The organism is Aeromonas sp. R1-2 (assembly GCF_040908505.1).
GTDB classification, from domain to species: Bacteria; Pseudomonadota; Gammaproteobacteria; order Enterobacterales; family Aeromonadaceae; genus Aeromonas; species Aeromonas veronii.
Genome location: NZ_JBFODU010000026.1, coordinates 1 through 57,430, shown reverse-complemented (window position 1 = coordinate 57,430; position 57,430 = coordinate 1). Strand labels below are relative to the sequence as shown.

General features: G+C 56.1%; 48 protein-coding genes, 2 tRNA genes and 4 pseudogenes. 22 read left to right on the top strand and 32 right to left on the bottom strand.

All coding sequences use genetic code 11. The features are described 5' to 3' along the window. Window positions 1–88: 88 nt before the first annotated feature. The 5 genes from AB5Y76_RS10340 to AB5Y76_RS10320 all read left to right on the top strand — a co-directional run bounded on the left by AB5Y76_RS10340 (window position 89) and on the right by AB5Y76_RS10320 (window position 4,706). Window positions 89–1,006, top strand: coding sequence for an IS5 family transposase (locus tag AB5Y76_RS10340; protein ID WP_100645812.1), 918 nt, complete (start codon window positions 89–91; stop codon window positions 1,004–1,006). Between the two features lie 325 nt (window positions 1,007–1,331). Then, window positions 1,332–1,697 (top strand): DUF6506 family protein, encoded by a 366-nt coding sequence (locus AB5Y76_RS10335; protein ID WP_263717277.1) that lies wholly within the window; start codon window positions 1,332–1,334, stop codon window positions 1,695–1,697. Then, on the top strand, window positions 1,681–2,766 hold the full coding sequence (locus AB5Y76_RS10330; RefSeq protein ID WP_368177721.1) for an alpha/beta hydrolase: 1,086 nt from the start codon (window positions 1,681–1,683) through the stop codon (window positions 2,764–2,766). The genes AB5Y76_RS10335 and AB5Y76_RS10330 overlap by 17 nt, the downstream gene beginning before the upstream one ends. Window positions 2,767–2,936: 170 nt before the next feature. Further along, window positions 2,937–3,770 (top strand): LysR family transcriptional regulator, encoded by an 834-nt coding sequence (locus tag AB5Y76_RS10325; RefSeq protein WP_171902764.1) that lies wholly within the window; start codon window positions 2,937–2,939, stop codon window positions 3,768–3,770. Window positions 3,771–3,806: 36 nt separating this feature from the next. Then, on the top strand, window positions 3,807–4,706 hold the full coding sequence (locus AB5Y76_RS10320) for an alpha/beta hydrolase (protein WP_263717279.1): 900 nt from the start codon (window positions 3,807–3,809) through the stop codon (window positions 4,704–4,706). A gap of 199 nt (window positions 4,707–4,905) precedes the next feature. Here AB5Y76_RS10320 and AB5Y76_RS10315 read toward each other — a convergent pair whose 3' ends face one another. Next, the gene (locus tag AB5Y76_RS10315) at window positions 4,906–5,667 is read right to left on the bottom strand and encodes a zinc-dependent peptidase (RefSeq protein ID WP_263717386.1); all 762 of its coding nucleotides are present in this window, start codon (window positions 5,665–5,667) and stop codon (window positions 4,906–4,908) included. A 76-nt stretch (window positions 5,668–5,743) separates the two neighbouring features. Next, window positions 5,744–6,181, bottom strand: coding sequence for a GNAT family N-acetyltransferase (locus tag AB5Y76_RS10310; RefSeq protein WP_263717280.1), 438 nt, complete (start codon window positions 6,179–6,181; stop codon window positions 5,744–5,746). A gap of 348 nt (window positions 6,182–6,529) precedes the next feature. On the opposite strand from AB5Y76_RS10310, the gene AB5Y76_RS10305 reads away from it, so the two are divergent. Next, a complete protein-coding gene (locus tag AB5Y76_RS10305; RefSeq protein ID WP_019445254.1) occupies window positions 6,530–8,029 on the top strand; it encodes a sodium:alanine symporter family protein in 1,500 nt (499 codons plus the stop codon). Between the two features lie 288 nt (window positions 8,030–8,317). Continuing rightward, window positions 8,318–9,562, top strand: a pseudogene (locus AB5Y76_RS10300) (replication endonuclease); the annotation flags it as partial. Window positions 9,563–9,647: 85 nt separating this feature from the next. Here AB5Y76_RS10300 and AB5Y76_RS10295 read toward each other — a convergent pair. From AB5Y76_RS10295 to AB5Y76_RS10265, 7 genes and pseudogenes are all read right to left on the bottom strand, one after another. Beyond that, complete coding sequence (locus tag AB5Y76_RS10295; RefSeq protein WP_263717281.1) at window positions 9,648–11,348, bottom strand: DUF2326 domain-containing protein; 1,701 nt, start codon at window positions 11,346–11,348, stop codon at window positions 9,648–9,650. Then, window positions 11,339–11,575, bottom strand: a complete 237-nt coding sequence (locus AB5Y76_RS10290) for an ABC-three component system middle component 6 (RefSeq protein ID WP_263717282.1) — start codon at window positions 11,573–11,575, stop codon at window positions 11,339–11,341. Before AB5Y76_RS10290 ends, AB5Y76_RS10295 begins: the two co-directional genes overlap by 10 nt. After that, window positions 11,565–12,155, bottom strand: a complete 591-nt coding sequence (locus tag AB5Y76_RS10285) for a hypothetical protein (protein ID WP_263717283.1) — start codon at window positions 12,153–12,155, stop codon at window positions 11,565–11,567. Before AB5Y76_RS10285 ends, AB5Y76_RS10290 begins: the two co-directional genes overlap by 11 nt. After that, window positions 12,155–12,469, bottom strand: coding sequence for a hypothetical protein (locus AB5Y76_RS10280; protein ID WP_263717284.1), 315 nt, complete (start codon window positions 12,467–12,469; stop codon window positions 12,155–12,157). Before AB5Y76_RS10280 ends, AB5Y76_RS10285 begins: the two co-directional genes overlap by 1 nt. Before the next feature lie 1,099 nt (window positions 12,470–13,568). Beyond that, window positions 13,569–13,820 (bottom strand): ogr/Delta-like zinc finger family protein, encoded by a 252-nt coding sequence (locus AB5Y76_RS10275; protein ID WP_368177720.1) that lies wholly within the window; start codon window positions 13,818–13,820, stop codon window positions 13,569–13,571. A gap of 58 nt (window positions 13,821–13,878) precedes the next feature. After that, window positions 13,879–14,278: pseudogene (locus tag AB5Y76_RS10270) on the bottom strand (phage portal protein); the annotation flags it as partial. A gap of 18 nt (window positions 14,279–14,296) precedes the next feature. Next, on the bottom strand, window positions 14,297–15,103 hold the full coding sequence (locus AB5Y76_RS10265) for a crotonase/enoyl-CoA hydratase family protein (RefSeq protein WP_263717285.1): 807 nt from the start codon (window positions 15,101–15,103) through the stop codon (window positions 14,297–14,299). Between the two features lie 168 nt (window positions 15,104–15,271). On the opposite strand from AB5Y76_RS10265, the gene AB5Y76_RS10260 reads away from it, so the two are divergent. The 5 genes from AB5Y76_RS10260 (at window position 15,272) to AB5Y76_RS10240 (ending at window position 21,529) form a co-directional block, all read left to right on the top strand. Further along, the gene (locus tag AB5Y76_RS10260) at window positions 15,272–17,059 is read left to right on the top strand and encodes a putative nucleotidyltransferase substrate binding domain-containing protein (protein ID WP_263717286.1); all 1,788 of its coding nucleotides are present in this window, start codon (window positions 15,272–15,274) and stop codon (window positions 17,057–17,059) included. A 2-nt stretch (window positions 17,060–17,061) separates the two neighbouring features. After that, entirely contained in the window at window positions 17,062–17,688 is a 627-nt protein-coding gene (locus tag AB5Y76_RS10255; protein WP_263717287.1) for a 3'-5' exonuclease, read from the top strand. A 105-nt stretch (window positions 17,689–17,793) separates the two neighbouring features. Then, the gene (locus AB5Y76_RS10250; RefSeq protein ID WP_005336970.1) at window positions 17,794–18,105 is read left to right on the top strand and encodes a DUF485 domain-containing protein; all 312 of its coding nucleotides are present in this window, start codon (window positions 17,794–17,796) and stop codon (window positions 18,103–18,105) included. A gap of 11 nt (window positions 18,106–18,116) precedes the next feature. Continuing rightward, window positions 18,117–19,769 (top strand): cation acetate symporter, encoded by a 1,653-nt coding sequence (locus AB5Y76_RS10245; protein ID WP_026035062.1) that lies wholly within the window; start codon window positions 18,117–18,119, stop codon window positions 19,767–19,769. A 167-nt stretch (window positions 19,770–19,936) separates the two neighbouring features. Further along, window positions 19,937–21,529: an ABC-F family ATPase gene (locus AB5Y76_RS10240; RefSeq protein ID WP_005351341.1), complete on the top strand. Its 1,593-nt coding sequence runs from the start codon at window positions 19,937–19,939 to the stop codon at window positions 21,527–21,529. Between the two features lie 273 nt (window positions 21,530–21,802). Here the strand turns inward: AB5Y76_RS10240 and ppiD are convergent, their stop codons facing one another. The 6 genes from ppiD to tig all read right to left on the bottom strand — a co-directional run bounded on the left by ppiD (window position 21,803) and on the right by tig (window position 30,241). Beyond that, window positions 21,803–23,716 carry a peptidylprolyl isomerase gene (ppiD, locus tag AB5Y76_RS10235; RefSeq protein WP_263717288.1) on the bottom strand — a complete coding sequence of 638 codons (1,914 nt, stop codon included), beginning with the start codon at window positions 23,714–23,716 and terminating at the stop codon, window positions 21,803–21,805. A gap of 150 nt (window positions 23,717–23,866) precedes the next feature. Next, window positions 23,867–24,139: a nucleoid-associated protein HU-beta gene (gene hupB / locus AB5Y76_RS10230; protein WP_005315375.1), complete on the bottom strand. Its 273-nt coding sequence runs from the start codon at window positions 24,137–24,139 to the stop codon at window positions 23,867–23,869. 240 nt (window positions 24,140–24,379) lie between these two features. Next, the gene (lon, locus tag AB5Y76_RS10225) at window positions 24,380–26,734 is read right to left on the bottom strand and encodes an endopeptidase La (protein ID WP_005336976.1); all 2,355 of its coding nucleotides are present in this window, start codon (window positions 26,732–26,734) and stop codon (window positions 24,380–24,382) included. Window positions 26,735–26,875: 141 nt separating this feature from the next. Next, window positions 26,876–28,150: an ATP-dependent protease ATP-binding subunit ClpX gene (clpX, locus tag AB5Y76_RS10220; RefSeq protein WP_005336977.1), complete on the bottom strand. Its 1,275-nt coding sequence runs from the start codon at window positions 28,148–28,150 to the stop codon at window positions 26,876–26,878. A 70-nt stretch (window positions 28,151–28,220) separates the two neighbouring features. Then, a complete protein-coding gene (gene clpP, locus AB5Y76_RS10215) occupies window positions 28,221–28,844 on the bottom strand; it encodes an ATP-dependent Clp endopeptidase proteolytic subunit ClpP (protein ID WP_005336979.1) in 624 nt (207 codons plus the stop codon). An 86-nt stretch (window positions 28,845–28,930) separates the two neighbouring features. Further along, entirely contained in the window at window positions 28,931–30,241 is a 1,311-nt protein-coding gene (gene tig / locus AB5Y76_RS10210; RefSeq protein ID WP_005345092.1) for a trigger factor, read from the bottom strand. A gap of 441 nt (window positions 30,242–30,682) precedes the next feature. On the opposite strand from tig, the gene AB5Y76_RS10205 reads away from it, so the two are divergent. Then, window positions 30,683–31,117 (top strand): YccF domain-containing protein, encoded by a 435-nt coding sequence (locus AB5Y76_RS10205; protein WP_005336982.1) that lies wholly within the window; start codon window positions 30,683–30,685, stop codon window positions 31,115–31,117. A gap of 92 nt (window positions 31,118–31,209) precedes the next feature. Next, window positions 31,210–31,800: a 5'-deoxynucleotidase gene (gene yfbR / locus AB5Y76_RS10200; protein WP_216948481.1), complete on the top strand. Its 591-nt coding sequence runs from the start codon at window positions 31,210–31,212 to the stop codon at window positions 31,798–31,800. 87 nt (window positions 31,801–31,887) lie between these two features. Here yfbR and lolE read toward each other — a convergent pair whose 3' ends face one another. From lolE to AB5Y76_RS10185, 3 genes are all read right to left on the bottom strand, one after another. Beyond that, window positions 31,888–33,129: a lipoprotein-releasing ABC transporter permease subunit LolE gene (gene lolE, locus AB5Y76_RS10195; protein ID WP_005336986.1), complete on the bottom strand. Its 1,242-nt coding sequence runs from the start codon at window positions 33,127–33,129 to the stop codon at window positions 31,888–31,890. Continuing rightward, on the bottom strand, window positions 33,129–33,827 hold the full coding sequence (lolD, locus tag AB5Y76_RS10190) for a lipoprotein-releasing ABC transporter ATP-binding protein LolD (RefSeq protein ID WP_005336988.1): 699 nt from the start codon (window positions 33,825–33,827) through the stop codon (window positions 33,129–33,131). Before lolD ends, lolE begins: the two co-directional genes overlap by 1 nt. 88 nt (window positions 33,828–33,915) lie before the next feature. Beyond that, a complete protein-coding gene (locus AB5Y76_RS10185; RefSeq protein WP_263717289.1) occupies window positions 33,916–35,151 on the bottom strand; it encodes a lipoprotein-releasing ABC transporter permease subunit in 1,236 nt (411 codons plus the stop codon). Window positions 35,152–35,227: 76 nt separating this feature from the next. Between AB5Y76_RS10185 and AB5Y76_RS10180 the strand changes: the two genes are divergently transcribed. Both AB5Y76_RS10180 and mfd read left to right on the top strand, forming a co-directional pair. Continuing rightward, window positions 35,228–35,803 carry a hypothetical protein gene (locus AB5Y76_RS10180; RefSeq protein ID WP_005336991.1) on the top strand — a complete coding sequence of 192 codons (576 nt, stop codon included), beginning with the start codon at window positions 35,228–35,230 and terminating at the stop codon, window positions 35,801–35,803. 55 nt (window positions 35,804–35,858) lie between these two features. Then, window positions 35,859–39,326, top strand: a complete 3,468-nt coding sequence (gene mfd, locus AB5Y76_RS10175; protein ID WP_263717387.1) for a transcription-repair coupling factor — start codon at window positions 35,859–35,861, stop codon at window positions 39,324–39,326. Window positions 39,327–39,426: 100 nt separating this feature from the next. Here the strand turns inward: mfd and fbp are convergent, their stop codons facing one another. Further along, a complete protein-coding gene (gene fbp / locus AB5Y76_RS10170; protein WP_005336993.1) occupies window positions 39,427–40,461 on the bottom strand; it encodes a class 1 fructose-bisphosphatase in 1,035 nt (344 codons plus the stop codon). A 382-nt stretch (window positions 40,462–40,843) separates the two neighbouring features. Here fbp and AB5Y76_RS10165 point away from each other — a divergent pair. Then, a pseudogene (locus tag AB5Y76_RS10165) lies at window positions 40,844–41,029 on the top strand (oligopeptide ABC transporter substrate-binding protein OppA); the annotation flags it as partial. 150 nt (window positions 41,030–41,179) lie between these two features. Further along, window positions 41,180–41,317: pseudogene (locus tag AB5Y76_RS10160) on the top strand (IS3 family transposase); the annotation flags it as partial. A gap of 16 nt (window positions 41,318–41,333) precedes the next feature. On the opposite strand, the gene AB5Y76_RS10155 reads toward AB5Y76_RS10160, so the two are convergent. The 4 genes from AB5Y76_RS10155 to AB5Y76_RS10140 form a co-directional block, all read right to left on the bottom strand. Continuing rightward, on the bottom strand, window positions 41,334–42,194 hold the full coding sequence (locus AB5Y76_RS10155; RefSeq protein ID WP_263717291.1) for a PA4780 family RIO1-like protein kinase: 861 nt from the start codon (window positions 42,192–42,194) through the stop codon (window positions 41,334–41,336). Between the two features lie 195 nt (window positions 42,195–42,389). After that, window positions 42,390–43,385, bottom strand: a complete 996-nt coding sequence (locus tag AB5Y76_RS10150; protein ID WP_263717292.1) for a lauroyl-Kdo(2)-lipid IV(A) myristoyltransferase — start codon at window positions 43,383–43,385, stop codon at window positions 42,390–42,392. 150 nt (window positions 43,386–43,535) lie between these two features. Then, window positions 43,536–44,525: a lauroyl-Kdo(2)-lipid IV(A) myristoyltransferase gene (gene lpxM / locus AB5Y76_RS10145; protein ID WP_031227861.1), complete on the bottom strand. Its 990-nt coding sequence runs from the start codon at window positions 44,523–44,525 to the stop codon at window positions 43,536–43,538. 255 nt (window positions 44,526–44,780) lie between these two features. Beyond that, window positions 44,781–45,773 (bottom strand): TDT family transporter, encoded by a 993-nt coding sequence (locus tag AB5Y76_RS10140; protein WP_005352390.1) that lies wholly within the window; start codon window positions 45,771–45,773, stop codon window positions 44,781–44,783. 102 nt (window positions 45,774–45,875) lie between these two features. Here AB5Y76_RS10140 and AB5Y76_RS10135 point away from each other — a divergent pair, with 102 nt between their 5' ends. Next, window positions 45,876–46,781, top strand: a complete 906-nt coding sequence (locus tag AB5Y76_RS10135) for a LysR substrate-binding domain-containing protein (RefSeq protein WP_076491997.1) — start codon at window positions 45,876–45,878, stop codon at window positions 46,779–46,781. A gap of 95 nt (window positions 46,782–46,876) precedes the next feature. Here the strand turns inward: AB5Y76_RS10135 and nfo are convergent, their stop codons facing one another. The 5 genes from nfo to AB5Y76_RS10110 all read right to left on the bottom strand — a co-directional run bounded on the left by nfo (window position 46,877) and on the right by AB5Y76_RS10110 (window position 52,291). Continuing rightward, window positions 46,877–47,719: a deoxyribonuclease IV gene (nfo, locus tag AB5Y76_RS10130; protein WP_005333444.1), complete on the bottom strand. Its 843-nt coding sequence runs from the start codon at window positions 47,717–47,719 to the stop codon at window positions 46,877–46,879. 318 nt (window positions 47,720–48,037) lie between these two features. After that, window positions 48,038–48,367 (bottom strand): YbaB/EbfC family nucleoid-associated protein, encoded by a 330-nt coding sequence (locus AB5Y76_RS10125; RefSeq protein WP_005333445.1) that lies wholly within the window; start codon window positions 48,365–48,367, stop codon window positions 48,038–48,040. A gap of 114 nt (window positions 48,368–48,481) precedes the next feature. After that, window positions 48,482–51,061 carry a DNA polymerase III subunit gamma/tau gene (dnaX, locus tag AB5Y76_RS10120; protein WP_263717293.1) on the bottom strand — a complete coding sequence of 860 codons (2,580 nt, stop codon included), beginning with the start codon at window positions 51,059–51,061 and terminating at the stop codon, window positions 48,482–48,484. Between the two features lie 172 nt (window positions 51,062–51,233). Further along, window positions 51,234–51,779 carry an adenine phosphoribosyltransferase gene (apt, locus tag AB5Y76_RS10115; RefSeq protein ID WP_005352403.1) on the bottom strand — a complete coding sequence of 182 codons (546 nt, stop codon included), beginning with the start codon at window positions 51,777–51,779 and terminating at the stop codon, window positions 51,234–51,236. 134 nt (window positions 51,780–51,913) lie between these two features. Further along, a complete protein-coding gene (locus AB5Y76_RS10110; protein ID WP_005352406.1) occupies window positions 51,914–52,291 on the bottom strand; it encodes a YbaN family protein in 378 nt (125 codons plus the stop codon). Window positions 52,292–52,414: 123 nt separating this feature from the next. Here AB5Y76_RS10110 and dusC point away from each other — a divergent pair, with 123 nt between their 5' ends. From dusC to AB5Y76_RS10095, 3 genes are all read left to right on the top strand, one after another. Next, window positions 52,415–53,359 carry a tRNA dihydrouridine(16) synthase DusC gene (gene dusC, locus AB5Y76_RS10105; RefSeq protein ID WP_263717294.1) on the top strand — a complete coding sequence of 315 codons (945 nt, stop codon included), beginning with the start codon at window positions 52,415–52,417 and terminating at the stop codon, window positions 53,357–53,359. Between the two features lie 97 nt (window positions 53,360–53,456). Beyond that, the gene (locus AB5Y76_RS10100; RefSeq protein ID WP_005333451.1) at window positions 53,457–53,825 is read left to right on the top strand and encodes a hypothetical protein; all 369 of its coding nucleotides are present in this window, start codon (window positions 53,457–53,459) and stop codon (window positions 53,823–53,825) included. Between the two features lie 160 nt (window positions 53,826–53,985). Next, complete coding sequence (locus AB5Y76_RS10095; protein ID WP_081250360.1) at window positions 53,986–54,705, top strand: ABC transporter substrate-binding protein; 720 nt, start codon at window positions 53,986–53,988, stop codon at window positions 54,703–54,705. Between the two features lie 116 nt (window positions 54,706–54,821). Here AB5Y76_RS10095 and yjjG read toward each other — a convergent pair whose 3' ends face one another. From yjjG to AB5Y76_RS10075, 4 genes are all read right to left on the bottom strand, one after another. Next, entirely contained in the window at window positions 54,822–55,502 is a 681-nt protein-coding gene (gene yjjG, locus AB5Y76_RS10090) for a pyrimidine 5'-nucleotidase (RefSeq protein ID WP_263717295.1), read from the bottom strand. Between the two features lie 14 nt (window positions 55,503–55,516). Next, a complete protein-coding gene (locus tag AB5Y76_RS10085; protein ID WP_263717388.1) occupies window positions 55,517–57,016 on the bottom strand; it encodes a leucyl aminopeptidase family protein in 1,500 nt (499 codons plus the stop codon). 171 nt (window positions 57,017–57,187) lie between these two features. Further along, window positions 57,188–57,264: transfer RNA gene (locus tag AB5Y76_RS10080), tRNA-Met, on the bottom strand. A gap of 88 nt (window positions 57,265–57,352) precedes the next feature. After that, window positions 57,353–57,429 (bottom strand) — tRNA-Met (locus tag AB5Y76_RS10075). Between the last annotated feature and the right edge of the window lies 1 nt (window position 57,430).

Genomic DNA, 57,430 nt, shown 5'->3' with positions numbered 1-57,430 from the left:
GGCGTTGTTGCCTAAATCGATGCAGTTTGAAGGGAACTTACTGAGGACTCGGAGATCTGATCACCACCATCCTCTTCAAGTTTGCATCATGGGCACGTCGCTTCACCCCATCACCAACTGGCCTACATACAACAAGTCTTTGATTAACCGTGGTTCACTCACCTTCTGGGTTGATGCCGAAGCCATGAACAGCTGGTTTCACCACGACCATCATGGGCGCCGAGGTCGCAGCCAGCTTTACACCGACCAGACCATCTGTACCTTCCTGATGCTCAAGGGGATTTTCAACCTCACTCTACGGGCCACTCAGGGACTACTAGACTCCCTGTTCGAGTTGATGAATGTACCGTTGTGCGCACCGGACTATAGCTGCGTCAGCAAGCGAGCACGCTCGGTGACTGTGGCTTATCGACAGCCCCCAAAGGAACGTATTACCGACTTGGTTATCGACTCAACCGGGCTGAAGGTGTTTGGGGAAGGCGAGTGGAAGGTCAGAAAACACGGTTCGGAGAAGCGGCGAGTGTGGCGCAAGTTGCATCTGGCGGTAGACCCGGTGACCCACGATATCGTGGCGGCGGAAGTCTCACTGGAAAATGTCCATGATGCCGAGGTGTTGCCCACCTTGCTCAACCCTCTGCGGCGTAAGCTGGGACATGTTTATGCGGATGGTGCCTATGACAGCAAAGCCAGCCATCAGCTTATCTCGCGCAAAGGGGCGACAGCCTGTATCCCGCCTCGTAAGAGCGCGGGGTTATGGAAAAAGGGGCATCCAAGAAATGAGGCCGTGCTGGTGATGCGCAAGAAAGGGCTGGCGCACTGGAAGAAGATATCGGGGTATCACCGTCGCTCGCTGGCAGAGACGGCGATGTATCGGCTCAAGCAATTGCTGGCGGGGAAAATCAGTCTGCGTAACTACAACGGCCAAGTGGGAGAAGTCATGGCGTATGTTAGCGCCATAAACAAGCTGAATACCCTTGGTCTACCTGTCAGAAAGCCCCGAGTGTAGCGGTCACCAGGGGCTGGGGCAGTTGCTGCTTGATGGTTGATTTGGGAAACAACGCCCTTCTGATCGGTATCGTCGTCGTTCAGGGTGGTCAGGTCCATCAGGTTCAGGGCGCGCTGAGCGGCCACTTTCAGATCAGTCATTCTGTTCTCCTCAGTCATTCTACTCTCCAATTCGGATTTATTAACTTAATAAAACAATCATCATCCTTATCTAAAATTTAAGGCATGGCAAATAGTCTAATCAAATAATGGTCATAGACACTGACTGTTGCAGATTCGTGTTTATCAATGCCACATTTAAAGGGCAATGATAAAGAAAGGAGGGAATGTTAGGCCAGAAATACGATGAATTTAAACATAACATATCACTATACGGAGTTTACATGTCTTGTTTCAAAGCAGCTTTCATTTTCCTAGCTCCTAATGTCAATCCAGAACTTGATTTTCAATGGGTTAAAACAGATAGCGTTCATGTTAAAACAATAGCAGTATCTAGCTATCAAGAAGCATGCTTACAGCTTGATGATTTATATTCAGAAGGTATCAGAGCTATAGAGCTATGTGCAGGATTTGGACATGTCGGTGTTGCAAAAGTTAAAGAACAATGCTTGGGGCGCATGCAGGTAGGTGTTGTAAGATTTGATATACACCCATGCCTTGATAATGTCAGCGGTGATGTTTTATTCAGTTAAACAGTATGTTTTCATTAACCAAGAGAAAAGAAAAATGAAACTAAAAACAATTTCAGCATTCATGTTTGGCCTTTCCGCAATTGCATCATTCAATTCATTTGCAGATATCAACTATGAACTCCAACCCGGTATTAATAAAGTAAATTTCCTAAGTGAAAACACAAGAATTTCAGGAAATTTATTCTTGCCTAAGGATTTTAATCCGGCTAAAAAGTACCCTGCTATCGTGGTGATAACTCCAGCCAGTGGCGTAAAAGAGCAAACCGCCGGAATTTACGCAAAAAAAATGGCTGAGAAGGGTTATGTCACTTTAGCATTTGACCACAGAACATATGGTGAAAGTGGTGGTATGCCTCGAGGCATGGAAAATGCTCCGATGAAAGTGGAAGATATTAAAAATGCAATTAGCTTCATCCGTTCTATTCCAGGTGTTGATGATGAGCGAGTTGCTGAACTAGGATTATGTTCTGGTGCTGGTTACGGTCTTCAAACTGCCTATCAAGATTCACGAGTAAAATCGCTAGCTGTTGTTAGCGCTTTTATTGACTTCACTGATTATGGCATGGGTGGTGCAACTCAATATGCAAACATGCTCAACGGCTCCCCTGTTAAGCAATATCAACAGCAAATTAAATGGGCTAGTGATGCTCGTCAAAAATACTTTGAAACCGGTGAGGTACTCTATGTAGATGGGATCCCTGCTGCAGGTTCTGGTCTTGGTGAATTCTGGGATCAAGCTGCAGATTACTACCGAAATAGCAAGCGCGGTGGTGCCGTAGCAACATACACCCCCAAGAGAGCAGCTATCTCATTAGATTCAAGATATGCATTTAACCCAACTGAACACATTGAATTACTTGAAGGAAAGCCATTTATGGCGATCATTGGGTCAGAGGCATTGTCTGCTCCATTTAGTAAAATTGCTGTGGAACGTGCAAAACAGAAAAAAATTGATGCCACACTTTTTACCATCAAAGGTGCTGGTCACTTTGACCTGTATGACCAAGATAAGTATGTTAATCAGGCTGTTATAAAACTGGATGAATTTTATAAAAAGACCATTTTTTAACTACATATAGTACCATTGCCCTAACTAAGTCGTTGTTTTTAGAACCTCTCAGATGAATTGTTTGGGAGGTTCTTTTTTCTATAGCCTAAGGCTATGGGTATCATTGGCAAACGGTATTTTATTAATGACACCATGCTATGTACTCTATCGTTAATAAAGTGGAGGGAAATATGGTTGATATTAGACTGTTACGTTTGTTTATAGCTATCTATGAAGAAAAAAACTTAACTCTTGCTGCGGAAAAATGTCACATTACGCAGCCATCCATATCTGCCGCATTGAAACAACTTGAGGAACTACTTGGCAACGATCTTTTTTTACGAGATAAAAAGGGAGTTCAACCACTTAACAGTGCCCACGAGTTATATCCTCACGCAAAGCGTCTTGTGAATGACAGCGCTACAATCTCAACTTTATTCATGTCAAAGGCAACAACACCTAAAATAAGTGTTGGGGTCTGCAACTCCATCAGTAAATATAAAACTGCGACAACACTTTCTCATTTAGAACGTTTGGCACCTAATTGCCATTTTATTTTGACCTCATCAGATAAATCTGATTGCAGAATTGGATTCGAAAAAGACAAAAATGATACTGATCTATTTATCCCGTTATGGGAAGAGAAGTTTGTTTTTGTTACAAAAGAGAACATTTCAGCACCAAGTAAAATCGAAGATTTTTATCACTTAGATTTTATAGAGTGCCCCAGTTGTGAAGTTCACCAAGAAGTGCTCGGATTAATATCATCAAAGAACATTGCATTGAACATTGTGTCTACAGCAGAAACAAAGGAACAGGCTTTTTTGTTAGCTCTTGCGGGTTTAGGTAGTTGCTTCCTTCCTATGGGACTAGTTGAAAAAGTATCAGACATAAACGTTTTTGATATTAATCTCCCCATTAGAGGTCGAAGCGTAGGGCTATGTATGCCATCCCATCAAGCGATAAACCCAGTACTAAAAAAAATACGAAGCGATGCAAAATTAATTTCTATAGAAAACTTTTAATAATTCACATAAATTCAATATAAAATGGGGAAAGCTATGATAACAACCAAATCAAAAATCAGTTTTTATAGCCAAGAAAACAAACTAATTGGATATCTATATCAACCTGACAACATTGTGGATAATGAAGTACGATCTACGATTCTTCTTGTCCCACCTCAAGCCGGTGTTAAAGAGCAAACTGTTGATGAGTATGCTCAGCGATTATCTGCACATGGTTTTATTTGCCTGACATTTGATCATGCAACTTTTGGTGACAGTGAAGGTGAACCCAGATTCTATGAAAATCCATATAATAAGTCAGAAGATATTTCTGCAGCAGTTACCTACTTATCAACATTAGATATAGTTGATAAAAAATCAATTTTTGGTTTAGGAATCTGCTCCGGCGGAGGATACTTATCACATACAGCTGTTACCGATAGAAGAATATCAAAAGTTGCAACCGTAAATGCGTACTTCGATCATCGAGGTTTTTATCGCAGCTTATTCTCTCAAAAGAATTTAAATGAATTACTCTCATCAGTAAATAATGCTAGATTACAATTTGTAAATGGTGAGGCGATTTCATATTTACCGCATGCGCCAGAAAACTGCACGCCTGACATGCCGAAACTATTTCAAGAGTTTTATGAATATTATATGACAGACCGGGGAATAAAAGGAAAGTACGAGAGTAAGTTTTTACCATGGAGCTATGAGAAGCTATTGACATTTTCAGCGCTAGATAACGCGAAATTTTTAGCGCCAACGCCACTACTCATGATAATTGGTGAGTTAGCAGGCTCTAAAAATGAGAGTGAACAAATGTATAAAGAAGCAAGTGAGCCTAAAGAACTATTCGAAATAGGTGGCGCCAACCACATTGATCTCTATGACAAAAGCATATTTGTTGAAAGAGCAATCGATAAACTGATAGCATTTTATCGTCCATAGCATATCGAACATGAAATAACCCCCCTATTTTTATTCTCTGATACTTTGCCAATACCGGACTAACACCGGTATTGGCTGTGTGTTTAAATAACATTTACGTTAAATATAAAGCTCGTCAGTTTTGGATTTTCGTATTTAATTTAACACTGACCACAATTAACCATTTCCACTGTTTTACCATTATTGTTGTGCATTGATGTCACAGAACTCCGTAACCTCCCTCCCCCGCCAGCAAGCGGGTCGCGGGAAAACGCTGCGCGGGATCCTGGCTAAAGAACTGGCTCAGTTGCCGGTATACAGCGGGATAGACCTGCTGCAGCCGCAGCGGATCGGTAAAGAAGCACTCGCAGCTGACGGCAAAAAATTCGGCAGGATGTTCGGCGGCATAGGGATCGATGGCGGTTACCTCATCCCGATCTAGCTGCTGGCAGAGCGCATCGAAGGCGGTCTGAAAGGCCTGTTGCCACTGCTGGCTGCTCATCAGCCCCGGCAACGGCGGCGCGCCGTCCGCCTCCCCCCCCAGCATGTCGAGCTTGTGGGCCAGCTCGTGGATCACCAGATTAAAGCCATCCCAGTCGCCATCCTGCTGCAGTTCGCTCCAGGCCAGCACCAGCGGCCCTTGCGGCCAGGATTCGCCTGCGTTCTCCTCTTCAAACTCGCTCACCAGACCGAACTCATCCTGCACCTCCTGACGCCGGGTGACGGGCTCGGGAATGATGATGATTTCGTGAAAGCCGCGATACCAGTCAAGGCCGAGGTGCAAGATGGGCAACGCCGCCTGCAGCGCCAGCACCGTCTGTTGGCGTGGGCTGAGCTCGACCCCGATCAGGGTCAGGGTCTTGCGCTTGAGCAGCTGTTGCCCCAAGCCGATGAGCGTCGTCTGCTCGGTGTCGCTGAGCCCTTGCAAGATGGGCACTGCCGCCAGCGCCTGACGCCACAGCGCCAACTCATCCTCACTCATGGGCGTTTGCGGGCGACCACCCAGCCATTTGAACCATCCCAGCACGCCAACTCCTTCTTTTGATGCAAACAACAGGTCACAGCAGTTTGACGAACCGTTTCGGCCGCTCCAGATAATCCTGCGCCAGATAGAAACGGTGGGCCGCCTCGCGTTTGAGACTGCTGGATAGCTCCAGCTGGGCGCAACCTGCGGCCCGCGCCATCGCTTCGGCTCCCTTGAGCAGGGCTGCGCCCACTCCCGCCCCTCTTGCCCCTTCATCGACAACCAGCGCCGAGATCAGGCCCCAAGCTGGTGCAACATGCAATGGTGCCAGCTTGTGCCACACCAGTACGCCGACCACCTTGTCGCCCTGAGAGGCGAGCAGCACAACGCTATCGGGATCCGGCGCCAACAGGCGCGCCGTCACGTCAGCGCCTTCGGCAGGATACCCCAATTGGCTGAACAGGTGGGCGATGGCGCTCCCGTCGTCGGCCTCAGGGGGACGGATCGTCAACGTCTCAGGATCATTTTTCATTGTTGGCCTCATGTTTGCTTTCCATTGTGTTACGCCCGTCACATTGTCCGGCGCAGATCAACAAGGAGGATCTCATCTTTACTCATAGAAAACGCTGCCTGCCATTATCCCCCCACCCTTGTCAATTCACAAATTTGCAACAAGGCAACATTTTTCGCTGGGAAGCACTGATACAACTCGATATGTTACAAGCCATGCATAGCGCGTGTTTGCGCTCTGCTTAACCCCTCAACCCCGCGCTCATTTGTTAACTGGATTGTTAACAAACAGGGCCGAAGACAGTGACAGAGAGCGAGGCCAAGATCTCGCCAAGACAGCGCCACAAACACAACAAAGGAGTTGTTGTACATGAATGAAATCGTCAATGCCATCAATGGTGTAATCTGGAGCCCTGCGCTCATCTACCTGTGTCTGGGGGTCGGTCTTTACTTCTCCCTGCGCACCCGTTTTTTGCAACTGCGTCATATGAAAGAGATGGTGCGCCTGATGTTTGATGGCAAGAGCACCGATGCCGGTGTCTCCTCCTTCCAGGCGCTGGCCATGACCCTGGCCGGTCGCGTGGGTACCGGTAACATCGCAGGTGTGGCCACCGCCATCACCTTCGGTGGCCCGGGCGCCCTGTTCTGGATGTGGATGGTTGCCTTCCTCGGCGCCAGCTCCGCCTTCGTGGAGTCCACCCTGGGTCAGGTCTACAAGGAGAAGATCAACGGCGAATACCGCGGCGGCCCGGCCTTCTATATCGAGAAAGGGCTTGGCATGAAGTGGTACGCCTGGACCTTCGCCATTGCTACCGTCTTCGCCTGCGGCGTGCTGCTGCCGGGGGTGCAGGCCAACTCCATCGGTTCCAGCCTGCAGACCGCCTTTAATATCGATCCGAACGTCACCGCCGCCGGTCTGGCGCTGCTGCTCGGCTTTATTATCTTCGGCGGCGTCAAGCGTATCGCCAGCTTTGCCAGTACCGTGGTGCCCTTTATGGCGCTGGGCTACATCATCGTGGCTTGCGTCATCATCGCCCTCAATATCGGCCAGCTGCCGGGTGTGATCCTGCTGATCTGGAAGAGCGCCTTCGGTCTGGATGCCGGTTTCGGTGCCATTCTGGGTCTGGCCATCATGTGGGGGGTAAAACGCGGGGTCTACTCCAACGAAGCCGGTCAGGGTACCGGGCCGCACGCCTCCTCTGCGGCGGCAGTGAGTCACCCGGCCAAGCAGGGTTTGGTGCAGGCGTTCTCCGTCTATATCGACACCCTGTTCGTCTGCTCCGCCACCGGCTTTATGCTGCTGATCACCGGTCTCTATAACGTACAAGGGCCGGACGGCGCCGCCATCTACACGGGTATTGCCGGTATCGCAGCAGGCCCGGGCTATGTGCAGACCGCTATGGAGAGCATGATGCCGGGCTTTGGCAGCATTTTCGTGGCCATCGCGCTGTTCTTCTTCGCGTTCACCACCATCGTTGCCTACTACTACATCGCCGAAACCAACATCGCCTACATCAACCGCAAGATAAATCGCCCCTGGCTCACCTTCTTGCTAAAAATTGCGCTGATGGCTGCCACTGTCTACGGCACCGTCAAGACTGCAGATCTGGCGTGGGGCATGGGGGATATCGGGGTCGGCCTGATGGCATGGCTCAACATCATCGCCATCCTGCTGCTGCAAAAGACCGCCTTCACCTGTCTGAAGGATTATGAAGCGCAGCAGGCACAAGGGATTGACCCCGTATTCCACCCAGAGAAGCTCGGCATCAAGAACGCCGATTACTGGGTGGGCAAGCGCTCCGAAGAGAACCTGGAGCTGGAGAAATCTGGCCATCAGTTCGAGCCGGATCAGGATCGCAAGACCTCCTGAACCAGAACGACATAAGACATCAATAAAAATGGCAGCCTCGGCTGCCATTTTTATTTCTTTAATTTCAATTATTTACATTAAAACCAAGGAGTTAAGTGCCACATAAGGGGACACTTTGGGACGTGAAAAGACACCAAAGTTGGCTAAATGTGGACACTTTTTTCTGCCCATTCCCGGGGGAAATCACGCTGGTTGAAGATGGTTTTCCAACGGGTTAAAGCGGACAGCGTCATTGAGATAATCCGGTGCAAAGTGGGCGTATGTCATCGTCTGATGAAATATCAAGTGGCTGCCCTCAAACGGTGGAACGCCCCCGTCTATGGATTTCGCGTGTGCGAGGCTCACCACGACGGCACCCCGCACTGGCATCTGCTGCTATTTATGCGCCCGGAAGATCGCAACCGGGTGATCGGCATCCTGCAACGCTATGCCCTGACCGATGACCACGAAGAGCTGGTACGGGATATCAAGGGTGCCCCACCCTTTACCGACTTTACTCCCCGCTTTGACTGGAAAGAGATAGATCCGGCCAAGGGGGATGCCGCGGGCTATATCGCCAAATACATTGCCAAGAACATCGACGGCGCCTACCCGGACGATGACGAAGAGGCCGGCACCGCCGCCGATGAGGGCGCCCTGCATGCCGTGGCCTGGGCCAGTTGGTGGGGCATTCGCACCTTCCAGCAGATCGGCGGCGCCCCGATCGGGGTATGGCGCGAGCTGCGCCGCATCAGCAACGCCAAGAAGCATGCCGAACTGGTGGGCCCACCCAAGCCCGTGCTGCAAGACCCACGCTTTGAGGCCGCCCGCTTTGCCGCAGATAACGGCATCTTCCGCAGCTACCTGCACGCCATGGGCGGCGCACTGGCAACCCGTGCCGAACACCCCATCAAGCTGGCCCACCTCATCGAGGCGCAGGCCAACAGCTATGGCGAAGACATCAAACGCCTGATGGGCATTACCTCCGCTCGCCTAGGTATCAAGACCCGCCTGCAAGGGTGGGAAATTGTGCCTGCCGACACCCATGACGCCAGGAAAGCCGCCGAGGCTGCAGCGAGGGGGGTTGGGGTTAAGACGGGCGACAGCCCGGCACCTTGGAGCTCTGACAATAACTGTACGCTACCGGATCCTGATGCCTTCACAGACCAGATCATGAGGGAACAATGGGGGTTATCGCCCTTTTCCATCGAGCGCTTGCGGGCTGGTGCCAGCGTAAGGATAAATGGTTTCACCCTCTGGCTTGAGAACGGCCAGCAGCAGTCGAATCTATCGCTACCAAGCGAGCCGGATTGGCAGCCAGAAGGACTGCGGCCCGCCGAACGGGACCAGCCGGATGAGTTCGCGGTACCGGAAGGCGACCAAGACTGGTCAATGCTGGTTAAGCTGTGCGGCAAGATTTATCAGGCACAAGGCCACGCCGAGGCGCACAGCTGGATAGAGATGCTGCCAGAGCCCTACCAGTCGGAGATGTGGCGAGAGCTAGAGAGGCTTGAGGCGCTGGGGGGGCTGCAAGAACAAAGCAACTACAGAGAACGACATGGAAGGAATAGCGTAGGAATAGCAAGAAAACCCACACCCATACCTTCTGGTCTGGAAGGATCACATACAATTATTAGTATTAGTCCACCCTAAAGAATTTATCTGATTTCTTTAAGGATAACACCGTGTTCTCATTTATGAATGCTTGACTCAGCGACGCAAGTTTATCCTTCAGTACAGAAACTATAACTTGAATTTCATGATCATTTGCTAACCTTGCAAGTGTTGCTAGTTTGTCTTGGTCCGACGCTTCTAAGTAATCTTGGATGGTAAATTCAGGGAAGCATGCGCCGGTTCTTTTCACAAATTCGACAAATGCCATATCAAACGCCAGTGCAGCGGCTCTAGGTGCACCATCTCCAGAAACTTTATCTTGATTTACGACAGAAAATTCAATTTCATTTGTGCCACTTTTCACTCCAACATTGAAGCTTAAAGAAAAGTCTTTAAATATAGCTCTACTAAACAATTTAAAACAAGCATTAAAAATATCAACATTTTGATTCAGTTGCGATATTTGATACCGATTTTTATCTCGAAGCTGTTGTATTTTTATGTCAAGCGCGGCTATTTTTTCGGACTCATGTTGAACCTCATCAACAACCACACTAACCCGACCTCTTTCCTCTCGTTTGTCCTGAATTTCTTTTTCTATTAAAACAAAACCAGAAAGGTGAGATTCACTGATGAGTGCAGAGAAAAGTTTTTTCTCTTCATCTAACAAGCTATTCAACTTACTTTTTAGGCTATCGATTATCAGCAGATACTCTCTAACTTTATCATTAAGATAGCTTACTTTTCTTGACACCATTTGCTTATGAAATTCTACTGTATCCTCTAAAGTTTTATGTAAGTCAGGGAGTAATAACTTTGCTTCCGCATATACCTTACCAATCAAATCCAAATCTATATCAGATTGCTTTTCTTGATAACCACTGATGGTTTTCTGTGCATATGAAATCCTGATATTAAATTTTGAAACTTCACTTGTTAACCTAGCAATATCCTCTCGAGTTCTTTTTAACTCATCAATCCCTTTATTTTGAGAATCTTTGAAATCGAATAACTCCTCCTTACTCTTCAAAATATCGATTTCATCATCAATAGCGCTAAGCCTATCTTTATAATCTTGCTCACTCTTTCCATTTAGTAGTATTGATATTCTATTGTTTCTTAGCTTTTTCTCTTCACCAAATTTAATCTCGCTTGCGAGGTCATTATGACCAGAAAAACCAAATAAATATGAGTAATATAGTATGTATTGTTGGTCAGTAGTGTTTGTGTTTAAATATCTATAAATGTTAGATGCTGTTTTTTTATCAAGGCGAACAAAACGATTTTTTATTGAGGAATATGTGGGGTTGTTAATGCTGAAACCAAGTATAGGGGCCAGTGCTGCTTTAAATTTATCATTTGTATTATATTCAACATCATTAATCGTTGAGTATATCTTGTCAACCGAACGGTTTTTTTGCTCAACTTTATGTATTCGACGCGTTATATTACAAGGTTTTCTATTTACAAGAAGGGATAGTGAAAACTCCATCCTACCGCTCGTAACTAGCTTTTCAACAGCCTCATTCTTTGTGCGTGACTCAGGGTCATACCAAATATTTTTGCCATTTGAACCTAAACAAAAATTTAAAACCCTTAGAGCAGTACTTTTACCAATCTGATTACCATCATCCTCACTATTAGTAATTATATTAAAACCATCTTTGAATTCAATTTCACGAATCAGATTCTTATCTAGAAAAACCCTCAAACTAATCAACTGCATAATTTAATGTTTCCAAAACCATCAAGTTCAATTGCGTTAAGCAAATACAACCAATCAAGGCCAAGATAAAAGTAGGTGATTGATACTTTGTTAACCCTATTATTGAATAAATCAAATAACCTTATAGAGTCAAAAGCTTTTTCATTAGATTCCAACATAACAAAAAGAATATTTGCCCCTATTACATATAGGCTTTTTTGAGGTTCATATACATCATCAATTATCATTAGGCCTCTCCAATATTTGACAATTAATGAACCCGTAGCAAACTATCAAACTTGCCGAGTCGCGGACATCTTCTACTGGAAACGCATGGAAATCGATTCTTGCATTATCTAGCATTGAATCAGTGACTTGTTGCAAAAGGAGATCTGAATTTTTTCTAATAAGCTCAATCACAGCGACTCTATCTTTAATAGCAATGCCATTCCTAATAAGAAGTTGACGCCGATGATTTTTATAGTTTTGATTTATAGCTCTAAGAAAATTGTTTTTTGCACCTGGTTTTTCATCATCAATGGAATCAACCAGTTCCTCGACTAGAGACAAAAAACCTATGCAGTCAACAATTTCTTCCGAGAACACTTTGACATCATTAAAATTTAATTTTTCATCAGGATCAGGTAAATCATAATTATGATCCAATCCTAACTCTGGGTTATAGTTTTCAATTATCTTTTCCATTAGAGGATTAAGAAGTGAACTAAATCTAGCCACATGATTTATGTTGAAGGTTGGACTATTGCCTATACCAGACCCATCATACGCCAACCCCCCTCGATCAGCTCTAACTTCCTTAGTTGTCATTACTTATCATCCGACTTATTTCTAAACAATTTAAAAAAATTGAGAAACCCTGAGTTATCGATTGCAATACCTCCCGTCTCAGCAATAATTGATTTTCCGTTTGACTTAGTGACTGCAGATAGCAGCATGGCAACAAATAGCAATACACCTGCAATACCTGATGACCAGATGAATGCTTTGTAGGTCTGGTCTTGAGTCATAGTTGAGAAAATATTTGCCTTAATAAATCCCTGCTGTACAGCCCAAAAAACAGCTGCCGTAATCGAAGCCAATCCAAAACCAGCTTTAGCTGTTCCAGCTAAAAAACTTAGCATATTAAGCACCTTACCTAACGTTGATATATAAAAATTCTTATGCTGAGAAAGCTATCTGACAACAGATATATTTTGTTGCGTCTCGGCTATAAGAACACCTTAAAAATCATATTTATAAAACATGCACAAACCGTGCTTGTATCTTATGCGGTGGATATGTAAATCTTTCTGTATGGCCTTCACTGATATCATCGATGATGGCTCTCATTTTTTATAAAGCATAGCTACCGCACGGGGTTTCAGCTCCCAGAATGCTGCCTTTAACCAGATATAAGTAAAAGTACACCTCGGTTACCTTCGGCAAAGAGAGGGGTCGTATGGGCATGATATCAAACACCCACCAACTTAGTGAGCAAAATATCACTTACGGTGCGAATTTTTGGTTAATTGTTTGACGTAGGTCAGCTCATAGCGTGAGGGCTAAGGGGGGGAGACACTGAGCTTAAGGCTAATGCCCTACTCGGTGTAGTTCTACGCCTGCGACGGAAAACCACAGGCCGCCGAGTAGTTGAACAGAAGGAGCTCCAACAAGGGTGCATCTGCGGCGGATTGAACGAACATACCGGCAATTCCTGCTTGACTGTATAAAAACAGGTCAACATGCCACCAAAAGTGGATCACCGTGCTGCGCTTGGCTCTGCCAACTTTGCTGACATGTATCCAATGTGCGGAAGATCAAACTTTACGGTAAACATAACCAAACTAGTTGAAGCTATTAACATAACAAACAATTATGGGTCTTCGCAAACGAAGGAAACACCTAATAAGTCATAGTTAACAAGGAGTAACAATGAAGGTAAAAAATATTAAGGGAACATCTGATAACACATGTAAATGCGATAGTTGGTTGGCACACTGGGAAAAATACAGTGGTGTAGAGCCAGGGAATTGTGTTGAGAAGGATTGCAAGTCCAAGGCCACTGTCGGGGCTCATGTGAGAAAGGATAGCGATACAGACTCATCTTGGTACATCATTCCATTATGTGACACACATAACAAAAAAGCTGATGAAATGGAGCTTCGGGGGACTCCGACTCTAGTATCTGCAAATGTTAGCGAGACCTGTGGTAAGAATAAAAAATAGCCATGAGGCTGGGGGCTATTGCGCCCCCAATCCTTTCAATACTAACTGCCGCCCATCTGGCGTGAGTGACCCAATCAAGCTCAGCACCAGCTGGTTGGTGGTCTTGGCCGAGGGGCTCAGGGTGTGAACGAACGACAGTGTGGCCACCCAGCTGTGGCCACACTCTGCATCGGTGCACTGACAGTAGAGATCCGAGACATCATCGCTCAGTCGGTTGGTCTTGGTAATGCGGCCCCGCTGGCCACACACTTTGCAATAAACCCGCATTACGCCCCCTTTTCTATCCAAATCAACAGCCTATCTTGCCATAGCAAACACTGTTTTTTTATACAGTTGAACCGATATTCTCCTGAAAATCGACCCGTAGGGAGACGGGAGTCCCGCACTGTTGATGGCATCCTGGATAAGCTCGCACAGCGGCAACACTTCGTTGCGGGCATAGGTTGCATCGTACTTCTCGGGATCCCCGAGCCCTCCCCCGCCATTGGTCGGAATGATGCCGGCCAGGATGTTGACGAACATGGAGCGAAAGTTTCCCACCCCTTGCTGCTTGCGATCATCTCCTTCATCTCCTCCTCGGTGTCATCGTCCATGTGCGGGTCGGTGGCGTAGAAGATGAAGCCCATGTGGGCGCCGTTGAGGAAGTATTTGCGCCGAAACAGGGTGGCATCCTGGTTGAGCAGGGCCGACTGCAGGCCACCCAAGTAGTCGGGCATACCGTAGATCGCTCGTGCAGCTCGCAGTCAGAGCGGATTGCGGCGCGGCCCGAAGGGCAGCCGCCAGCGAAACAGGCTGTTAAGGGTGGCTCGCCACTGATTGGGTCGCCCCAAGATCTGCTTTTGCAGGCGGGTCTCCTCCTTCAGCATCGCCTCGTCACTGCGGGCCCAGGCCTGGCTGTAGAGCTGCTTGATCCCCGCCAATGCATCCGGCGACTTGGTGATCAGGGTGCGGGCAAACTCCCGCGCCTCAACCAGCGGATCGGCGCAGACCCGGCTCACCATCCCGAGGGATTTGGCCTCGACGGCATCCAGCTCGCGCCCGCTCATGGCCAGCTCCATGGCGGTATCCAGCCCCATCAGGTTGCGCATGGTGACACTGCCGCTCATATCGGGGATGATGCCCCACTTGATCTCCATCACCGAAAAGCGGCAATCGGGGGTGCTGAAGCGAAAATCGGCGCCGAGCGCAATCTGCAGACCACCGCCAAAACAGACTCCCTGTGTCACCGCAATCACCGGCACCGGTAGCTGGTGCCAACCATAGGCAACCCGCTGGGCCAGATTGGTCGCCTCGTCCGCTTCACGCTTGAGAATATCGAGCGCCGCCACCGGCTGTCTCAGCATGGATTTCACATCCAGCCCGGCGCAGAAGGCTCGCCCCTCGCCATGCAGGATCACCGCCCGCAGCCCCTTGTGCTGAGCGAGTAGCGTCAATGTCTCATCGATGGCGCTGAACATGGCGCGGTCCAGCGCATTGAGTTTGTCACCCCGCGTCAGCATCACTTCGGCAATCCCGTCGTGGATCTCGCACTTGATCCTTGGTTTTTCCATCTCCCTTGTCCTCTCCTTGATCCCTGAAACTGACTCACTGGTCATACCACCACGTTATCAGAGTGTGAACAGGCGGTACAGCTGAGACTAAAGTCGGCTGGTCGCCTCCCTCTCCCTTTGTCACACTGGGAGCTGCATGAGTGCCGCAAGCCAGCAGAGGACGCTGTCATGTCAACCCTGTTCAATTTTGCCAGACCACCGTTCGACCGACTGGGCGAGGAGGCGCGCGAGCGGCTCTCCCGTCACCTCTCGCTCTGCTATTTTCGGGCCGGGGATCTGCTGCTCAAGGAGGGGGACGAGCCTCCCGGCCTCTATCTCATCATCAAGGGGGCGGTGGAAGAGTCTGCCCCTCACCACCAGTTTGGTGATTACGGGGTCGATGATCTGTTCGATGTGCGCGCCCAGTTTGATGGCCGCTGCCGCCACCGCTTCACCGCGCTGGAAGATAGCCTCTGTCAGCTCATCCCTCGCCACACTTTTCTGGCGCTCTGTGAGCAGGATCCGCAGTTTGCCAGCTACTTCACCGCCAATCTGGCCGAGCGCCAGCGCCAGCAGGAGCAACGCGAACAACTGGGTCAGAAGAATCTGGCGGAATTTATACTGACCCGCATCGAACCCGGCCACCTGCAAGCACCGCTTATCGTCGACAGCAAGCTGTCACTGTTGGCGGCCACCGAAGCCATGGTGAGCAAGGGGACCGATTGCCTGCTCTACCCGGCCCACGACGGCTCCCTCACGCTGGCAACCCGCAAGACCTTGCTCCACGCCCTGACCCTCAAGGGATTGCCGCTGACGGCCCCCCTCTCGGTGCTGACTCCCACGCCGCTGATTGGTCTGCCGCTGGAGAGCTATCTGTTTGATGCCCTGCTGCTGATGACCCGCCATCGCATCAAGCGACTGGTGGTATGGCGTGGCAACGAGGTGGCGGGGATCCTGCAACTGACCCAGGTGCTGGGGCTCTTCTCTACCCACTCCCACGTGCTGACATTGCGTATCGCCCGCGCCGACAGCCTGCCGGCACTGGAGGCGGTCGCCCGCGAGCAGCAGCAATTGACCCGCTCCCTGTTTGCACAGGGGATCCACACCGCCTTTTTGATGAAGCTCATCGCCACCATCAACGAACAGCTGATCGCCAAAGCCTTTGCGCTGGTTATCCCCCCCGAGATGCAGAATAACGTCTGCCTGTTGATGTTGGGCTCGGAGGGGCGCGGCGAGCAGATCCTCAAAACCGATCAGGACAACGCCCTGATCCTGCCAGAGGGGCTGACATGGCCCACCCAGGCAGCCGATCTGGCCGAATTCAGCGCCCTGCTGGAACGACTCGGCTACCCGCTGTGCCCCGGGCAGGTGATGGTGAACAATCCGGCCTGGGTAAAAACAGGCAGCGAGTGGCAAAGCGCCATTGCCAGCGCCTGCACCACGGCAAAAGAGGATGAGCTGCTCTGGCTCGCCACCCTGGCCGATGCTCACCCCATCGCGGGGGATCGACAGCTCCATCTGCCGGTTGCCAGAGCGCTGCGCGAGCAGTTGGCGGACAGGCGGGATCTGCTGGCTGAGATGGTGCGACCGGCGGTGGCCTTCCATGCCCCCCTCACCCTGTTTGGCCGGCTGGAACAGCCACCGGAAGGGCTGGATCTGAAGCGGGGCGGCCTGTTCCCGCTGGTGCACGGTATCCGGATGTTGGCCCTTGAGGCAGGCATTCTGGAGACTTCAACCCTGGGGCGTATCGACGCACTGGTGGCCGCCGATCGGCTCAGTGCCGACTATGGCAGCAATCTGGCAGAGGCGTTCCGGCTCTTTATCCGGCTGAGGCTGCGCAGCCAGCTCAAGGGGGGCAATAGTCGGGTGCAGACAAGCGAGCTTAGCCACAGCGAGCGGGATCTGTTGCGTCAGGCGCTGCATCAGGTGAAGAAATTCCAGCAGTGGCTCACCTTGCACTTTCGTCTGAGACAATAGCCATGTTGAGCCGCGTTCGATGCTACTGGTATGGCCGTGCGTTCCGAACGGGCGAGTTTGCGCCGCTCTTTGCCACCCCACCGGAAGATGAACGGATCGCCCTCGATTTCGAGACCACCAGTCTCGATCCCGAGCAGGCCGAGATCGTCTCCATCGGGGCGGTGCGCATTCAGGGCAACCGGCTGCTGACCGGCGAGGCCCTCGCCATCAAGGTACAGCCACCGGCCAGCCTGACCAGCCAATCTGTGGTGATCCACGGTCTGCGCCATCAGGATCTGCAACAGGGGATGACGCTGGAAGCCGCGCTGCGCCTGCTGCTCGACTTTATCGGCCCCCGTGAACTGGTGGGCTATCACATCGCCTACGATCTGCGCATTCTCAATCTCGCCTGCCAGAAATTGTGGGGATTGACCCTGCCCCAGCGAGGGATCGAGGTCAGCCAGCTCTATCACGACCACCTTTATCGCCGCTATCCCGATGCGGCCATCGACCTCCACTTGAATGCCATCTGCCGTCACTTGGCCCTCCCCTCCCTGCCCGCCCACGACGCCCTTGCCGATGCCACCACGGCTGCGCTCATCTATCTGCGCCTGACCTGCGGCTCGCCACTGGCTTATCCCAAAGTCTAATTGTCGACAAATAACATTTAATTCACATTCTGCTTACATGAGCAGATTGCCTGCTCGTCGGGGTTACCCCATACACCGCTGACACTCATGTCATGGAGAACTGCAATGGAACAGCAAAGCTATCTGAGGATCCAGCAAGATCCCAACTTCCAGGAGCTGGTCGCCAAACGCCAGCGTTTTGCCTGGGCCCTCTCGGCTCTAATGCTTGGACTCTACCTGGCGTTTATTTTGCTCATCGCCTTTGCCCCCGGTTGGCTTGGCACCCCGCTCAGCGACAGCACCACAGTCACCCGTGGCATTCCGGTCGGGGTGGGACTGATCCTCTCCTCCTTCGTGTTGACCGGCATCTATGTGTTTCGGGCCAACGGCGAGTTTGACGAGCTGAATCAGAAAATCCTCAAGGGAGTTCAGTCATGAGCGCAAAAAGCATGAAAGGCAAGTGGCTGCTGTTGGCCTCACTGGCCTCCTCCCCCCTGCTGGCAGCGGATGCGCTGACCGGCGAGGTACAACGCCAACCCCTCAATGTGTCGGCCATCGTGATGTTCGTGGTCTTTGTGGCCGCTACCCTGTTCATCACCTACTGGGCCTCCAAGCGCAACCGCTCGGCTTCTGACTACTATGCCGCCGGTGGCCGTATCACCGGTTTCCAGAACGGTCTGGCCATCGCCGGTGACTATATGTCCGCCGCCTCCTTCCTCGGGATCTCCGCGCTGGTCTACACCTCCGGTTATGACGGCCTCATCTACTCCATCGGCTTTCTGGTGGGCTGGCCCATCATTCTGTTCCTGATCGCCGAGCGGCTGCGCAACCTTGGCAAATATACCTTTGCCGATGTCGCCTCCTATCGTCTCAAACAGACTGAAGTGCGCACCCTCTCCGCCTGCGGTTCGCTGGTGGTGGTCGCCCTCTACCTGATTGCCCAGATGGTCGGTGCCGGCAAACTGATCGAGCTGCTGTTTGGCCTGCAATACCATGTGGCCGTGGTGCTGGTCGGTATCCTGATGGTGCTCTACGTGCTGTTTGGCGGCATGCTGGCCACTACCTGGGTGCAGATTATCAAGGCAGTGATGCTGCTCTCCGGTGCCAGCTTCATGGCCATCATGGTCATGAAATCGGTCAACTTCGATATCGGTGCCCTGTTTAGCGAAGCGGTCAAGGTGCACGAGAAAGGGATCGCCATCATGAGCCCGGGTGGCCTGGTTGCTGACCCCATCTCCGCTATCTCGCTCGGGCTGGCATTGATGTTCGGTACCGCCGGTCTGCCCCATATCCTGATGCGTTTCTTCACCGTGAGCGATGCCAAAGAGGCGCGTAAATCGGTGTTCTACGCCACCGGCTTTATCGGCTACTTCTACATCCTCACCTTTATCATCGGCTTTGGCGCCATCTTGCTGGTGAGCACCAACCCGGCCTTCAAGGACGCCACCGGCGCCCTGCTGGGCGGCACCAACATGGCGGCAGTCCATCTGGCCAATGCGGTCGGTGGCAGCCTGTTCCTCGGCTTCATCTCCGCCGTGGCATTTGCCACCATTCTGGCGGTAGTTGCCGGATTGACCCTGGCGGGAGCCTCTGCGGTCTCCCATGACCTCTATGCCAGTGTGCTGAAGAAGGGCAAGGCCAACGAGACGGATGAACTGCGTGTCTCCAAGATGACGACTCTGGTGCTGGGCGTGGTTGCCATTGGTCTGGGGATCCTGTTCGAGAAGCAGAACATCGCCTTCATGGTGGGTCTGGCCTTCTCCATCGCCGCCAGCTGCAACTTCCCGGTACTGTTCCTCTCCATGTTCTGGTCACGCCTGACAACCCGTGGCGCCGTCTACGGTGGCTGGCTGGGACTGGTGAGCGCAGTGACCCTGATGATCCTGGGCCCGACCGTGTGGGTGAAAGTGCTGGGCCATGCCCAGGCTATCTTCCCCTACGAATACCCTGCCCTCTTCTCCATGGGTTTGGCCTTCGTCGGGATCTGGTTCTTCTCCATCACCGACAGTTCCCAGAACGCCGCCGACGAGCATGCCAAGTTCCTGCCGCAGTTCGTTCGCTCCCAGACCGGGCTGGGTGCCTCTGGCGCCACCTCCCACTAACAGCTCAAGTTCATCCTTCCAAGCCGGCTTCGCGCCGGCTTTTTTTATTGCCCATCAATCGGCTGCACGCCCCGCTTGCCCCGATCAAGATCACACTTCTCGCTAAAACTTTCGGGGGATCTGTGCCATAATGCGCGCCATTTGACAGACCAATCGGGACACATACCTTGTTAAGTAGCAACAACATCACCATGCAGTTCGGCGCCAAGCCGCTGTTTGAGAACATCAACGTCAAGTTTGGCGGCGGCAACCGCTATGGCCTTATCGGCGCCAACGGCTGTGGCAAGTCCACCTTTATGAAGATCCTCGGTGGTGATCTGGAGCCCACTGGCGGTAATGTGAGCCTGGACGTCAACGAGCGCATCGGTAAGCTGCGTCAGGATCAGTTCGCCTACGAAGATATGCGCGTACTGGACGTGGTCATGATGGGTCACACCGAGCTGTGGGCGGCCATCGCCGAGCGCGATGCCATCTACGCCAACCTCGAAGCGACCGACGACGACTACATGAAGGCCGCCGAGCTGGAAGGTCTGGTCGCCGAGTATGACGGCTATACCGCCGAATCTCGCGCAGGAGAACTGCTGCTGGGTGCCGGTATTCCCATCGAGCAGCACAACGGCCCGATGAGTGAAGTGGCGCCAGGCTGGAAACTGCGGGTGCTGCTGGCACAGGCGCTGTTCTCCAACCCCGATATCCTGCTGCTGGACGAACCGACCAACAACCTGGATATCAACACCATTCGCTGGCTGGAGCAGGTGCTCAACGAACGTGAAAGCACCATGATTATCATCTCTCACGACCGTCACTTCCTGAACTCCGTCTGTACCCATATGGCGGATCTGGACTACGGCGAGCTGCGCGTTTATCCGGGCAACTACGATGACTACATGCTGGCCGCCACTCAGGCGCGCGAGCGTCTGCTGGCCGACAACGCCAAGAAGAAGGCCCAGATCGCCGATCTGCAATCCTTCGTCTCCCGTTTCAGTGCCAACGCCTCCAAGTCCAGCCAGGCGACCTCCCGCCTCAAGCAGATCGACAAGATCAAGATTGAGGAAGTGAAGGTCTCCAGCCGTCAGAACCCCTTCATCCGCTTCGAGCAGGAGAAGAAGCTCTACCGCAACATTCTGGAGATCGAAGGCCTGTCCAAAGGTTATGGCGAGGCGCCCCTGTTCAAGGGCCTCAACATGATGCTGGAAGTGGGTGAGAAGGTCGCCATTCTGGGTACCAACGGTATCGGTAAATCGACCCTGATCAAGACCCTTGTCGGCGATCTGGCACCAGATACCGGTACCATCAAGTGGTCCGAAAACGCCCAGATCGGTTACTACGCTCAGGATCACGCCGAAGATTTCGACACCGACCTCAACGTGTTCGACTGGATGGCCCAGTGGAAACAGGAGAACGAAGACGAGCAGGCTGTGCGCTCCGTATTGGGCCGTCTGCTCTTCTCCCAGGACGACATCAAGAAGCCGGTTAAGGTGCTCTCCGGTGGTGAACAGGGCCGCATGCTGTTCGGCAAGCTGATGATGCAGCGCCCCAACATCCTGATCATGGATGAGCCGACCAACCACCTGGACATGGAATCTATCGAATCCTTGAACCTGGCACTCGAGATGTACAAGGGCACCCTGATCTTCGTCTCCCACGACCGCGAATTCGTCTCCTCTCTGGCGACCCGCATTCTGGAGCTGAGCGAAGATGGTATCCGCGACTTCGGCGGCACCTACGAGGATTACCTGCGCACCCAGGGCGTGGTATAACCCCGCTCCTGCGCAAGTGCGCAAGTGCGCAATGCAAAACCGGCACTCAGGTGCCGGTTTTTTTATATCCCGTTTTTAGACGACTGAGATGGCGTATAACCGCGGTGTGACTACACGCCACAGAACAGAGCACAGAGCACAGAGCACAGAGCACAGAGCACAGAGCACAGAGCACAGAGCACAGAGCACAGAGCTTGAGTATCCCCCCTCTTGCCCACAGATAAAAAAACGGCTCCATCAAGGAGCCGTTTTCAATGGGTTGCGCAGTGCCGATTACTCGACGGTCGCTTCCACACTGGTGAAGTACTCGATCTTGGCTGCTTTGCGCAGCTCGTCGATCAGAGACTTGTAATCCACCTGGGCTTTGCCCTGACCCAGCTGAGCTTGCAGCATGGCAGCCATACCAGATGCGGCGGCAGGGACGTTGACCTTGTCCAGCGCAACTACAACGCGGTCACCATTGGTCTCGGCAACCAGAGCCACGCTCGGCTTGCCGTCGATCGGATGGGGCAGCGTGAACGCCTGGGCAATCAGGTTCTGATCCAGCTCGCGATCGAAGCGGGCAACCCCTTTGTGGGTCTCCACCTTCAGACCGAGTGCAGTCAGATCGGCGGTGATGCTCTCACCGACTTTCAGCTTGTCCAGCAGGCCCTGGGCCTTGCCACGGGCCACTTCGCTAGCCTTGTCATGCTTGATGGCGGCAATCACCTGCTCTTTCACCTCGGCCAGCGGCTTGACCGCTTTGGGCTTGTGACCAGTGATGTGCAGCACCAGCGCCTTGCCGTCAGCCAGCTCGATCACGTCGGAGTTGGTGTTGTCATCGCGCAGCTGTTCGGAGAACGCCACGGAGAGCACCTTGGGATCGTTCAGCGGAGCCGGAGCAGTCGCCTGGGTGAAGAAATCGGAAGATTGAACCTTCATCCCCATGGCATCAGCGGTCAGATCCAGCGAGTCCGGGTTTTCGAAGCTGTTGTCAGCCATCTTCTGCTGCTCGGCGAAGAATTTCTCCTTAGCCTTGTCAGCTTGCAGACGAGTGATGATCTCTTCTTTCACATCGGCAAACGGCTTGGTCTGGGCTGCTTCAACCCCCAGCAGCTTGATGATGTGGAAACCGAACGGGCTCTTCACCACGCCGGAGAGATCGCCAGCCTTGTTCAGGGCGAACGCGGCTTTCTCGAAGGCCGGATCCATCACCCCTTTCTCGAACCAGTCCAGCTCGCCGCCTTTTTTGGCAGAGAAGGTATCGGAAGAGTCAGCCTTGGCCAGCGCAGCGAAATCATCGCCCGCCTTGGCTTTGGCCAAAACGGCTTCTGCTTTCTGCTCGGCCGCTTTCTCATCCTTGCCAAACGGGATCAGGATATGAGCCACATGGCGACGCTCGGCACGCTGGAACAGATCTTGGTGCTGATCGTAGTAATCTTGGGCATCCTGCTCGGTGACCTTGATATCCTTGGCGAGGTTGGCAGCGTCCAGCAGCAGATAGTCGACCTTGACCTGCTCGTCGTTCATGAAACGGGCGCCATTGGTCTTGTAGTACTGCTCCAGCTCGTTGTCGGAGACCTGAACGTCAGCCATGTAGTTGGCGGCAGCCAGACGCACCAGACGCAGATCGCGAGTCTGGTTGTAGAGCTTGTCGAGCTGCTCCGCTTCCCCCTTGAGGGAGAATTCGGTGCCCAGCAGAGCGCTCATCAACTGTTGACGCACCATGTCCTGACGCAGGGAGTCACGGAACATTTCAGGAGTCATGCCGGCACGACGGATCAGCTGCAGATAGCGATCATTGTTGAACTTGCCGTTCTCGGCAAACTCCGGCATGGCCACGATGGCTTGCTTGATCTGTTCGTCACTGATGCGCAGACCCAGTTCACGGGCCTTGCTGTCCAGCAGCGCCTGATCGATCAGGCGATCCAGTACGCCACGGCGGAACTGTTTCATGTAATCGGGGTTCGCGGCCAACTGGCTGAATGCCTCTCCCATCTGGGATTCCATGCGGGCGCGCTCGTTACGGTAGGCATTTTCCAGTGCCGCAGCACTGATCTCGGTGCCATTGACGGTGGCGGGGGCGGTACGGGCCGGGCCGTTCAGGTAACTACCTACACCAGCCAAGGCAAAGGAGAGGATGATCAGGCCCAAGATAACCTTGGCTACCTTGCCCTGCGCCCCTTCGCGTAGTTTATCCAACATCATGTTTGTACTTATGCTCCCGAACTCGATGGGCGTAAACAATAAAAAGGCGCACCGATTGCGATGCGCCTTGGTCAATCAGTATGAGAGAAGACTCTCTAACTTGTCTGGTCTGCGACCAAGGACGGTAGCCGACGGATATCAGCGACCGACTTAGTTAACAGCGTCTTTCAGGGCCTTACCGGCTTTGAAGGCAGGAACTTTACCAGCAGCGATTTCGATGGTCGCGCCAGTCTGCGGGTTACGGCCTGAACGGGCAGCACGCTCGCGTACAGCGAAAGTACCGAAACCAACCAGAGCAACCTGGTCACCCTCTTTCAGCGCTTCACCAACAGCATCAATGAAGGCATCCAACGCACGGCCAGCGGCAGCTTTGGAGATATCGGCACCGTCTGCAATCTTGTCAATCAGTTGAGATTTATTCACTCTTATATTCCCCTTTTATCAAACACCGCTGCGGCGCTGATTTCCCTGGCCACAACAAGTGGAGGTTTTATAGCAAGCCTCCTGATCAGTTGCAAGTGACAATCTGGCGCAAACCCGCGCCACACAACGCATTGCGACTCATCACGAGTACCCGATCGGTGGTCAAGGCTACTTCCGTTATCGGGCGCATGCAAGCCTTAACCACCCGCCGAATGCGCCAAATTTGCGGCGCATCAACATTTACACGACAGAAACGCGCTCAAACCCCTGTGGATTGTCCTGCAACGCCAATTCCAGCACCTCGTCAATCCAGCGAACCGGATAAATTTCAAGGTCTTGTTTGACGTTTGCCGGGATCTCCTCAAGGTCACGCTCGTTCTCTTTCGGAATAAGCACTCGCTTGATGCCGCCACGATGGGCTGCCAGCAACTTCTCCTTGAGACCACCGATGGGCAGCACTTCGCCGCGCAAGGTGATCTCCCCTGTCATCGCCACATCAGCACGAACCGGATTACCGGTCAAGCTGGAGACCAGGGCGGTGCACATGGCGATACCGGCGCTCGGACCATCTTTCGGGGTTGCCCCTTCCGGTACGTGCACGTGGATATCGCGCTTCTCGTAGAAGTCGGCATTGATGCGCAGCTTCTCGGCACGGGCTCTTACGACCGTCATGGCCGCCTGGATCGACTCCTGCATCACGTCACCGAGAGAACCGGTATAAGTGAGCTTGCCCTTGCCCGGCATGTTGGTGGTCTCGATGGTGAGCAGATCGCCCCCCACTTCGGTCCACGCCAGACCACACACCTGACCCACCTGGTTCTGGTCGGTGGCCTTGCCGTAATCGAAACGCTGCACCCCGAGGAACTCCTTGAGGTTCTCCTGATTGACCTGAACATGCTTGATGCTCTTGTCCAGCAGGATGCGCTTGACCGCCTTGCGACAAATCTTGGAGATCTCGCGCTCCAGACTCCGCACACCCGCCTCGCGGGTGTAGTAGCGGATCACCCCGACCAGGGCAGAATCTTCGATGGTGATCTCGGACTCTTTCAGGCCGTTTCGCTGGATCTGCTTGGCAACCAGATGCTGCTTGGCAATGTTGAGCTTCTCATCTTCGGTGTAACCGGAGAGACGGATCACTTCCATCCGGTCCAGCAACGGACCCGGGATGTTCATGGAGTTGGAGGTGGCCACGAACATGACGTCCGACAGGTCATAATCCACTTCCAGGTAGTGATCGTTGAAGCTGTTGTTCTGTTCCGGATCCAGCACTTCCAGCAAGGCAGAGGCAGGATCGCCGCGCATGTCCGAGCTCATCTTGTCGATCTCGTCGAGCAGGAACAGCGGGTTCTTCACACCGACTTTCGCCATCTTCTGGATGAGTTTGCCGGGCATAGAACCGATATAGGTACGGCGGTGACCGCGGATCTCCGCCTCGTCACGCACCCCACCCAGCGCCATGCGCACGTACTTGCGACCGGTGGCCTTGGCGATGGACTGACCGAGCGAGGTCTTACCCACGCCGGGAGGGCCTACCAGACAGAGGATGGGACCCTTGAGCTTGTTCACCCGTGCCTGTACCGCCAGATATTCGAGGATGCGATCCTTGACCTTCTCGAGGCCATAGTGATCGGCATCCAGCACCTCTTGCGCCTTACCAAGATCTTTCTTGACCTTGGAGCGCGCCTTCCACGGCACCTGTACCATCCAGTCCACATAGCTGCGCACCACGGTAGCCTCGGCGGACATGGGAGACATCATCTTCAGCTTGGCAAGCTCGGCCTGGGCCTTTTCACGGGCATCTTCCGGCATGCCAGCCTCTTCAATCTTGCGATTGAGGGCTTCAAACTCATCCGGGCTATCTTCCAGCTCACCCAGCTCTTTCTGGATGGCCTTCATCTGCTCGTTGAGGTAATACTCGCGCTGACTCTTTTCCATCTGCTTCTTGACGCGAGTACGGATGCGCTTCTCGACCTGCAGCAGGTCAATTTCCGACTCCATCATCGCCATCAGGAATTCGATGCGCTCGGAGACAGAGACGATCTCCAGCACCTTCTGCTTGTCTTCCAGCTTGAGCGGCATGTGGGCCGCCATGGTGTCAGCCAGACGCGCAGCATCGTCGATCGCCGAGATCGAGGTCAGTACCTCGGGCGGGATCTTCTTGTTGAGCTTGATATAGCCTTCAAACTGGCCGATGGCGGAGCGAACCAGTACTTCCTGATCTTTCTCCTCAATGGCTTGGGAGGGGATGTACTGGGCCTCGCAGACAAAGAAATCCTTGTCGTCGATCATCCGCTCCAGGCGGGCACGCTGTCCCCCCTCTACCAGCACCTTGACGGTGCCGTCCGGCAGCTTGAGCATCTGCAGAATATTGGCCACTGTCCCGACGGTGAAGATCTCCTCCACCGTTGGCTCATCGGTTGACGCATCCTTCTGGGCCACCAGCAGAACTTTCTTGTCCTGCTCCATGGCCGCTTCCAGACAGCGAATGGATTTTTCCCGCCCCACAAAGAGTGGAATGACCATGTGGGGATAAACCACCACGTCACGAAGAGGCAGGACGGGAATCTCGATGCGTTCTGAACGCTCTAGGTTCATATATGTCCTCTCGGCTTGTTATACCGTTGGCAAAGCGCTTGGCTGAGTATATGGGGGCGCTGAGATGAGATTCAATCGCCGAAACCGTAAAAAGCATGAAAGGGGCAAAAAGCCCCTTCCATTTGATTAAAAATCAGACATTTACTCTGATGCAGCAGCCTGGGTTTCGGGATTCTCGTAGATCATCAAGGGCGCAGAGTCCCCTTTGATCACGGTCTCGTCGATCACCACCTTGCTGACCCCTTCCAGAGAAGGCAGGTCATACATGGTATCCAGCAGCACGGCTTCCACGATGGAACGCAGACCACGAGCACCGGTTTTACGCTCCATCGCCTTGCGGGCAATGGCGTTGAGTGCGTCGTCACGGAACTCCAGCTCGACCCCTTCCAGATCGAACAACGCAGCGTACTGTTTGGTCAGCGCGTTTTTCGGCTCTTTCAGGATCTGGATAAGGGCGGACTCGTCCAGCTCGGTCAGAGTCGCGACCACCGGCAGACGGCCGATGAACTCGGGGATCAGACCATACTTGATCAGATCTTCCGGCTCTACCTTGGCGAAGGTCTCGCTCAGGGTGGCCTTGGCATCCTTGGATTTCACCTCGGCGCCAAAACCGATACCGGTTCCCTTCACGGAACGCTGCTCGATCACCTTGTCCAGACCGGCAAAGGCACCGCCGCAGATGAAGAGGATCTTGGAGGTATCAACCTGCAAGAACTCCTGCTGCGGATGCTTGCGACCGCCTTGCGGCGGCACGGAAGCAATGGTCCCTTCGATCAGCTTGAGCAGTGCCTGCTGTACCCCTTCCCCGGAGACATCTCGGGTGATGGAGGGGTTGTCCGACTTGCGAGAGATCTTGTCGATCTCGTCGATGTAGACGATGCCACGCTGGGCCTTCTCTACGTCGTAGTCGCACTTTTGCAGCAGCTTCTGGATGATGTTCTCCACGTCCTCGCCCACATAACCGGCTTCGGTCAGGGTGGTCGCATCGGCCATGGTGAACGGCACATCCAGCAGACGAGCCAGAGTCTCGGCCAGCAGGGTTTTACCGCTACCGGTCGGGCCAATCAGCAGGATGTTGGATTTGCCGAGCTCCACACCACTGTTTTCGCCGCTGTTGCGCAGACGCTTGTAGTGGTTGTAGACGGCAACGGCCAACACCTTCTTGGCGTACTCCTGCCCGATCACATAGTCATCGAGATGAGCGCGGATCTGATGAGGGGTCGGCAGCTCGTTACCATCGCGCTTGGGCGAGATCTCGCGGATCTCTTCGCGGATGATGTCGTTGCACAGCTCGACGCACTCATCACATATGTAGACGGAAGGGCCAGCGATCAGCTTGCGCACTTCATGCTGGCTTTTGCCGCAAAAAGAGCAGTAGAGCAGCTTATCACCCTCACCCTTGCGTTTCTCTGTCATTCAGCAACCTCGTTTTATCAATAGAGGATGGATCGGCCTGTTGAGTTTACAACAGACCGGGACACCCTGCTCAGCTACGCTGGCTCAGGACACCGTCTACCAGACCATAGGCCACGGCCTGCTCGGCGGACATGAAGTTGTCACGATCGGTGTCACGCTCGATAGTAGCCATGTCCTGACCGGTGTGGAACGCCAGGCGCTCGTTCAGGGTATTTTTGATCTTCAGGATCTCCTGGGCGTGGATCTGGATATCAGATGCCTGACCCTGGAAGCCACCCAGTGGCTGGTGGATCATCACGCGGGCGTTAGGCAGGCAGAAACGCTTGCCCTTGGCACCACCAGCCAGCAGGAAGGCACCCATGGAGCAGGCCTGCCCCATGCAGACGGTGCTGACATCCGGCTTGATGAACTGCATGGTGTCATAGATGGACATGCCCGCAGTCACCGAACCACCCGGCGAGTTGATGTAAATATAGATGTCCTTGTCCGGATTCTCGGACTCGAGGAACAGCAGCTGGGCAACCACCAGATTGGCCATGTGATCTTCAACCTGACCAGTCAGGAAGATCACCCGCTCTTTCAGCAGACGGGAGTAAATATCGTAGGAACGTTCACCCTTGGCAGTCTGTTCGACCACGATGGGGACCAGCGCATTGCTGGGAGAATCGGTCATATCGTTATAGTTCTTGTACATAAGGCATTGTCCCTAAAATAAAATGGCCCGAGTGGAGATCACACGAGCCATTATACTTAACAGTCTTGACCTTAAGTCAAATGTTCTTAGGCAGCGGCGCCAGACTTGTTGATCACTTCGTCAAAGGCAACTTCTTTTTCGGTCACTTGCGCTTTGGACAGGATCAGGTCGATGGCTTGATCTTCTACTGCCAGGTTACGAACACCGTTCAGCATCTGTTCGTTCTTCTGGTAGTACTCGATCACTTCCTTCGGATCTTCGTAGGCAGTCGCCATGGACTCGATGATGCTGTTTACACGGGCATCGTCAGCCTTGATCTCGTTGGTGCGGATCACGTCACCCAGCAGCAGGCCTACGCGTACACGACGCTCGGCTTGAGCCTGGAACAGTTCAGCCGGCAGCTCGGGAGCGTTGCCGCCCTGGAAGCCACCGAAGCGCTGCAGAGCCTGCTGACGCAGTGCGTCGATCTCTTGAGCAACAGCTGCTTTCGGCAGGTCGATTTGGTTGGCTTCAACCAGACCGTTCAGAACCTGCTCTTTCACGCTGTTTTTCAGGGCTTGAGCCAGTTCGCGCTCCATGTTCTTGCGCACTTCGGCTTTCAGCTCTTCAACAGAACCGCTTTCGATACCGAAACGCTTCACGAACTCTTCGGTCAGCTCAGGCAGGATCTGCTCTTCAACCTTGATCAGCTTGGAAGCGAACTTGGCTTCTTTGCCTTTCAGGTTTTCAGCGTGGTAGTCAGCCGGGAAGGTCACTTCGATGGTGAACTCGTCGCCCGCTTTCTTGCCCAGGATGGCGTCTTCGAAGCCCGGGATCATACGGCCAGCGCCCAGCACCAGGTTGAAGCCTTCAGCTTTGCCGCCGTCGAACTCTTCACCGTCAATGGAACCGACGAAGTCCATGGTCACACGCATGCCATTGGCAGCGGCAACATCGGCATCAGCCCAAGTAGCGTGCTGCTTGCGCAGGGTGTCGATCATGTTGGCCAGATCTTCATCCTTCACGGTAGCAACCGGCTTCTCGACCTTGATGGTCTCGAGACCTGCAACTTCGAACTCCGGATACACTTCGAAAGTGGCGGTGAATTCGAAATCCTGACCTTCTTTGATCTCTTTCGGATCCATGGTCGGGGCACCGGCCGGGCTCAGTTTGTTTTCGATGATGGCTTTGATGAAGTTGCTCTGCATCATTTCATCAGCAACGCGGGCGTGAGCCATGGCGCCGAACATCTTCTTGATGATGGCAACCGGAGCCTTGCCAGGACGGAAACCGTCGATGCGACGAGTTTTGGCCAGGCCATTCAATTCTTTACGCACAGCGGCGTCTACGGTAGCGGCCGGTACAGTGATGGTAAGACGGCGTTCCAGACCCTGGGTTGTCTCTACAGAAACTTGCATTCTTCTACCTCGTTCAACTCAGCACTGTGTGCTGACCCTTTATTGCCCCTGGGCAAAGCCCGGAGTCTTCCTGTTTATAAAGACAACGATATGTCTTTGTGATGAGAAAATATGACGCGGCATTATAGCGGCGCACTTTGGTCGAGTCGAGCTACACATCCCCCACATTGAGCGGCGTGCAAGCACAATTCGTGCAAAACTGCCCTTTATATGGGGAGAGAGGTGCCCGACTTCAACTATCCGATCGCAATAATTTTGCGTTTGCTCACCTTTTTTCATCCGAACGCAGCTTTATTGCCCATCTTTCGCCGAAAAACAGCCCACCGTTGGGGGCGGCGACTCAATTTGATCAGCCAAATGGCGATTGGACCAATCAACCATTGCGTCCCTACCCCTCCCTCGTTATGGTGGCAACCAAATTGATGATCTGGAGTCACTCACATGGCCTTTTTCCGCTTCTTGTTCAATCTGCTCTGGTTTGTACTGGGAGGTGTCTTTATGGGCCTGGCCTGGTGGCTGGCCGGTCTTGTCTGCTTTATCTCGCTGGTCGGCATCCCCTGGGGACGTGCCTGCTTCGTGATCGGCACCTTTACCTTCTTCCCGTTTGGCAAGCAGGCCGTCAATCGCAAGACCATGACTGGCCAGAGCGATATCGGCACCGGCACTCTGGGGCTGATTGGCAACATCCTCTGGTTCGTGCTGATCGGCGTCTGGCTGGCCATCGGCCACATCGCTTCCGCGCTGGCCTGCTTCGTGACCATTATCGGTATCCCGTTCGGTATCCAGCACCTCAAGCTGGCACTCATCAGTCTGGCGCCCATCGGCCAGATGATAGTGACCAACCAGGAGGCGGAATCGGGCCGCTATATCCGCTAAACACGGGAAATGCGCGGGCAGACGCTGCCCTGCAACGAAAAAAAGGGCAGACTAGGGTCTGCCCTTTTCTATTCTCTTTTGTTGAGGCCATCATGTTACCCAGCCACTTTTTCGCCAATCTCGCCCGCATGAAACTCATCTACCGCTGGCCCCTGATGCGCAACATCCAGCCGGAAAACATTGCCGAACACAGCCTGCAGGTCGCAATGGTGGCCCATGCCCTCGGCATCATCAAAAACCGGCTGTTTGGCGGCAGCGTGAATGCCGACCGCGCCGCCGTGATGGCCCTCTACCACGACAGCAGTGAAGTGCTGACCGGCGATCTGCCTACCCCGGTCAAATACTTCAACCCCGAAATTGCCCGTGAGTACAAGAAGATAGAACTGGCCGCCGAGCAGCGTCTGCTTGGCATGCTGCCGCCGGAACTGGTGGAGGACTTTCGCCCCCTGCTCGATTCGGCAGCCCAGGATGACGGGCTGGCCAGGCTGGTCAAGGATGCCGACACCCTCTGCGCCTATACCAAGTGTCTGGAGGAGATCAACGCGGGCAACCGGGAGTTCGAACCGGCTCGCAAGCGCCTCGAGGCCATGCTGGCAGCCCGGATGAGCGATGAGATGCGCTACTTTATCGACACCTTTGTGGCCAGCTTCTCCCTGCCACTCGATGAGCTGAACGCGCACTAAGCCAGTCCACGCGACCTGAAAACAGCAGGGCCCGCCGGTTTGCACCGGCGGGCCCTTCGTTCTTTATTGCGCATTAGATGCGGCGCATCAGTGCCCCAGCTCGCGGGACGGTACCAGACCGCTCGCCCGCCAGGCGGGATAGAGGGTCGCCACCAGACTCATCAGGATGGCGGCGCCTGTCACGATAAGCAGATCCTGCATATGCAACTCGGTCGGCAAGAAGTCGATGAAGTAGATATCCGGATTGAGGAAGCGGTGGCCGATGAGCTTTTCGACAACGCTCAGGATCTGGGTCAGCTTGCTGGAGAGCAGCCCGCCCAGCAGGGCGCCGAGCAGGGCGCCGGCCACGCCGTTGACCATCCCCTGAATGACGAAGGTGAGCCGGATCTGGCCAGGGCTCGCCCCCATGGTTTTCAGGATGGCGATTTCGCTGCGCTTCTCGTTCACCGCCATCACCAAGGTGGAGACGATGTTGAAACAGGCGACGGCCACCACCATCAGCATCACCACATACATGACGGTACGCACCATCTGGATGTCCTGATAGAGGTAGCCCTGGCTGTTCATCCAGCTGCGGATATAGACGTGATGAGGGAACTGCTGCGCGGCGGCGATCGTAATATTTTGTGCATTAAGCACATCGCTCACCCGCAGGCTGAAGCCCTCCACATCGCTGCCCATGCCGGTGATCGCTTGCGCATCGGCCAGATGCATAAAGCCGAGCAGGCCGTCGAGCTGACCGCCTATCTCCAGCAGGCCCACCACGGTAAGGGCTTCGCGCCGAGGATTCTTGATCCCCGCCTGATCACCCCCTTGCGGCAGCAGCAGGGCGACCGAATCCCCCACCTTGACCCCCAGCTTGTCGGCGATGGTCTTGCCAAGGATCACCCCACGTTCACCAGGTTGCAGCTCACGCAGACCACGGCCCGTCATGTATTTGCCGGCATCCGACAGATTGGCTTCCAGATCGGGCAGAACGGCGCGCAGTTGCACCCCCTTGAGGGCAGAGCCATGCTCCAGCAGGCCATTGAGGCGAATGACCGGCGCTGCCGCCTCAACGCCCGGCTGGGCCAGCAGGTAGTCGCGCAGACGTGGCCAATCCGGCAGCGGCCGCTCGACGGCGTCCAGCTCACCTTGCGGCACGACCGAGAGCACCCGATCTTTAAGCTCCCGCTCGAAACCGTTCATGGCGGAGAGGCCCAGGATCAGCGCCATCACCCCGAGGGCGATACCGATCAGGGAAGAGGCAGAGATAAAGGCGATAAACCCGTTGCGACGGCGGGAGCGGCTATAACGCAGGCCCAGAAAAAGGGGCAGCGGTTTGAACATCAGGCAACCTCCGCCATCACGCCGCTCACCAGGGTCACCCGGCGATGGAGCTTGGCCGCGAGGCTCAAGTCGTGGGTCACCACCACAAACGCAGTGCCCAGTTCACGGTTCAGTTCACACAGCAATTCGTACACCGCGGTGGCACTGGCGTGATCCAGATTGCCGGTGGGTTCGTCCGCCAGCACCAGACTCGGTTCGTTGACCAGCGCTCGGGCGATCGCCACCCGCTGACGTTCGCCACCAGAAAGCTCGGAGGGACGGTGATTCAAGCGATGGGAGAGCCCCACCCGCCCCAGCATCTTGGTTGCCTTTTCGGTGGCAACCGCCACCGACTCACCGGCGATCAGCAGCGGCATGGCCGCATTTTCCAGGGCACTGAACTCGGAGAGCAGGTGGTGGAACTGGTAGACAAAGCCCAGCTCGCGGTTGCGAAAACGGGCCTGGGTGCGGCTATCCCAATGGTGGATATCCTCCCCCTTGAACAGCACGGCGCCACTGGAGGGGTTGTCGAGGGCCCCCATCAGATGCAGCAGAGTGGTCTTGCCGGAGCCCGAGCTCCCCACCACCGCCAGCATTTCACCGGGCGCGACACAGAGATCGATCCCCTTGAGCACCTGAGTCTCCAGCTCCCCCTCTTTATAGACATGATTAAGCGCCTGGCAGCGCAGCAGAGGTTCACGGGATACGGCTTCATTCATAACAGGGGCTCCACTTGCCTCGGTAACAACGCTGGCACCCGCAACTACGGGGGCACCAGTCACAACAAAAGATGCATTATTCACGGCATTACTCATAACGCAGCGCCTCGGCCGGTTTCACCCGCGCAGCGCGGGCCGCCGGATAGAGGGTGGCACTGAAGCTCAGCAGCACGGCGCCCAGCAAAATGGTGATGACCTGAGCCGGCTCGACAATCACCGGCAGGCCACTGCCGCCCGCCGCCATATAGAGGTTGAGCCCCACCGCATTGAGCAGGGGGTTGAGACCCAGGGAAAGCGCAAGGCCCGCCAGTCCGCCAAACAGGGCGCCAATCACCCCGCTGGAGGCGCCAAGCACCATGAATATTTTGACGATCCCCGATTCACTCATGCCCATGGTGCGCAGGATGGCCACTTCGCCCTCCTTGTCCGTCACCACCATCACCAGCGCGGAGAGGATGTTGAAGGTGGCGACGGCGATGATCAGCACCAGCATCAGCCCCATCATCCGTTTTTCCATGGCGACCGCCTGGAACAGCTCGCCCCGCTCGCGGCGCCAATCCTGCCAGACCAATCCGTCCGGCAACGTTGTCTTGATCACCTCGTCAGCGGCAAAAGGATCATCTAGCCAGAGGCGAATGCCACCGACGGTTTCTGTCGGCAAGCGCAGCAGCCGCTGGGCATCCCCCAGGGCGATCAACGCAATCTGGTTATCCACATCGGCGCCGACCCCGAAGATGCCGGAGACGGTAAAGATGCGCTGGGCCGGTACCCGGCCAAACGGGGTGAAGCGGGTCCCCTCGGTCAGGATCAGACGAACCTGATCGCCGATGGAGACATTGAGGCGACGTGCCACCCCCTGCCCCAGCACGATGCGGTAGTGACCCGCCTGCAGGGTATCGAGGCGCCCCCCCAACATCTGGCTATGGAGGATGTCATCCTTGGGCCACTGCGCAGGGTCAATCCCCTGCACGCTCACCCCGGTCAGCTGGCCGGGGCTTTGCAGCATCCCTTCGCTGTCGAGCATGGGGGCCGAGGCGACCACATGGGGCAATTTGGCCAGATCCGGCAAGCCTTGCGGGTCTGCATCAATGCGGCCAGCCTGATTGGTCACCACCACATGGGGGATCACCCCGAGGATGCGCCCTTTGAGCTGCCCTTCGAAACCGTTCATCACCGAAATGACCACCATCAGGGCGGCAACCCCGATGGCGATGCCAAAGGTAGAGAACAGGGAGATAAATGAGACGAAGCGATTGCTGCGCTTCGAGCCTGCATAACGCAGGCCGATGGCCAGCGAAAGGGGCTGAAAAAGTCCGGTCTTCAAGGATATGTACGTTGCCAACAAAATAAGATACCGGATAATAAAGGGAAACCGTCCATGACAACAAGGGATAGCCTCCATGCAGGAACAGTTCTTCAGCGTCACTCATGCCACGCCGGTCAATGTGATCCCCATGCCGGCCGACTTCCACCTCCCCTCGCTGGAGGAGCTGGACGCTGAGCTGCCGGAGCCCTTTCGGATCTCTTCGGCCATTACCTCCATCGATCTGGTGACCACTCGCCTGCTGCGCAACCAGAACGAGTCGATGCACGACCTGATCGAGATCGTCAATCAGCAGTCCCGCAAGATCGACATGATCATGGGCTATGTGCTCTCCCTGCAGGACCATCCGGAGCAGCGCTTTCACACCCTGCGCTTCGGGGCTGGCCAGCTCACCTACCTGCACCCCTATCATGATCACGGGGCTGCGCCGCACCTGCACCAGATAGTGCGCCTCAAGATCTTCCTGCGGGAAGAGGCGGCCGCCATCTACTGCTATGGCCAGGTCAAACAGCTCGACGGCGGTGAACATGGCACCCATGTGCAGCTCGACTATGTGCGGATCCGCGAAGATGACCGTGAACTGCTGGTTCGTGCCAGCCTCCACGTGCAATCGAAGCAGCTCAAGCTGCGCGCCCAAGAACGTCAGCGCTAACCATAGCGAACGTCGCGATAGATAACGTCAACGTTAAAAGAATCGAATCATGCCAATGACACTCCCCGCCTTGCCCGCCAAAGCGGGCCAAAAGATCACGCTCGGCCAGCTGGTCGGCAGCAGCCTCTCGCTGATTGCAGCCCGTCTCACCAGTGAAGCCAAGGGGCCGGTACTGCTTATCACCGCCGATACCCCGAGCGCCCTGCGCCTGGAGCAGGAGCTTCAGTATTTGCTGGCAGACAAGCAGCTAGCCGATCAGTCTGCGCCGGTATTGCTGTTCCCCGATTGGGAGACCCTGCCCTACGACACCTTCTCCCCCCATCAGGACATCATCTCCCAGCGGCTAGAGACCCTCTACAAGCTACCGCAGATGAGCAAGGGTGTATTGATTGTCCCCATCTCCACCCTGATGTTGCGCTGCGCCCCCCGGGTCTATCTCGACAAATACAGCCTGGTGGTGAAGGCCGGCCAGCGCCTCAATCTGCAACAGTTGCGCGGACGGCTGGCCGAGGCGGGTTACGTGGCGGTGGATCAGGTGCTGGAACATGGCGAATTTGCCGCTCGCGGCTCCCTACTCGATCTATTCCCCATGGGCAGCAGCAGCCCCTATCGCATCGACTTCTTCGACGATGAAGTGGACTCCATCCGCCCGTTCGATCCCGAGACCCAGCGTTCCAGCGAACCGGTCAAGACGGTCAGCCTGCTGCCCGCCCGGGAATACCCTACCGACGAGGCGGCCATCGAACTGTTTCGCGGCCAGTTCCGCGAGCAGTTCGAGCTGTCGCGGGCCGAGGGTTCCGTCTATCAGGAGGTGAGCAAGGGACGCTGGCCCGCCGGCATCGAGTATTATCTGCCGCTCTTCTTCAACCAGACCGCCAGCCTGTTTGACTACCTGCCGGAAGAGACCCTGCTGCTCACTGTGGGGGACATCTACCCCGCCGCCCAGCGCTTCTGGAACGACATCGGCCAGCGTTATGAAGACAGACGCTGGGACAACACTCGCCCCCTGCTCCCCCCGGCCCAGCTCTATCTGCCGGTGGAGCAGCTCTTTGCCGCCCTCGGCCAATATGGCGCGGTGCGGCTGCAAGAGGCCGCCACTGCGGGCGATGCAGGTCAGCACGATCTGCCTATCTCGGCGCTGCCGGATCTGCAACTCGATCACAGCAAGGAACAACCCCTGCTGGCGCTCAACCAGTTCCTGCAAGGCTTTGCCGGGCGCACCCTGTTTGCGGTGGAATCCGAAGGGCGACGGGAGGTGCTCGGCGATCTGCTGGCGCGTATCTCGCTGCAACCTAAAGAGTTCCCCTCCCTCGACGCCTTTAGGGCGAGCCCGGACCGCCACGGCCTGCTGGTTGCACCCCTTGAGCGTGGCTTCCTGTGGCAGGAGGCCGGTCAGGATCCATTGGCGCTGATCACCGAGACCGAACTGCTGGGCGGCAAGGTGCGCAGCAAACGGGCGCGAGAGAAGAGCAAAAACTTAAGCTCCGATGCGGTGATCAGAAACCTGGGCGAGCTGACCCAGGGTCAGCCGGTGGTCCATCTGGATCACGGGGTCGGCCGCTATCTGGGGCTCGAAACCATCGACGCCGGTGGTCTGCCCACCGAGTTTTTGACCCTCGAATATGCCGGCGGCGACAAGCTGTTCGTGCCGGTTACCAGTTTGCACCTTATCAGCCGCTACACCGGTTCTGATAACCCGCCCAGCCACAAGCTCGGCGGCGAGGCCTGGAGCAAGGCGCGGCGCAAGGCGGCGGAGAAGGTGCGCGACGTGGCAGCCGAGTTGCTGGATGTCTACGCTCATCGCGCCGCTCGCGCCGGTTTTGCCTTCAAGCACGACAAAGAGGCCTATCGCCAGTTTGCCGCCAGCTTCCCGTTCGAGGAGACCGACGATCAGCTCAACGCCATCAATGCGGTGCTGGGGGACATGTGCCAAGCCAAGAGCATGGATAGACTGGTGTGCGGCGACGTGGGTTTCGGCAAGACCGAAGTGGCGATGCGGGCAGCGTTTGTGGCCGTCCACGGCGGCAAGCAGGTTGCCGTGCTGGTGCCCACCACCCTGCTCGCCCAGCAGCACTACGATAACTTCCGCGACCGCTTCGCCAACTGGCCGGTGCGGGTCGAGGTACTGAGCCGCTTCCGCTCCGCCAAGGAGCAGAACGCTGTGATGAAGGAGCTGGCTGAAGGCAAGGTGGACATCATCATCGGCACCCACAAGCTGCTCGGCTCCGAACTCACCTTCAAGGATCTGGGACTGCTCATCGTCGATGAGGAGCACAGATTCGGGGTGCGCCAGAAGGAGAAAATCAAGGCGCTGCGGGCCGATGTGGATATCCTCACTCTCACCGCCACCCCTATTCCGCGCACCCTCAACATGGCGATGTCCGGCATGCGGGATCTCTCCATCATCGCCACCCCCCCCGCCAAGCGACTCGCCATCAAGACCTTCGTGCGCCAGCACGAACCGGCGGTGGTACGCGAAGCGGTACTACGGGAACTCAAGCGTGGTGGTCAGGTTTACTACCTGCACAACGATGTCGAGAGCATCGAGAAGTGCGCCGCCGATCTGGCGGAGCTGGTGCCGGAAGCCCGCATCGGCATCGCCCACGGCCAGATGCGCGAGCGCGACCTTGAGCGGATCATGTCCGACTTCTACCACCAGCGCTTTAACCTGCTGGTCTGCACCACCATTATCGAGACCGGTATCGACGTACCGAGCGCCAACACCATCATCATGGATCGGGCTGATCATCTCGGTCTGGCCCAGTTGCACCAGCTGCGTGGCCGGGTTGGCCGCTCTCATCATCAGGCCTATGCCTACCTGCTCACCCCCCATCCCAAGCTGATGACCAAGGATGCGGCCAAACGGCTGGAAGCGATCGCCTCGCTCGAAGATCTCGGTGCCGGCTTTGCGCTGGCGACCCACGATCTGGAGATCCGTGGCGCAGGCGAACTGCTCGGCGACGATCAGAGCGGCCAGATCGAATCGGTCGGCTTCACCCTCTACATGGAGATGCTGGAGCAGGCGGTCGAGGCACTGAAAAATGGCAAGGAGCCGTCACTGGAGCAGCTGATGAGCCAGCACACCGAGGTGGAGCTGCGCCTGCCTGCGCTGCTGCCGGATGACTATATTCCGGACGTCAACATGCGCCTCTCCATGTACAAGCGGATCGCCAGTGCGGCGGACGAGCAAGAGCTGCGCGAGCTGAAAGTGGAGCTGATCGACCGCTTCGGCCTCTTGCCGGAGGCGACCAAAACCCTGCTGGAGCTGGCGGCCTTCCGTCAACGTGCAACCGCCCTTGGTATTCGCCGGGTGGAGATGAGCGAGCGCGGTGGCTATCTCGACTTCACCCAGGAGACCAAGGTCAATCCGGCCTATCTGGTCAAACTGCTCTCCAGCCAGCCACGGGTCTACAAGATGGACGGGCCGACCCGGCTGCGTTTCCAGGTGCCGACCCAGGATCGCGCCATGCGCCTGAAACTGGTGGATGGTTTGCTGGCTGATCTGGCCAACAACAGCCAGTGAATCTCTGCAACGCTAGCGGCGAGCCAGAGAGATAACGCCAACTAAAACGGGAGCCATATCGGCTCCCGTTTTTTATTCGCTATCAGTCAGCTGCGTACTATCAGCCCTGGTTAGCTGGATCCTCATGGGCGGAGAACTCGCGCATAAAGGCCTCGGCCCGCTCCACCATCTTGGTCGAGCCAACGAAGTAGGGGGTACGCTGGTGCAACGCGGTAGGCTGGATATCCATGATGCGGCCAAAGCCATCGGAGGCCTTGCCACCAGCCTGCTCCACCAGAAACGCCATCGGGTTGCACTCATAGAGCAGGCGCAGCTTGCCGTTCGGCGAGTTGGTGCCGGACGGATAGATGTAGATGCCGCCCTTGAGCAGGTTGCGATGGAAATCAGAGACCAGGGAGCCGATATAACGTGAGGTGTAAGGTCTGTGGGTCGCCTCGTCCCGCTCCTGACAATATTTGAGGTACTTCTTCACCCCGTCCGGGAACTTGATGTAGTTACCCTCGTTGATGGAGTAGATCTTGCCCTCTTCCGGAATGCGGATGTTCTCGTGGGAGAGGCAGAAGCATCCAATGGAGGGGTCATAGGTAAAGCCGTTTACGCCAAAACCGGTGGTGTAGACCAGCATGGTAGAGGAGCCGTAGACCACATAACCGGCGGCGACCTGACGGTTGCCCGGCTGCAGAAAGTCCTCCAGGGTCACCGGCGAACCCTGCGGGCTCAAACGGCGGTAGATGGAGAAGATGGTCCCGACCGAGACGTTGACGTCGATATTGGAGGAGCCATCGAGCGGGTCGATCAGCACCACATACTTGGAGTTTTTGGAGAGCGGTGAGTCAAAGGCGACGAAGTCCTCTTCCTCTTCCGAGGCCATGCCGCACACCTCGCCGCGCGCTTCGAGCGCCGCCTTGAAGCGTTCGTTGGCGTAGACATCCAGCTTCTGCTGTACCTCGCCCTGTACGTTTTCAGCGCCCATGGAACCGATGATATCCGCCAGTCCCGCCTTGTTGATCTCTCGGTTCACCACCTTGGCAGCAAGGCGGATCGAGCTGAGCAACGAGGTCAGCTCGCCGGTCGCGGTAGGATAATCCGCCTGCTTTTTGACGATGAACTCACCCATGGTGATCATGTTTCGCATTTTTGTTCCTTTAGATCGCATCCGTTGGCATTGAAAACGTTTGCAGGCATCGGCAAAAAAAATGCCGATCACCGGCGGCCTTGATTTGTAACCTAATGTAACGTCTGTTTTTTGTTTTTGCAGCGAATTAAGCGGCCTATTAAATAGGCTATTTTGCTTCACGTTATGGTAAAAGGCGCTTTTTATTCGGTTTCAATCGATAACTTTCAGCCCCTTAATTCGTGGCAATAACCTGCGACAAGCCATGAGCTGACTGGCCTTGAGCCATTAAAAATGGAGTCTGATGGGCCTGCCGTTCCCTCGGCCATTGCCTCTTGAGATCCGATCGCCAATCCAGCACACTGATTTCGCTTTGGAAGCAAATAAAACTCAAGGATTATCAATGAACAAGACTCTCATTGCCGGCATGGTAGCCGGACTGTTTGCCCTTCCCGCCTGGGCCGCCCAGGTGCCTGCCGGTACCAAGCTGCTGCCGGATGCCCAACAAATCTACGTGACCAATATCGGCACCGAACCCACCACCATCGACCCCCAGCTGGTAGAAGAGACCGCCGGTAGTGCCATCGTCAAGTCATTGTTGCCCAAATCGATGTAGTTTGAATGGAACCAGCTGAGGACTTGGTAATCTGCTCAACACCTGTAGTGGTCTAATCATCCCGGACACTATTTTATGGGGTTCAGACGTCAAGGGGACTTGGTGGAATCCCATTGATGGGGCATGAACCTACGGGAGGAGAAGCGGGAAATCAGTTATTACCTGATGGATTACAACAACTGGCCGCATCCACATCAACACAATGGCGGGATGCCACCAGCAAAATCCGAGGTTCAACCGAACCAAGTATCCAGATTGAGTGGACCACTAAAAATCTTTAGTAACTGTCTTCCTGTTCCGCCTTCATCCGGGCCTGACGGGCATAGGCCTCCTCTTCGGCGCTCTCGATCTCCTGCAGCACCGAATCGAGATCGATGGCGGCGCGGCTCTCTTCAAAGTGACCGGTCAGCTCGCTCTCGGGGGTGAGTTTGCCATCTTCAAACAGCGCCCACATCTCTTGGGCATAACGGGTCTTGAGCAGCTCGGGGGCATACATGCCGTAGTAGTTGCGCATATTGTTGACGTCCCGCTCCAGCATCGCCTTGGCCTGGTTGTTGGCGGCGGCATCCACCACCTGGGGCAGGTCGATGATGACCGGGCCCTGTTCATCCACCAGCACATTGAACTCGGAGAGATCCCCGTGGATAAGGCCGGCGCAGAGCATGCGCACCACGTAACGGAGCACCTTGGCATGGTCGATGACCGCCTGCTCGGGGGTAAGCGCCACATCGTTGAGGCGCGGCGCGACATTGCCATCCTCATCGGTGATAAGTTCCATCAAGAGGACGCCATCGAGGCAGACATAGGGCTGCGGCACCCGCACACCGGCCGCCGCCAGCTTGAACAGGGCGTCGACCTCGGTGTTCTGCCACACCTCTTCATGCTGCTTGCGGCCGTACTTGGAGCCCTTCTCCATGGCGCGAGCGCTGCGGCTGTTACGCACCTTGCGCCCCTCCTGATAGACCACGGCCTGCTTGAAGCTGCGCTTGGACGCCTCTTTATAGACTTTGGCGCAACGGATCTCGTCGCCGCAGCGCACCACATAGACGTCGGCCTCTTTGCCGCTCATCAACCGGCTGACGACCTCATCGACCAGGCCGTCATCAACCAGAGGTTGGATTCGATTTGGAATTTTCATGGCCGCCCTTTTACCCTATTTCCGCTCTCGAAGATAGCTCCGCGCACGCTCACCTGCCTCTCCCTTTCATAAGACACCCTGTTATCCCCTGTTTGCGCTGTTTTTGTCCACCCGTTCGCCTTAAAAACCACCAGCAGCAGACCAAATACGAAAGGCGCTTGTGCCAACAAAAATGGCCCGCAAGCGGGCCAATTTTCAAGGTTCGGGCGGCAAACCCTGACGAATGCGCTGGATCCCTGCTTCATAGAGGCCGTCATCCCCCTCCTGATGCTCCAGGGTTTCGAATATCTTGAGAAACCACATGTACTGCTCGGGATGGCGCGCCACCTGCATCTCCACCACCCGGTTCATGGCTTTGACGTCTGCCAGCAGATCGGCGGTGGGATAAGGGTCAAACGGCGGCTCGATCTCCAGCAGATAGCGCCCCTCATCCTCGTCATAGCTGGCGAAGATGGGCACGGCCCTGGCACCGGTCAGCTTCACCAGCTTGGGCAAGGCTGGCAGGGTTGCCTTAGGGCGGCCAAAGAAGGGAACAAACACGCTCGCCTCGCGGCCATGATCCTGATCCGGTAGATAGAAGAAACTGGCACCGGCGCGGATCGACTTGATCGCCGGTTTGATCCCGGCGCTGCGCTCATAGACCTTGCCTGCTTTGGCCCGCTCGCGGTTGATGTACCAGTCGAACACCTGATCTTTCGGACTCTTCATCATGGTGCACATCTCGATGCCCATCATGGAGAAGTAGCGGCCAATCATGTCGACCGCCCAGGTATGAGGCACCACCAGGATCACCGGGCGGCCCGCAGCCTGCTCCGCTTGCACATGCTCCCAGCCGGTGACCTTGATGCGGCGGGTCAGCCGCGCCTTGCTGCGCCAGCTGAGCTCGCCAAAGCCCATAAAGGTCTTGAGCCCGACCCGGATCGATTTGAGCAGCAGCGCTTGACGTGCGGCGGCATCCAGCTCGGGAAAGCAGATCTTGAGGTTGGTATCGGCGATATAGGCCTGCTTTTTCGAAAAACGCAGCAGGGTCGGTGAGACCAGATCGGCAAAGCGATCCCTCAGTCTCGCGGGGGTAAATGCCAGCAGGGAAAGCAGGCCCAGCGCACACCAGCTGCCCCACCATTTGGGATGCAGCAGGCGGCTATGAAATGAGGTATCAAATACCGGATCTAACGCAGACATGGCGACCATCAAGTCATCAAAAACAAACGGTTATTGTAGTTATCCTGACATTTTTTTCTACCCTGGGGAGGCTGGCCATCAGCCTGCAAGGCACTGATCAGACTAGTTATCATAAAAAATGGCCCACCTGGGGCCATTTCAATCAATCCAAATTCTGGGTCAACCGTGGGGCGACAATCCCTTGCGGATCCGCTGGATCCCCGCCTCGTAAAGGCCATCCAGCCCCTCCTGATCCTGACGGGTATCGAAGATCTTGAGGAACCACATGTACTGGCCCGGATGGCGCATCAGCTGCTGTTGCACCATGTCGTTCATGCGACAGGTATCGGCCATCACATCCTCGGTGGGATAGTTGTCGAACGGTGCCTCAATCTCCAGCCGGTAGCAGTGGTTCGCTTCGTCATAGCAGGCGAGCAGCGGCACCGCCTTGGCGCCACTGACCTGCACCAGACGGGGCAAGGCAGGCAGGGTCGCTTTGGGATAGCCAAAGAAGGGGGCGAAGATGCTCTTCTCGCGGCCATGATCCTGATCCGGCAGATAGAAGAAGCTGCGACCGCTCTTGATGGTCCTGATCACTGCCTTGATCCCGGCGCTGCGCTCATAGACGCGGCAACCGTTCTTGGCTCGTGCACGGTTGAGGTGCCAATCAAACACCGGATTGCGCGCCCGTTTCATCATGGTGCACATGGGCACCCCGCGCTGGGTGAAGCAGTAACCGGCGGCATCCACCGGCCAGGTATGGGGCACCACCAGGATCACCGGCCGGCCGGCCGCCCGCTCCGCCTCGATATGCTCCCAACCGATCACCTGCATCCGGCTCATCAGATAACGCTGACTGCGCATGGTGAACTCGCCAAATCCCAACAGACTCTTGAGGCCGACCCGGATCGAGGTCAGTGCAATAGCATCCCGCTCTTCCGGGCTCTTGTCCGGGAAGCAGATCTCCAGATTGGTTCTGGCGATATAAATCTGTTTTTTCGAGATACGAAACACCAGCGGAGCCAAGGCTTCGGCCAAACGGTCGCGCAATCGCACCGGCACAAAGGCGAGCAACATCAGCACGCCGAGCGCCAGCCAGCTGAACCAGTAGCGGGGATGCAGAAAACGGGCTTCAAAGGAGGAGTCAAATACGGGATCTTGGGACGACATGTATTGGGGTCGAGCGAAAAAGTGGTGCTGCATTGTAGTCGTCCTGACAGGTAATACCAGTTAAATCCATGGCAAATAGCCCGCCACGGGCGCCACATCAAAAAACCATAAAAAAATGCCCCGCACTGCGGGGCATTTTGCTCGTTACACAACCAGGGTGGAGGCTCTTTGTCCATCCATCGTATGACTGGTCGTTTATCCCGTCGCTCTCGGAGCGCACTGCTTATCCATTTCCCGATGTCACATCATCAAGATTTATCGGTGAGCACCCTGGCGGGCCATGCCGTTATTCATTTCGGTATTACGCTGCGGCAGAAAAAACATCAGGTAACGCAGTGCCACATACCCGACGATGACGGTAGCCACCCCCAGTTCGAAGTGGGCCAGCAGTCTGATCTGCTCGACGTAGTGACTCCCTTGCGCAAACCCTTCAACCAGATGAGCCACTTTGAACAGGGCGGTTGCACCGATCACCAGCGGGAAGGTGAAGGCGGCATAACCCGGCGAGAAGGGCAGACGCAGCAGTTTGATGAAGGCCAGATAGATGATGCCTGTCATCAGGATGGCGATCCCCAACAGCACGGCCACCAGCAGCAGTGACGGCTCCTGGCTGACGGTCAGGTAACCGGCCAGAGAGAGGCTGGCAGGAGCCGCCAGAATGGCGATGGTCGGTTTGGCGGCATCCGGCACTTCATGGCTGAAGATCAGGCGATAGAGCATCAGCGGCAGCATCAGGCCGTAGCAGATGATCCCGAACCAGAGCAAGCCGTTAGCCAGCGGGGCAAACTGACCACCCGGGAAGGCGACGTCAGCCACGATGATCCCCACCGGCGGCACGAACCAGCTCGGCACCATGTGGTGGATTTCAAACTCTTTGGCGCGATGCCAGATAAAAGTGGCCAGGAACAGCAGGTGAACCGCCACGGCAAACAGCCAGAGGGCCTCGCCCGCTTGCGGCGCAATCATACCCAGCGCTTTGGAGACCACCATGGTACCCATGGCATAGGTCGGTACCACACTGCCGACTACGGGGTGAGCGAGATCCTGCAACAGCAGGCGGGGGTGAAGCAGAAACTTGAAGGTCAGGATCACCAGCAGCACGGCCGCAATGGCAGCACCCAGCAGTTGCATCCGGCCATCGAAGTGACCGGCATTTTCCCAACACCAACCAAGGCTGGCGATGCCCAGCGCCAGACCCGCCATGGGGGTTGGGGCGGCAGCCAGTGATTTACGGGTTCTTGCGATCATGATGACACCTTTCTATTGATGACTATGGCGATAGGATAATGCCCGCTTATCGTTTACGATATCTAAATGAATTAAATCAATCATTCAGGAAAACCAAACACGATGAAACTGACCCTGCAGCAGCTGAAAGTGTTCGCCACCATTGCCCGTTATGGAAACCTTGGCCTTGCCGCCAACGAGCTCTGCCTGAGCAAGGGGGCCGTCTCCCAGTCGCTGCAGGAGCTGGAGCGCCAGCTCTCTACCCCGCTGTTTGACCGCATTCACCCCAGATTGCAGCTCAACAACGAGGGGCGCCTGCTGCAACCGGCCGCCGAAGAGCTGCTGACCCGGATGCAGGATATCGAGAACCTGTTCAGCCCCGATGCCGAGCCGAGCGGCCAGCTTCGCCTTGGTGCCAGCCAGACCATCGGCAACTACCTGCTCCCCACCCTGCTCGCCAGCAGCAAACAGGAGCTGGGACTCCCCCCCAAGGTGACCATCAACAACACTCACCTGCTCTGCCATGCGCTGGCCAACTTCGAGCTGGATATGGCACTGATCGAGGGGGAGAACCACCACCCCGACCTGCTCGCCGAACCCTGGCTGCAGGACGAGATGCTGGTGGTGGCCCCACCCGGTCACCCGCTTGCCAACAAGAAGGAGCTCTCCCTCTCCCGACTGGGGGGCGAGACCTGGGTATTGCGTGAAGCGCAATCGGGCAGCCGCGAGCAGTTTATCCAGCAGATCCAGCCCGAGCTGCCCCGCTGGCAACCAGGGCTTGAACTCAACACCCTGGAGGCGGTGATGCTGGCGGTGGAGAAGGGGCTTGGCATCTCCTTTATCTCCCGGCTGGCAGCCTCGGATCGCCTGGCAGATGGGCGGCTGATCGCCCTGCCCCTCTCCCGCCGCTTCCCGCGCCAGCTCTCCCTTATCTGGCACAAGCAGAAGTACCACTCCACCTCCCTGCGCCACTTCATCCACTTCTGCCGAGCTCAGGTGAACAATGCCGAGGTGAGTCGCCCAGAGTAACGCCCGCTCGGAGCGCCGCTGACAGGCCCGCTCGCCAATGACGGAAAAAGCAGAGAGGGAGCCACAGCTCCCTCTCTTTGATTCGCTTCTGAGTATCACTTCGCCAGACTGCGCAACCAGCTGATCTCCTCACCCCAAATAGACTCGTCGATGGTCTCGAGGATCAGCGGAATGCGATCGAAGCGATCATCATTCATGATGTGGTGGAATACTGCCTCCCCCAGATTGCCCTCCCGCAAGCTGTGGTGGCGATCGACCCGGCTACCGAAGGTGCACTTGGCGCCGTTGATATGCATCCCCTTGAGATAGTGAAAACCCACCGTGCGGTCGAACTCGGCAAAGACGGCAGCGCAGCTCTCGGCAGTGCGCAGATCGTAGCCAGCGGCAAAGGCGTGGCAAGTATCGAAACAGATCCCGACCCGGCTCTTGTCCTCCACTCCCTCGATGATGGTGGCGAGGTGCTCGAACGACCAGCCGAGGTTGGTCCCCTGCCCGGCGGTATTCTCGATCACCGCCGTCACCCCTTCACTGCGCTCCAGCGCCCAGTTGATGGACTCGCTCACCAGCTTGAGGCTGGCCGCCTCAGGGATCTGCTTGAGATGGCTACCGGGGTGGAAGTTCAGATAGCAAAGCCCCAGTTGCTCGCAACGCTTCATCTCGTCGAGAAACGCATCGCGGGATTTGGCCAGACCATCGGGATCCGGATGGCCCAGATTGATGAGATAGCTGTCGTGGGGCAGGATCTGCTCCGGCAGAAAACCGGCCTTGTCACAGGCCGCCTTGAAGGCACGGATGGTGGCATCCGACAAGGGGGCCGCCTGCCACTGACGTTGATTCTTGGTAAAGAGGGCAAACGCGTTGGCCCCGATGGCCTGGGCGCGGGCGATGGTATTCTCCACCCCGCCGGCCGCACTGACGTGGGCTCCGATATATTTCATACAATCTCCTCAATACGGCAAGCCGCCATTATGCCGATCCAGCCCGGCCACGCCAAACCGGGATATCCGATAGCGGGTATCGACAAATAGCGCCGCCTTGGCAAAGCGGCTGCGTTTCATGGCGCAATCGGCCTGCTCTGTAGCAACCGCTCCGCAGAAGGGATAGTTAGAGCCCGCCCGCGCCAACATGGCGCCCATAAAAAAACGCAGTGTATCGCCTGAGCAATAACGCTGCGTCTTTGGGTCTCTCGGCCGTCCCCTTTGCCGTGGCCCGAATGGCCAGCGACAAGGGAGCAAGAATGCGCGGGGAGAGTCGTCTTAGAAGGGCATCTTGAAGCCTGGCGGCAGTTGCATGCCACCGGTCAGTTCGCCCATCTTGGCCTTGTTCTGCTCTTCCACACGACGCACGGCATCGTTGCAAGCGGCGGCGACCAGATCTTCCAGCAGCTCCTTGTCATCTTCCATCAGGGAGGGGTCGATCTCGATGCGACGGACGCTGTGGCTGCCGGTCATGGTGACCTTGACCATGCCAGCACCGGCTTCACCGGTCACTTCCATCTGAGCCAGCTGCTCCTGCGCCTTCTGCATACGCTCTTGCATCTGTTGGGCCTGTTTCATCAGGTTCCCCATTCCACCTTTACCAAACATATGTCGTCTCTCGTCTTGAAATCCGGCATCCAGCGCCGGGCTGTGGGCTTGTCTGTCCTAGATGGGGACAGCCAAACTGCTTTTCAACCGGAAGCAAGCTCCCGGCCACGGAATTTAGCGGTTGAGGGGCTCGATGCTCTCGTGATGGAGCACGGCACCAAACCGCTGAACTAAAAACTGCACGTTGGGATCCTGCTCCAGGTCCCGGGTCACCTGCTCCCGCACCCCGAGATAAAGGCGATGTTCGATCTCAAGGGGGGTCTCCTGGTCAGGCACCACACCAAGCGTCACCTCGACCTGCACCGGTTGACCCAGCGCTGGCCCGATGATCTCGGCCAGATCGGCGCGCGCCTTGTCGCTCACCAGATGGCGCTGCTCGGGCTTGAGGGTTAGCAGTACCTTGTCCCCTTCCCGCGTCATCACCGAGTTGATGGCCAACTGGCGCAGCCGCCCTCCCACCTGAGTGTGAGCGATCAACTCGGCCCAAGGGTCGCCGCAACCATTGAGCAGCGAGGAGGGGATAAGGCGAGTCGCCTCTCCCTCTTGCGGCTCGCTGTCGCTCTCGAGCTCATCCCAGTCGATGGTCTCCATCACCGGCTGAACGGGTTCATCCTGCGTTACAGGGGCTGCAGCCACCGCCGTGCTGGCAACGGGCGGCTGGGTCGCAGGGGCTGGCGTCACCGCAGGCGCCGCAGCGCTGCGCTCACCGGGTCGATAGCTCGGCTGTCCGTCGAGATCCCAGGGTGGCAGATCGGTTGGCTGGGCCGGTGCCGTGACGGGAGCGTGGCTCATCACCTGAGTCTGCACGGCAAAGCCCTGATTGAGGTACTCTTCGTAATCGCCGTTATCACCCTGCGGCTCGTAACCATCGCCATAGAGATCCACTGGCGGCAGATCATCGTAGTGCCCCATCGTCGCCATCCCCTGCCCGGCCGGTTGGCCGACCGGAGCTGGCTGTTGGGTGACGGCCGGTGCAGCAGCGGGCGCAACAGGACGAGCTGGCGCAACCGGCACTGCGCGCGGCGCAGGCGCCGCCGGGGCATCCTGACCTCGCTGGCGGCTGCGCAACATGTTTCGCTTGCCAAGCAGGCTTTGCATGCTCGATACCGCTGATACCGGTTCAGCAGCGGCAACAGGCGTTGCTGTCGCTTCGAGCGCGGGCTCGAAGGGGGCGGTCAGCGGCTCGCCACGGGAATAGTCGGTATCGGCTGCGGCAGACGCTCGCTCATCCGCATCTGCTGGCTGTGCGGCTGAGTGCCCAGACACATCAGGCTGCGCATGTGGCAACGCGGGCTCGGGTTGATACCCCATGCCTGCGGCTTCACGCAGCAACTCATCCTGCTGGCTGAACAGCTCGGCGGCTTGCGCCTCCTCCTCGCTGTCAGCGGGGTTGCCGATGTCATCCGTCATCGCAGGCAGGGAGACATCAACCGCGGGCACGGCACTGGTAGCAACAGGGCTGGCTAGCGGTGCAGGCACGGCGCCGCTGATCGGTGCCACTGCGGCCGATTCAGCGGCCGGGCGCTTTCCCGGCAAGGAGGCTACCGGAGTGGCATTGCTCGTAATTGACGGGGGCAGCGCAGTGAGGCTGGCCGGATGCAGGGCATCGCGCCTTGGGGAGAAGGCGAGCATCCGCAGGCAGGTCATCTCCAGCGCGGTGCGGCCATCGGGGGCCCAGGGCAGATCTTTACGGCCACCCAGCACGATCTGGTAGCAGAGCTGCACCTCTTCCGGGCTCATCGCCTTGGCCAGTTGCAGCAGGGCATCGGCATCCGCCCCCTGCTCCTGCACGCTGGCAGGCAGCAGCTGCGCCATGGCGATGCGATGGAGCAAGCCTTCCAGCTCGGCGTGGAGCTGATCAAAATCGGGGCCCAGGGTGGCGATCTCGGTGATCTTGGCCATGGTCGCTGGCGCATCTTGCCGCAAAATGGCTTCCAGCAGCTGGTGCAGATGGCGGTGATCGAGCGTGCCCAACATCGCCAGCACGCTGTCGAGGCGCACGCTGCCATTACCGTGGGCCAGCGCCTGATCGGTCAGGCTCAGGGCATCGCGCATACTGCCATCTGCAGCTTTGGCCAGGGCCAGCAGGGCGCGTGGTTCGAAGGGCTGCCCCTCCTGATCCAGCACCCATTCGAGCTGCTTGGCGATCTGGGTCTGATCCAGACTCTTCAGATGAAACTGCAGGCAGCGCGAGAGAATGGTAATGGGCAGTTTCTGCGGATCCGTGGTGGCCAGCAGAAACTTCACATAGGGAGGCGGCTCTTCCAGGGTTTTCAGCAGCGCGTTGAAGCTGTGGCGCGACAACATGTGCACTTCATCGATGAGGTAGACCTTGAAGCGGCCACGGGCCGGTCGGTACTGCACGTTATCGAGCAGCTCGCGGGTATCTTCCACCTTGGTGCGGGACGCCGCGTCAATCTCCAGCAAGTCGACAAAGTTGCCCTGATCGATCTCGCGGCAGGTATCACAGACACCACACGGGTGGCTGCTGATCCCCTGTTCGCAGTTGAGGCTCTTGGCCAGAATACGGGCGATGGTGGTCTTGCCGACCCCGCGGGTACCGCTCAGCAGATAGGCGTGATGCAGCCGTCCCTGATCCAGGGCGTTAGTCAAGGCGGTCAGCACATGTTGCTGGCCTACCACTTGTTCAAACGTATGGGGGCGCCATTTACGCGCCAGAACCTGATAGCTCATAAATCCATCATGCAGGGAAGACAGGGCATTGAGGCCGGATGCTAACACAAATGGCGGGCTGGCTGTATCGGCTATCGGTGAGAGCGGGAGGGATCGCTTGATTTTCAAACCGATGCCCGCAAGGGCACCGGTTCAATGCAGGCCCGATGCAGAGGATCGGGCCGAAGAGGCATTATTCGCCGGCCAGCTCGACCAGTGAGACCACCTTGATGCCAGCGGCAGTCAGGCGGGCATCGCCGCCCAGAGACGGCAGGGAGATGATGAAAGCCGCATCGGCCACTTCACCACCAGCACGGCGGATCAGCTTGACGGTCGCATCGACGGTACCGCCGGTCGCCAGCAGATCGTCCACGACCAGCACCTTGTCACCGGGCACGATGGCATCGGTGTGCAGTTGCAGGGTGTCGGTGCCGTACTCGAGGGCATAGGACTCCTCGATCACTTCGCGCGGCAACTTGCCCGGCTTGCGGACCGGCACGAAGCCCAGTCCCATGGCATAGGCAACCGGCGCGCCAAAGATGAAGCCGCGAGCCTCGGTGCCAACAATCTTGGTGATCCCTTGATCACGATAATGATTGGCCAGCAGATCGATGGTGGCCTTGAAGGCCTCGGCGTTCTCGATCAGGCTGGTGATGTCACGAAACAGAATGCCCGGCTTCGGATAGTCGGGAATGGTCTTGATGCTTGCTTCGATAAATTTCAGGGTTTCCGGATTCATGTGTTGACCGCTTATTTTTTTGACCCAGGGGTGGCCATTTTTTCTCAATTCCCTTCTGCGGGAAATAAAAAAGCCTGTCACGCAAAAATGACAGGCCGACTCCATAGCATTATTGCTGCAATAGCTTAGGGACTTCACTTCACCATTGCAACTGGCTCCAGCACTGGCAGGCGCATTAACCAGGTGAGCAGGATCACCATTATGACAACCAGCAGCCCCTTTACCCACAGCAGTGGTACCACCGCCAGCGACACCGAAAAGGTGAGCAAAATGAAGATAATGGCTCGTCGTCTGGCCTGACGACGAATACCGCGATATTGCTGCCAATCGACGATGGGCGGGCCGAACCAGGGATGGGTCAGCAACCAGCGATGAAAACGAGGCGACGAGCGGGCAAACAGGGCGGCAGCCAGCAACATGAAGGGGGTAGTCGGCAACAGGGGCAGCACAATGCCCACGATACCGGTGGCAAATGCCAGCCACCCGAGCGCCATCAGACACCAACGCTTCATTCCTTCTCCTTGCGTGATTTATCTCCCTCTAGCCTAACAGAGTTTGAGCGGGTGCTGACAGCCGGCCGCAACCCCACTACAATCTGCGCTCTTTTTTCTTGCCACTCTCGTCGGAAAGCCGTTATGCGCGTTATTTTGGCCCCCATGCAGGGGGTACTGGATCACCTGATGCGGGAGGTTCTCACCTCCGTCAATGATTACGATCTCTGCGTGAGCGAGTTTATCCGGGTCGTCGATCAGCTGCTGCCCGCCAAGGTGTTCTACCGCCTCTGCCCTGAACTGCTGCAAGATGGCAAAACCCGCGCAGGCACCCCGGTGCGGGTACAACTGCTGGGGCAACACCCCGAGTGGCTGGCCGAGAACGCCGTGCGCGCCATCGAGCTGGGCTCCCCCGGCGTCGATCTCAACTTCGGCTGTCCCGCCCCTACAGTCAACAAGAGCAAGGGCGGTGCGGTGCTGCTCAAAGAGCCCGAGACCATCTACCGCATCGTCAAGGCGGTACGTGACGCAGTGCCCGCCCATCTGCCGGTGAGCGCCAAAATTCGCCTCGGTTACGATGACAAGGATCTCTATCTGGAGAACGCTCAGGCGGTCTTCCAGGGGGGAGCCAACGAGCTGGCCGTTCATGCGCGCACCAAGCGCGAAGGGTACAAGGCCCCCGCCCACTGGGAGTATGTGGACGCCATTCGCCGCGCCCTGCCCATCCCCGTCACTGCCAACGGCGAGATTTGGGATCATAAAGATGCCCTCACCTGCGCCAGGGTCTCGGGTTGCGATGCCCTGATGGTCGGGCGCGGCGCCATCTCCCTGCCCAATCTGGCCAACGTGATGAAAACCGGCTGCCCGCACATGAGCTGGGCCGAGGTGCTGCAGTTGATGGTGAGCTATACCGAGCAGGATCTGGCCAGCGAAAAAGCCGACTATTACCCCAGCCGCATCAAACAGTGGTTCAGCTATCTCAAGCGGGAATATCCCGAAGCGGACCTGCTGTTTCAGGAGATCCGGGTGCTCAAAGAGACGGATCCCATCCGCGATGCCCTGCTGCAAGCAGCCAAAAGCCACGGCTAACCACGTTTAACTTGACGCATATCATCTTGATAGAGTTATCGGATCCCTATACTGCCCCGAATCTGTCGTCTGTCCTGTGGGGGATAATGTGTGTGAAATGACGCAAGCACAGTTGACTGTCTGGCGTAATCGCCTGCTGTCAGACTGGGCCCAAGTACGAGAAACGCTGATCGGTCAGCTTAAAGCCTGCCGCCGTGACGAGTGGGCCGAACAGGTCGGTCACTGCGAGCAGGATCAACTGGTGGAACTGACCAGCCGCCTGGATCTGCCGAAAGTAGAGCAGAGCGTGGCCCGCCTCAAGCGGATCGATGCGGCACTCTGCCAGATGGATCTCGGCCTCTATGGCCTCTGCTCCGATTGTGAAGAGCCGCTTTCCATCGAACAGCTGGAACAGGATCCGACCCTGCAACGCTGCCCGCGCTGTGAAACCCGTTATCGCAAGGGATTCCACGCCCACGAACTGTGAGGGATGCACATCTGTGCATCCGCTCAACCCTCAGCACTGGTTACTCCGTCGTTCCTGTCCAATACTCACCGTATCAGCCTGTTCGAGGGTATGCGTTGTGTACAGACTCTTGTTGTTATGGTGTTTGTGTTGCCAGGCTACGGCACAGGAGTCATTGGTCGTGGGCTGGGTCGACTGGCAGCCCTTCAGTTATCGCAATGAACAGCAACAGCTCCGCGGACTGGATGTGGAGCTGCTCAACGCCATCTTCCTGCGGGCCGGTTATCAGGCCAAATTCAGTGAAATGCCCTGGGCTCGCGTGCTGCACGAGCTGAAATTCGGCACGGTTCAGCTGACCATGTCAGCCAATATCACCGCCGAGCGGCAGCAATATGCCCGCTTCAGCCACTCCTATCGGGAAGAGGAGACGGCCATCATCATCCGTCGGCAAGATGCCGAACGCTGGCGCGGGATCACTACCCTCGAGCAGTTGATCAACACCCCCGACTTCCATATCGGGGTGCTCAAGGGCTTTGATTACGGCAATACCTTCCGCCAGTTGATGGCAAGGCCCGAGCTGCAGCCTCGCTTGCAGATGCGCCTGCGGCTGGATCAGCTGCTGAAGATGTTGCAAGGGGGTCGGATCCAGGGGTTTATTCTGGATCCCCACGGACTGCAGGGGTGGCAGGATAAGGATGAAATGCAGGATCAGCTGCATACCCTGCTGCGTATCGAAGTCACGCCGGTTCACCTGATGCTGAGCAAAGAGAGCACCACTGAGGCGCAACTGCAGCGGATCAATCAGGCTATCGATCAATTGAAACAGAGTCCCGACTATCAGCAGATCCTCGATCGCTACCAGTTCAGATCCCTGCATTCACAGGAAAACACCCATAAGTAAGGGGAGCATCTGCTCCCCTTACTGTCTCAAGCAAACCCAATCCTGTCTCAAACAACCCTGGTTGCAACTTGCCAGGACGTTTTGGTCACCGATAACGTGATGGTTAAACCTGGCTATCAGCGTCCCAGCACAATGTCGGCAAGGTGGGCGAAGTGGTGGATTTCGTGGGTGGCATCGCACTCACCCGCTTGCTGCGCCGGGTTGTACCAGCAGGTTGCCAGCCCCTGCGCCGCCGCCCCGGCAATATCGGTTTTCGGATTATCCCCCACCATCAGCACCCGCGCAGGATCCGGCTGCCCCATCAGGGAGAGGGTGTGCTGGAAAATAGCTGGCGCCGGCTTGGTCACCCGAATTTCGTCGGAGATCACCAGCGGCTCGAACCACTCGCTCCAGCCCAGTTTGCCGAGCCGCCCCCGCTGGGGCACGCTGAAACCATTGGTGATGATCCCCATCCGCACCTTGCTGCGCAGCTGCTGCAGGGTCTCGACCACCCCTTCGAGAGGCATGCTAAGGGCAATGATTTGCTCCAGAAAGGTGTTGTTCATCGCCATGGGATCGGCGGAAACCTGCTGGGCAAAGAGGGAGAAGCGGGTCTGCTGCAACGCCGTTGCATCGATCTCGCCGTCGTTGTACTGCTGCCAGAGCCCGTGGTTGAGGGCGTGGTACTGCGCCATGCTGGCGTCATCAGCCTGTACGCCATAGATCTGCAGAGTGTGCGTCAGCGCAGAGGCAACCGGAAAATCGAGCAGGGTTTCATCCAAATCGAACAGCACCCAGTCATAGCTTGGTTGTTTCACAGAAATCCTTGTTATCATTCAGATTGTTCAGAGGCTTGGCGACCAACTCTGCCAAGCGGGCTGGCCAGCAGATCCAGCGTGAGACGCACGCCAAAGCCGGTCACTTCGCTGGAGACCACCCCATTGCCCCCCTTGTTGCGAAAACCGCTCAGGTCGAAGTGCAGCCAGGGGGTCTGCTCGGGCACGAAGTGGGCGAGGAAACGGGCCGCATCGATGTGATCCGGCGAACTGCCCGGCGCACACTGCAACAGATCGGCCCACTCGCTCTCGATATTGTCGTCGTAATCGTCATCAAGCGGGAAGGGCCAGATCCGCTCGCCGCTGCGCTGACCCAGATTGACCAGTGATGCCATCCATTCGCTGCGATTGGTAAAGACGCCGCTGTAACGGCTACCCAGCGCCCGTTTGCAGGCCCCGGTCAGGGTCGCGTAATCGAGCAGCAGATCCGGAGTATCCTGCACCGCCATTGCCAGGGTGTCGGCCAATACCATTCGCCCTTCGGCATCGGTATCGACCACCTCGATGGAGGTGCCATTGATGGCAGTCACCACCTCGCTAGGACGATAGGCGTGAGGGCCGATATGGTTCTCGGCAATGGCCAGCCAGCAGTGTACCTCGTAGGGTAGCTGAGCTCGGCTGATGGCGTAGAGGGCCCCCAGCGCCACCGCGCTGCCCCCCATGTCCAGATGCATGCCATACATGCTGCCGGAGACCTTGAGGTTGTAACCGCCAGAGTCGTGGCAGATCCCCTTGCCCACCAACGCAATGCGGCGCACCGGCTTGGGTGGATAGTAGCTGAGCTTGACCATGGCCCCCTGATTGTCTTCCGAGCCACGAGCAACGGCCAGAAACGCCCCCGCCCCCAGCTCGGCCAGCTGCGCCTGATCATAGTGATGGCACTTCCACCCCTCATCTTGCGCCAGCTTGCTGACAAACTCGCGATAGCTGGCGGCCGTCAGCTCGGAGGCAGGCAACACCGCCAGATGGCGAGCCAGCCCGTTGCCCCCCGCTTCGCTGTAGAGGCGCGCCAAGTCCAGCACCACCGCGGGTGAAACCTTGATCTGCTGATAGCTCCAGCTGATTTCGCTGCGGCGCTTGCTGGTGGGCAACGAAATATTGGCGGCAAGCAGGGCCGACAACATCACTTCGGCCAGCATCACTCGCTCTGAGGGGGAAAAACCTTCCAGATGCAGCCCGAGCCGCTCCACATTGAGCCCAGAAAGAGGAGCAATCCAGCCTCTGATCTGTTTATAGAGGCGGTGATCCCGCGTCACACTGCCGGCCACAAACATCACCTGCAACAGGGTATTGCCGTGCATCAGGGTAAAGGGCGCTTTTTTCCCCAGCGCAAGCTGGGTCTGGAGACCCGCAAGGGCGGGGAGCGAAAGCAAGGACTCCTTCTGCTCTTCGGCGATCAGCAGCAGTTGCAACGGCAGCCCTTGGGCAAGGGCTTCGGCCAGCGTGGCATCCCAGCTTTCAATAGCAGGAGGAAGATAGGTGAAGGGAGTGATCACAGGCGCGTGCCTCATCCATGAAGAGATACCTGATGATACCCAACAAATGGTTGATACGACCAGTTTTGGTCTTGAAAAAGCGTCAGAAATAGCAGCAATCACCAGATGGTGACGAGCATCAAGAAGGATTGTTCAATGATTGGCAATGCAGGACGGGAACGTACAGAAAGTTGGTTGCGGGGGCCGGATTTGAACCGACGACCTTCGGGTTATGAGCCCGACGAGCTACCGAGCTGCTCCACCCCGCGTCCGAATTGTCACCCTCAAGCCGAGCAGTAGCTTGGTGGCGTTTGTCTGCTTTCGACTGTTTACACAATCACAAGCTGACGAAAGAGTTGGTTGCGGGGGCCGGATTTGAACCGACGACCTTCGGGTTATGAGCCCGACGAGCTACCGAGCTGCTCCACCCCGCGT

Coding starts and splice junctions, on each gene's coding strand:
- AB5Y76_RS10340 (WP_100645812.1), top strand. CDS start 89: ATGGGCACGTCGCTTCACCCCATCACCAACTGGCCTACATACAACAAG.
- AB5Y76_RS10335 (WP_263717277.1), top strand. CDS start 1,332: ATGTTAGGCCAGAAATACGATGAATTTAAACATAACATATCACTATAC.
- AB5Y76_RS10330 (WP_368177721.1), top strand. CDS start 1,681: ATGTTTTATTCAGTTAAACAGTATGTTTTCATTAACCAAGAGAAAAGA.
- AB5Y76_RS10325 (WP_171902764.1), top strand. CDS start 2,937: ATGGTTGATATTAGACTGTTACGTTTGTTTATAGCTATCTATGAAGAA.
- AB5Y76_RS10320 (WP_263717279.1), top strand. CDS start 3,807: ATGATAACAACCAAATCAAAAATCAGTTTTTATAGCCAAGAAAACAAA.
- AB5Y76_RS10315 (WP_263717386.1), bottom strand. CDS start 5,667: ATGAGTGAGGATGAGTTGGCGCTGTGGCGTCAGGCGCTGGCGGCAGTG.
- AB5Y76_RS10310 (WP_263717280.1), bottom strand. CDS start 6,181: ATGAAAAATGATCCTGAGACGTTGACGATCCGTCCCCCTGAGGCCGAC.
- AB5Y76_RS10305 (WP_019445254.1), top strand. CDS start 6,530: ATGAATGAAATCGTCAATGCCATCAATGGTGTAATCTGGAGCCCTGCG.
- AB5Y76_RS10295 (WP_263717281.1), bottom strand. CDS start 11,348: ATGCAGTTGATTAGTTTGAGGGTTTTTCTAGATAAGAATCTGATTCGT.
- AB5Y76_RS10290 (WP_263717282.1), bottom strand. CDS start 11,575: ATGATAATTGATGATGTATATGAACCTCAAAAAAGCCTATATGTAATA.
- AB5Y76_RS10285 (WP_263717283.1), bottom strand. CDS start 12,155: ATGACAACTAAGGAAGTTAGAGCTGATCGAGGGGGGTTGGCGTATGAT.
- AB5Y76_RS10280 (WP_263717284.1), bottom strand. CDS start 12,469: ATGCTAAGTTTTTTAGCTGGAACAGCTAAAGCTGGTTTTGGATTGGCT.
- AB5Y76_RS10275 (WP_368177720.1), bottom strand. CDS start 13,820: ATGCGGGTTTATTGCAAAGTGTGTGGCCAGCGGGGCCGCATTACCAAG.
- AB5Y76_RS10265 (WP_263717285.1), bottom strand. CDS start 15,103: ATGGAAAAACCAAGGATCAAGTGCGAGATCCACGACGGGATTGCCGAA.
- AB5Y76_RS10260 (WP_263717286.1), top strand. CDS start 15,272: ATGTCAACCCTGTTCAATTTTGCCAGACCACCGTTCGACCGACTGGGC.
- AB5Y76_RS10255 (WP_263717287.1), top strand. CDS start 17,062: ATGTTGAGCCGCGTTCGATGCTACTGGTATGGCCGTGCGTTCCGAACG.
- AB5Y76_RS10250 (WP_005336970.1), top strand. CDS start 17,794: ATGGAACAGCAAAGCTATCTGAGGATCCAGCAAGATCCCAACTTCCAG.
- AB5Y76_RS10245 (WP_026035062.1), top strand. CDS start 18,117: ATGAAAGGCAAGTGGCTGCTGTTGGCCTCACTGGCCTCCTCCCCCCTG.
- ppiD (WP_263717288.1), bottom strand. CDS start 23,716: ATGATGTTGGATAAACTACGCGAAGGGGCGCAGGGCAAGGTAGCCAAG.
- lon (WP_005336976.1), bottom strand. CDS start 26,734: ATGAACCTAGAGCGTTCAGAACGCATCGAGATTCCCGTCCTGCCTCTT.
- clpX (WP_005336977.1), bottom strand. CDS start 28,150: ATGACAGAGAAACGCAAGGGTGAGGGTGATAAGCTGCTCTACTGCTCT.
- clpP (WP_005336979.1), bottom strand. CDS start 28,844: ATGTACAAGAACTATAACGATATGACCGATTCTCCCAGCAATGCGCTG.
- tig (WP_005345092.1), bottom strand. CDS start 30,241: ATGCAAGTTTCTGTAGAGACAACCCAGGGTCTGGAACGCCGTCTTACC.
- AB5Y76_RS10205 (WP_005336982.1), top strand. CDS start 30,683: ATGGCCTTTTTCCGCTTCTTGTTCAATCTGCTCTGGTTTGTACTGGGA.
- yfbR (WP_216948481.1), top strand. CDS start 31,210: ATGTTACCCAGCCACTTTTTCGCCAATCTCGCCCGCATGAAACTCATC.
- lolE (WP_005336986.1), bottom strand. CDS start 33,129: ATGTTCAAACCGCTGCCCCTTTTTCTGGGCCTGCGTTATAGCCGCTCC.
- lolD (WP_005336988.1), bottom strand. CDS start 33,827: ATGAATGAAGCCGTATCCCGTGAACCTCTGCTGCGCTGCCAGGCGCTT.
- AB5Y76_RS10180 (WP_005336991.1), top strand. CDS start 35,228: ATGCAGGAACAGTTCTTCAGCGTCACTCATGCCACGCCGGTCAATGTG.
- mfd (WP_263717387.1), top strand. CDS start 35,859: ATGACACTCCCCGCCTTGCCCGCCAAAGCGGGCCAAAAGATCACGCTC.
- fbp (WP_005336993.1), bottom strand. CDS start 40,461: ATGCGAAACATGATCACCATGGGTGAGTTCATCGTCAAAAAGCAGGCG.
- AB5Y76_RS10155 (WP_263717291.1), bottom strand. CDS start 42,194: ATGAAAATTCCAAATCGAATCCAACCTCTGGTTGATGACGGCCTGGTC.
- AB5Y76_RS10150 (WP_263717292.1), bottom strand. CDS start 43,385: ATGGTCGCCATGTCTGCGTTAGATCCGGTATTTGATACCTCATTTCAT.
- lpxM (WP_031227861.1), bottom strand. CDS start 44,525: ATGTCGTCCCAAGATCCCGTATTTGACTCCTCCTTTGAAGCCCGTTTT.
- AB5Y76_RS10140 (WP_005352390.1), bottom strand. CDS start 45,773: ATGATCGCAAGAACCCGTAAATCACTGGCTGCCGCCCCAACCCCCATG.
- AB5Y76_RS10135 (WP_076491997.1), top strand. CDS start 45,876: ATGAAACTGACCCTGCAGCAGCTGAAAGTGTTCGCCACCATTGCCCGT.
- nfo (WP_005333444.1), bottom strand. CDS start 47,719: ATGAAATATATCGGAGCCCACGTCAGTGCGGCCGGCGGGGTGGAGAAT.
- AB5Y76_RS10125 (WP_005333445.1), bottom strand. CDS start 48,367: ATGTTTGGTAAAGGTGGAATGGGGAACCTGATGAAACAGGCCCAACAG.
- dnaX (WP_263717293.1), bottom strand. CDS start 51,061: ATGAGCTATCAGGTTCTGGCGCGTAAATGGCGCCCCCATACGTTTGAA.
- apt (WP_005352403.1), bottom strand. CDS start 51,779: ATGAATCCGGAAACCCTGAAATTTATCGAAGCAAGCATCAAGACCATT.
- AB5Y76_RS10110 (WP_005352406.1), bottom strand. CDS start 52,291: ATGAAGCGTTGGTGTCTGATGGCGCTCGGGTGGCTGGCATTTGCCACC.
- dusC (WP_263717294.1), top strand. CDS start 52,415: ATGCGCGTTATTTTGGCCCCCATGCAGGGGGTACTGGATCACCTGATG.
- AB5Y76_RS10100 (WP_005333451.1), top strand. CDS start 53,457: ATGACGCAAGCACAGTTGACTGTCTGGCGTAATCGCCTGCTGTCAGAC.